This is a genomic window from Longirhabdus pacifica (assembly GCF_004115085.1).
In the GTDB taxonomy this organism is placed as follows: domain Bacteria; phylum Bacillota; class Bacilli; order Paenibacillales; family DSM-105158; genus Longirhabdus; species Longirhabdus pacifica.
In genome coordinates this window covers 57,672-115,342 of the sequence record NZ_QXJP01000002.1, presented here as the reverse complement: position 1 = coordinate 115,342, position 57,671 = coordinate 57,672, and the positions used below count along the sequence as shown (strand labels likewise).

Sequence of the window (57,671 nt, the reverse complement as noted above, 5' to 3'; positions counted from 1 at the left end):
GTGTCATACTCATGATGGTAGACAAGAAGAGTAAATCGAATCGTGCACTGAGTTTACTTACGTTTACTGGTGGGAGTGGTGCTCTGGCCGCTGTTGTTGCTAATGATGTCATGACACTGTCCGTAGTAGCATCATGGGATGTAACGTCTATGAAGTGGCAAATACTAGATTGGACAACAATGGTCTCCTCTGTCATCTCTTACTATGGAGTTCCTTTTTCCTTTTTAGTTTTTGCTATACAATATCATCAAACGTTTCAAAAGTGGAATAGATATATTATTCCTGTACTCACTATACCTTCTTGGTTGATGTTGATTTTTACACCAGCTTATCCTCCAGACAACTTGGAAGTATATCCAATTTTATTAATATGGGCACTGCCTTACTTCGTTGCAGGGATGATTCTAATATGGAAGGCAAGAAAAAAAATGCCGCTATCCATGCTTAATAATTACCGATTTACTTGTATCGTCGTACTTGTGCCTGTCGGATTCACTTCATTTTTCAGCTACATTTTACCGGTATTAGGCGTGTACAGAATGTGGCGTTATAATTCCATCGTCATTCCGATTGCTGCTATCTTATTTTTGTATGCCATATTTAAGTATGGTTTTTTAGGGATACAGTTGCTTCTAAATAGGCGACAATTGAATCATACATTGCAGTCTATTACATCGGGAACGACGATATTGAACCATGCTGTGAAAAACGATATTGGTAAGATCAAGTTATTTAGTCATAAACTAAAGTCATCGGTAGCGTCCGACCATGTGGAAAAAGAAGAGATGCAAGCCGATGTGGAAGTCATTTTAAACGCAGCGAAACATATTGAACATATGATACAAAAATTGCAAAAACAAACGAAAGAAATTGAACTCGATATCACTCCTATTGATGCTAAAGCGCTAATAGAAGATTGTACGGCATCATTTTCACTACCAAACATTCATGTACATTACAACATCGAGAGTGGACTGAATATCATGGGGGATAAGACACACATCATGGAAGTGCTCAACAATCTTATCATCAATGCAAAAGATGCGATGCCTAGCGGTGGAACCATTTCCATCGAAGGGTATTATCATGCTAAATATGCCGTCATTGAAATCACAGATAATGGTACGGGCATTCAAAAGCAGCATCTCCATAAGGTGAAGGATCCTTTTTTTACTACAAAAAGTAAAGAAGGCTTAAATTTTGGATTAGGATTAGCTTATTGTTCTCACGTTTTAAGTAAACATGGCGGTTCCCTATCTATTGATAGCACTGTAGGTGAAGGGACTACAGTGAGCTTAACTTTTCCAATAAAGGAGAGGGGTTTAACGGTTGATGGAAAAAATAAAAATCATGCTTATCGAAGACGATCCAGACTGGAGAAGGGGTTTGTTAACGTTTTTAGCAAGTGAAGCCGATTTCGAAGTGGTTTATTCTGCTGGTACAACGGACGAAGCGGTAAAGGCAATAGAAACGATACATACACATGTTATATTGATGGACATTATGCTCTCCGGTGAAGCAGATGGTATTATGCTAACGGAACAGGGAAGTCAAAAAGGTTATAAAGTCATTATGCTGACTTCGCTCGAACAGAAAGATATGATTTTCGCAGCATTTCATGTTGGGGCCATTGACTATCTCATTAAATCGGATTTTGAAAAGATTCCTGATAAAATAAGGGAAGTCTATGGTGATAAAGCTACCATAAGTGAAGATGCCGCTGTACATATTCGTTCAGAATTTCAACGGTTAAAACATGTGGAGCAAGAATATGCTGTCACTTCCATGAAAAACTTGTTAACCCCTTCTGAAATACAAATTTTAAAGTTAGTAGATCAGGGTCTCACGCAATCGCAAATAGCGGAGGAGCTAGTGATTTCGATTCGGACAGTAAAGGTGCATATAGGCAATATTTTAAAGAAGATGAATGTATCCAGTAGCAAAGATGCGTGCCATAAATTGAAAACATTAGGTGTTATTTAAGTGTATGTAAGTCATGATAATACGATATGATCTATGTCATTAGTGATGGTACTAACAAAAGTTAGTACTATTTTTTTTTCGTGATTTTTATACAATAGATTTAGGACCAGGTCTTAAAAGCTGATGATGGAGGTTATGAAAATGAATAAATTAAATAAAACGAACGATTGGGTGAAACAGTACTGGACATCATTATTAGGTGGATTGTTTATTGTAGCAGCAGTAGCTTACGCATTTAAATTTGTATTCAACCAAGGATGGATATCTGATGCAATGATTGTGGCAATAGGATTGATTGTTGGGTCTGGAGCGATTATACCAGGAGCTAAATTGCGCCCCAAATTACCCGTTGCAGGTGAATCGATTATTGGTTTAGGTACAGCCGTCATCTATGCGACATTTTCCTTTGCAGGAATTTACTTCGCACTTTGGGAACCTATCATTGTATTTTTATGTATGGTGGCCGTAACGATAGGCGTATCCATCTATGCTTACAAAATGGATTTACGAATCGTATTAAACTTAGCCTTAGTAGGAGGCTATGTCGCACCATTAGTGATGCAGTCAGATACAGATCAAGTGTTTACTCTTTTCTTATATTTGCTCGTAATCAATAGCATGTTTGTGTTTGTAAGTTTACAAAAGCAATGGATGGAGTTGAAGATCCTTCCTTTTGTAGGTACGTGGGTCATGTATACGGTATATTACATTCACTATAGTCCAAACACGGATGGATTATTTAACTTACCTATTCGCTATGCTGTAGCATCGTATTTATTTTTTGTTCTCGTGTTCTTTGTTTCATCTTGGATTAACAATCTCAAATTCGATGGTTTGAATTTGTACTTAACAATAGTGAATGCGATCATATTTTCCATGTGGTCATTGCAAATTTTCGAAGATGTTCAGTTATTCTCCTATACGTTGACCTTGATGGGAGTGACGTATTTAATCATTACATTTGTGATGTATTATTTAACGAAGATAATCTCTCCACCGGTCATGATTCATTTTCTAGGAGGCGTATTTTTACTACTGCTTTCTTTTTCAAAAATGGTGGATGGTGTCGATGTGAAGCCGATGATTATGACCTATATATGGGTTGCCATTGCATTGGTTATTATCCTTATAGGGAGATTTACATTTAAATCACTGGCTTTACTTGTATCGGGGTTCATTTGGTTAGGTGATATTATTTACTGGCTTCTTGTTACTTGGGACACACCACGAGCAGATTGGTTCGGTACGTATATTCCTTTCTTAAACTGGGGTGCATTTGTTTGGATTATCTTTGTTATCATGGGGTTTTATTACGCATCTGCTTTAAAAGAAAGCGAACCTGTACGCTTTCATGGCGGAACAAATATTTCTTTCTCTAGTGTTGTTGCCATCATTAGTCACTTGATGATCGCTGGTTTAATTTCGGTTCAGATTAACAATATGTTTGAAGAATATAGCTTCCGTTATATTGATTATGATCTTACTTTATCGTTAGCTTGGGGAATCCATGCCGTATTACTTTTCCTTTGGGGTGGTTACATTCGAAACATTTTATTTAAAGTTTTTGGTGGTATAGTGATCGGGATGGTTGCAGTAAAAACGTTAATCTTTGATTTAACAGGAGAAGAGACGATCTACAGAGTCATCATTTTGTTCATACTTGGAGCGCTTTCTTTCCTCATCACTTATATAAATAAAAAGTTCAAAACAGTTGAAGATACGGGTAAGCATGATCGTAATGCTAGAGCGAAAAACGAACAAAATCATCCTAGTCATAATCATCCTGGTCAAGTACATCCGTCTCATTCACATGTACAGCTAAACAATATGAAAGCGAACGATGAAAGTGAAAAACCAAAAAAATAAAAACAAATCTAAATAACTAAAAAGAAAAACCAGCCATCATAGGAAGAGGTTCCCCATTGGTTGGTTTTTCTATAGTTTAATTTCTATTGGTACTACTCCGTGGTTAGTGTCACTTCAATTTTTCTATAGCGATGTTTATCTCGCTCTCGAACGGTAAAGGTTAACGTGTGATGCTTCCACACTTGTCCTTCTTTTAAAACTGGATTGTGTGCATAGAGCCAACCACCTATCGTATCGAAGTCTTCTTCATCTAATACAACATTGAAAATGTGATTGACATCGGATATCAACACTTTGCCATCAAACACATATGTATGATCGTTTAGTCGTTCTATTTCAGACGATTCATTGCTATCGAATTCGTCTCTGATGTCTCCTACAATCTCTTCAAGAATATCTTCTACTGTGACAAGACCTGCCGTGCCACCATACTCATCGTATAAGATAGCCATTTGTACTCTTTCTTGCTGCATTTTTATGAGTAGCTCTTTTATCGGTGTAGATTCAGAAATAGAGAAGATAGGTCTAATGACTTCTTTTATATTTAGATTTGGATCTTCCATATATTTAAGGAAAAATTGTTTTGTATTTAGAATACCGATGACATTATCTTTATTTTCATCTACAATTGGAAAACGTGTAAAATGTTGGTCTTTCATTGTCTGTAAGTTTTCTTCCAAACTTTTATTAGTGTAAAGGCAAATCATGTCCGTTCGCGGCACCATAATTTCCCTGGCTTTCAATTCATCGAATTCAAAAATGTTGTTCACATATTTATATTCGGATTGATTGATTTCACCACTTTTATAGCTCTCAGATAAAATAAGTCTTAATTCTTCTTCTGAATGCACTTCATCATGCTCATTGATTTCTTTTAAACCAAGTAATTTTACAAAAAATATAGCCGTATTGTTTAATGCCCAAATGACAGGAAACATAATGCGATAAAACCATATCATCGGCTTAGCAAGCATTAAACTTATACGTTCTGCTTTCTCTATGGCAAACGTTTTCGGTACAAGTTCACCGAGTACGACGTGTAAAAATGTAATAATAGAAAAAGCAATAATAAACGATATGGTGGAAGTCACATTTGGGCCTAAATGAACAATGTCAAATAGGGGGTGTAACAGTTTTTCTACTGTCGTTTCACCCATCCACCCTAGGCCGAGTGAAGTAATGGTAATTCCTAATTGACATGCAGATAAGTATTCATTTAAATGTGTGGTTACTTTTTTTGCTGCTAAAGCTTGTGGATGGTTACTTAAGACTAATTGATCGATGCGACTTGGGCGTACTTTTACAAATGAAAATTCTGCTGCTACAAAAAAAGCAGTAGCTAAAATAAGCAGTACTACGATGCTTATTTCAATAAATAACACATTTACTCACCTTCCAGTCTATACAAAATGACGTTAATGATAAACCATATGATATCATAACATGTCATTTTTTACATCTTTATCTGGCACTCACCTCTAATCTAAGGTGTTCCCTTCTTTATCTACTATTTCTTCTTTCATGAAAGTTTGTATCATAATGCTCCCTATGAAAGCTATTGTTCCAAAAACAGCCCATGGTATCCACGTGCCGTTGTAATTTTCTAGCCTATCCGATCTGTAAGGGCACCTGAAATGATAGGTAAAAATTATCTAAACAATAGTGCTGATGTGAGTACCGTACCAGATTGCCAAGCAGTAAATTGCAATTAATCAGTGATATATACCGCAAAAAAAGTAAAAACAGAGAAATATGCTGCATTCATAAAAAAAGTAGACATGATTATTACTTTGGTATAAATTGGTATTTATTGCATATTGCTGATTTTCATGTATGACCCCCCATATGACATGAAAATTTTGTAAGATGGTATAATCATACCAACACATTACATTGTACACATATCAATACAAAAAAGAACAAATGTTTGTAATGAAGTTACTAAATAACATGAGGTGATAGTAAATGAAAATGAAACGTGAAGAGAAAGATCAATTAATTTCTGCTATTCAATACTATTTTGAAACAGAAAGAGGAGAGGAGATCGGTTCTATTGGAGCAGAAGGCTTCCTTGATTTTATGACAAAAGAATTAGAACCATATTTGTATAATGAAGCGATTAAGGACGCGATAAAAGTAGTAAAAGAAAGAATGGATACGGTAGAAGATGAATTGTACGTATTGGAAAAACCAAAAAGATAACGTAAGTCTCATCCCATACCCGTGGGTGGGTAATAAATGAAAGTTGTGGTTCACTTATATAGTCATAAATCCATCACAGAGAAATAAAATGTAATAATGACTACAGTAGGACTTGCAGGGTAGGGTTGAAAAATAACCTGTTGCTTTTTACAACAACCTTATTTATAATGATTATAAATTAATAATTATTATAAATTAATGTTGAGAAATGATTATACACTTATGAGGTGATGGATCTTATGACAAACAATAACAAGAAAAAACTGACAACTGGCTTTGGAGCACCTGTTGGTGACAATCAGAATTCGATGACTGCAGGTTCTAGGGGCCCTACATTAATTCAAGACGTTCATTTATTAGAAAAATTAGCGCATTTCAATCGTGAGAGAATACCAGAGCGAGTAGTCCATGCTAAAGGTGCTGGTGCTCACGGTTATTTTGAAGTAACCAATGATATGAGCAAGTACACAAAAGCGAGCTTCTTATCCGAAGTTGGAAAACAAACCCCACTGTTTATTCGTTTCTCCACGGTAGCTGGTGAAAGTGGATCAGCGGATACACTTAGAGATCCACGAGGCTTCGCAGTTAAGTTTTATACGGATGAAGGGAATTATGACTTGGTAGGGAACAACACACCTGTATTCTTTATTCGAGATGCGATTAAATTTCCTGATTTTATTCATACACAAAAACGACATCCACAAACACATTTAAAAGATCCAAACGCAGTTTGGGATTTTTGGTCTTTATCTCCTGAATCTCTTCATCAAGTGACGTACCTCATGGGGGACAGAGGTATTCCTGCTACGTACCGTCATATGAATGGATATGGTAGTCATACGTTTAAATGGGTGAATGAAGACGGAGAAGCTGTATGGGTGAAATATCACTTTAAAACAGAACAAGGTGTAAAAAACTTAACAAACGAAGTTGCCGCTAAAATAGCAGGTGAAAATCCTGATTATCATACAGAAGACTTATTCCATGCTATTGAAAATGGTGACTTTCCCGTTTGGAAGTTACAAGTACAAATCATGCCGATAGAAGATGCAGATCATTACCGATTTGATCCATTTGATGTTACGAAAGTATGGTCACATAAAGATTATCCTCTTATGGATGTAGGGCGATTAGTGTTAGACCGAAACCCTGAAAATTACTTTGCAGAAGTAGAACAAGCGGCGTTTTCACCTGGATCTTTTGTACCTGGCATTGAAGCTTCCCCAGATAAAATGCTACAAGGGCGCTTGTTCGCTTACGCAGATGCACATCGTTATCGCGTCGGCACAAATCATCAGTCGTTGCCTATCAATAGACCAAAATCAGAAGTGAATCATTACCAGAGAGATGGACAAATGCGATTCGATGATAATGGAGGGAAATCCGTTTATTATGAACCAAATAGCAGCGGTGGTCCTGCAGAATCACCTGAAAATAAGCAGACACCATATACGCTAGACGGTGAAGTGAATAGTGTAGCATATGATCATGATGATCATTACACGCAAGCGGGTGACTTATATCGCTTAATGGATGCGGGAGAGAGAAAGCGTTTAATTGAAACGGTTGTTAGTGCAATGAAACCAGTGGAAAGCGAAGAGATAAAAAGAAAGCAAGTACAGCATTTCTACAAAGCTGATCCAGAGTATGGAAATCAAGTGGCGGAGGGTTTAGGCCTTACTGTAAAGAAGCCATAATATAATGTATTTATGCATGACAGTCGTTCTGATTTGCAAAAAAATACTCCAATATAAAACAAAAGTATTCCTTTCAATGGTTAGAGTAAAAAACTAACTTGGCACTTACCTCTAAAAGTTTGAGTAATAAATCTAACTTTTAGGGGTGTTTTTATGCCTTACTCCATCCTTAAAATGCAACAAATTTCTAAAGTTTATTACGTAAATAGTGTAAAATATTGCATAAAAGTATTTTATTGCAATATTTTTAAATGAAATCTATTTTAAAACGAAGGAGATGTGTAAATGAAAAAAGCTTTTATATCGTGCCTTGTTTTTATGTTTTTATTTAGCATGATGGCGATTCCGAGCCAAGCGCAAGGAGTAGCTTCTGCGCCTACACCTCCAAATGTTGTTGTAGAGCAGGGGTCATGGTTTGAAGGAGCTGTCCCACCTAATGTTGATTACAATAAATCTCCCATTGTATTTATTCACGGACTAAATGGAAGCGCAGTAGGTTGGTTTACCGATACCCTTTATTACGGAAAAAATGATATGTATGACTATGCATATCGTAACGGTTATCGCACAGCTTTTGTTAATTTGCGGGATGTCAGCGGAACAGCAGGAAGTGTTTGGTATAATGGCAGTATGCTCGCCAACATGCTAAAAGAAATGTATGAACATTTTGGAAAAAAACTAACGATCATCGCTCATAGTAAAGGCGGTGTAGATGCACAAGCAGCACTTGTACATTATGGGGCCTCTTCTTATGTCAATGATGTGGTTACATTAGGTTCCCCACATCATGGCACACAGTTGGCAGATCTCGCATACAGTTGGTGGGCAGGATGGTTAGCAAAAATTATAGGTCAGAAAAATGATGGCGCTTACGCGATGCAAACAGGAGAAATGCAGAAATTTAGGGCTTTGACAGATAAAGAAGAAAGCGTTTACAATAATAGTTATTACACTGCATCTGGGAAAGGTCATGGACCATTTTTATCGGCATACTGGTTTGGAGGAGCGTATTTGAAAAATCCAAATGACGGTGTTGTTCGTGAGTATAGTACAAAACTTCCATATGGTTATCATTTTTTGAGAGGCGGTAAAAGTGTAAATCACGATAACATTAGAAAAGGAAGCGTATCTTTTTCTCTTATTCAATCGGTGTTACATGCTAATGCGAATAAGATGATGGAACCTTTAACTCACACTATGCCAGAAAATGAAAGCGCAATCCCAGAGCAACTGTTACGAGGTGGACCACTTGAAGCTGGTATCACATCAGAAGTCATTCCTATTGAGAGTGGAAATGATGTGGTGGAAATTCAAGTCCTAACAGGGAAAAGAAACGACATTTTATTAAGCTCATCACATGGGAACTTTTTGTCTTTTCATACAACTACCCAGTTAGAGCATGACGATTCATTTTTTACCGGAGCATATCTTCAAACGTACACTTTACAAAGGCCAAAAGCAGGGGAATACAATGTAGAAATCAACAGTGAGGGAGATGATGCTTATTTCATTATCGTAAATTATAAAGGGTCAAATGATTTAAATCAGCAATTTTCTTCTATGGAGCAATTAGACAGTCAGATATTTTCAAGCAAAAATATTCTGAAAATAAAGAAATATGAGAATAAAGAGAATTCTTTACAAAAAATAGTAGAATATAACGACTTGTTTGATGGTTTCGACCAACAAATGATCGAGGCAATACAAAGGCCAACAGAAAACATCACATATGATATTGTAGGCCAAAATGAAAAAGGGGAACTTTTCTATCGAACAGTAGTCAACTCTTCATGGGATTAAATCAACATAGATAGAAATACATTCCTTTTAGTGAGGTGGGACGATAGTTTTCAAGTCCCACCTTACGAATAGATGAAACATAATAAAATATAGTAATTAATCATTGCATTGATATCATTCAAAATACAGAAGGGATGAACGTAATGAAAACAGAAGTGAAGTCAAAAAAACGTTGGTGGCCCAAAAGTAAGCGTTGGAGAATAACGTTAATATTAACGATGACCATGCTTTTTGTGGTAACAGGAGCACTTGGTTTTGGATATTGGATGTTACATAAAAGTCTCCCTACCATCGAAGGGGAAGTTGTGATGCAAGGCTTGCAATCAGAAGTTTCCGTAGTAAGAGATGAAAATGGAGTTCCCCATATTCATGCTGAAAATAATCAAGATTTGTTTATGGCTCAGGGTTATGTCACTGCACAAGATAGAATGTTTCAAATGGATATGAGTCGCCGTCAAGCTTCTGGAAAACTTTCTGAAGTGATTGGAGAACAAACGATTGATCGAGATCGATATTTTCGCACATTAGGATTGCGACGAGCGGCAGAAGCATCCTATGCCATATATTCTGAAGAAGCGAAGCAAGTGATGGAATGGTACACCATGGGCGTCAATGCATATATTCAAGAAGCAAAAGAGAATAATACGCTGCCCATCGAGTTCACTGTATTAGGTTATGAGCCTGAAGAATGGACGATTGTTGATTCCCTTACCATTGGTAAATTTATGGCTTATGATTTAGGTGGGAATTGGAAAGGTCAAGCATTTAGGTATTATCTTGTGAATGCTTTTGACGAAGAAAAAGCGATGGACTTGTTTCCAACTTATCCTGCAGATGCAGAAACGATTATGATAGCAAAACAAAATGCTATCGATTTAAACCATAGTGTGACTTCAGCCATTTTCCCGAATGAATGGAATGGAAGTAACAATTGGGTTATCTCTGGTAGTAAGACAGAATCAGGATTTCCCATCCTAGCAAATGATCCACACCTTGGGGTAAGCACCCCAGCTATTTGGTATGAAACACACTTGAAATCTCCTGAATTAGAAGTGAAAGGTGTTATATTTGCAGGTGTTCCAGGTATTATCCTAGGTCACAATGCACATGTAGCATGGGGGGTAACGAATGTTGGCCCTGATGTACAAGATTTATATATTGAGAAGCGAAATCCAGATAATCCATACGAAGTAGAATACATGGGAAAATGGGAAAAACTTGACACCATTGAGGAAACGATTGAAGTAAAAGATCAACCTGCTGTGGAGATGGAAGTTAACATTTCTAGACATGGCCCCTTGGTCTCGGAGTTTATGGAACATAAGTCGGAAGAAAATGCGCTTGCATTACGCTGGACTGCACTTGATCCTACAACAGAGTTAGAAGCTATTTTACTTTTTGCGAAAGCGACAAATTGGGATGAATTTAAGTATGCTTTAACATTCTTTCATGCTCCAGCTCAAAACTTTGTGTTTGCAGACAAAAGTGGAACCATTGCGTATCGAGCTAATGGTAAAATACCTATCCGTGAAAATGGAGACAGTTTACTACCTGTTGCTGGTTGGACAGATGAATACGAGTGGAAAGACTACATCCCATGGGACGAGTTGCCAACGGTTGTGAATCCAGAAGAAGGTTTTATTGCAACAGCAAACAATAAAGTTATTGATGATGGTTACGATTACCACATTGCTAACTTATGGGCAGAGCCATATCGATTTCACCGTATTACAGAAGTATTGCGCAGTAAAGATACATTGTCAGTAGAAGACAGTCAAAAGTTGCAGTTAGATTCCATGAATTTACAAGCAAAAGAATTTTTGCCCCCTTTACTATCCATGTTGCAATCGGATAGTGCAGTTCAGTGGGATGAAAAGCAATTGGAAGCAATCTCTATTTTACAAGATTGGAATTTTGAGGATAACAAAGAGTTAAGTGCTCCTTTCATCTATCATCTATGGCGAAAACATATAGGTGAAGTCATTTTTAAAGATGCTTTTGAAGAAGATATGTATGATTTATTTCAAGGAAAGCATGCAGTGGAAGATCAATTAATTCGTAATGCTATAAATAATGAGCCAGGTCCATGGATACAAGAAAAGGGTGGACTGACCACCATAGCACAAACAGCTTTTCTAGCTGCAATAGACGAGGCAATAGAGTTACAGGGAGCAAGTGTAAGCAAATGGCAGTGGGGGGACTTTCATATGGCTTTATTTAGTCATCCCCTTTCATCGGTAAAGCCTTTACACCTGATATTCAACCCAGCAGCGCAAGCCTTCGATGGTAGTAAAGTTACGGTGGCAGCAGCACGTAATAATGAAAATGGCGAGGTAGTTCATGGAGGCGTTTGGAGAACAGTGATTGATATGGAAAACCCACGTGAAAGTTTCAATGTGATAGGTCCAGGGCAGTCTGGTCATGTATTAAGCGATTGGTATGATAATCAGGTCAATGACTGGATAACAGGAGAGTATCATGTAACCAGTATGGAAGAAAGTGAATATACAAAAGGTGGTCACATGCTGCTTTTAAAACCAACGAAATAATATATAGCATGTAATCTTTCAAGGTCATTCTTGGTAGATGAATCGTAAGGGTTATTATTGTTTTATAGAACACTGACTCGTTTAGTTCAGTGTTCTATTTTTATTAGAAATCAATACGATATCAAAAAACATCAAAATTTTACAATTTTTATAAAAATAAACTACTAAAATTTGTTATATTTTAATGTTTTAATAAAAATATCAAAAGAATACTTGTTACCAACTTTGAATATGATAGAATGAGCCAATTATGATTTTTTGTATTAACCTTTTTGGGAAAGCATAAGCTGAAACACTATGTTTAATATCTCAATTTTACTTAGATGGGCCTAGGTATGAGATAATATTGTACTTCTTTATTCATAAGGTCAGAACGGAAGAAGTAGAGATGTTTATCTTATATGTTGAATAATATTCTTTTACATAAATCTCACATAAAAAGTGCAAAATTATGAATTTAGTATTGATTTTATGTTTTATATAGTCTATTTTATTAATAATAACTGAAACTTTCCTTAATTCACTCAAATCAATGTAATTAACTCAACATTTTATTTTATTTGACATTTTAGTTTATATCATCTTATTTTTCGACATAAAATGATAAAAAGTGTTTGTCATCCTCAAAAATTACAGCTAGCAACGCATCAACGTTCTTGTTTCTTATGTTCTCATGATACTTACAACTATACCGCTAACGGTAAGGTGGAGAATCAGTGGTTGTAACTTTATGAATGTAATTCCCATCTTATATAGTTTAGAAAGGTGATGATGCTAATGTCAGCACTACTGGAAGTTAAAAATTTGAAAACACACTTTTTTAAGAAAAAACAAGTTATTCCTGCAGTAGATGGAATGGATTTAACGATTAAAAAAGGAGAGACTGTTGCTTTAGTAGGAGAATCTGGTTCAGGTAAAAGTATGACTTCCTTATCGATTATGCGACTTGTTCCAAGTCCTGGGGGCAAAATTGTTGATGGTCAAATTATGTATGATGGGAAAGATCTCCTGACTATATCCGAAAATGACATGGTGGATATTCGCGGTAATGACATATCGATGATTTTCCAAGAACCGATGACTTCTCTCAATCCCGTTTTAACCATTGGTGATCAAATTACAGAAACATTGATTGCACATCAAAAACTTTCACAGAGGGAAGCAAAGAAAAGAGCAGTAGAATTATTAGAAATGGTAGGATTTTCAAGAGCGAAAGCTATACTTAACGATTACCCCCATCGATTATCAGGCGGAATGAGACAAAGAGTCATGATTGCTATAGCGATGAGCTGCAACCCTAAACTTCTTATTGCAGATGAACCTACAACAGCACTCGATGTAACGATTCAAGCTCAAATATTAGATTTAATGAAGGACCTCAGCAACAAGTTTGATACATCCATCCTATTAATTACTCATGATCTTGGAGTTGTATCGGAAGTAGCGGATCGAGTTATTGTAATGTACTGCGGGCAAGTGGTAGAAGAATCTTCCGTTAATGATATATTTGAAAATGCACTTCATCCATATACACAAGGCCTTATTAATTCTGTACCATCCATAGATGATGACATCGATCGACTGGAATCTATAGAAGGTAATGTTCCTACGCCTGACCAGTTTCCAACTGGATGTAGATTTGCTCCTCGTTGTCCGAAGGCATTTGATAAATGTTCTTTACATATGCCAACGTTGAAAAAAATAGATGAACGCTCTATTCGCTGCTTTCTATACGAGGAGGAACAATCATGATTACAAAAAATGCAGACAATCCAACTAAAACGACGGAAGTAGAGCAAAATACGCTGCTAGAGATTAAAAATTTAAAAAAATACTTTCCGATTAAACACGGCATTTTACAAAGAACCGTCGGTCATATAAAAGCGGTAGATGACATTTCCTTAACCGTAAAAAAAGGAGAAACATTAGGATTGGTTGGAGAGTCAGGTTGTGGAAAATCCACTATTGGTAGAACCATCATCCGACTGTATGAACCGACAGAAGGTGAGATCACTTTCAAGAATCAGAATATTTCGCATATGAAAGAAAGAGAATTACGTCAAGATGTGAGGAAAAATATTCAAATGATATTTCAAGATCCATTTGCTTCCCTCAACCCTAGAAAAACACTGAGAATGATATTGGGGGAACCATTGAAAATACATTACAATCACTCTAGAAAAAAGCAGGAAGAAATAATAGGAGAGCTGTTAGAAAAGGTAGGATTAAGTTCCAAGTTTCTCAATCGTTATCCTCATGAGTTTTCAGGGGGACAGCGCCAAAGAATTGGTATTGCGCGTGTGTTGACATTAAATCCAGATCTAGTCATAGCAGATGAAGCTGTTTCAGCCTTAGATGTGTCCATTCAAGCTCAAATTACAAATCTCATGCAAGATTTACAAGCTGAACTTGGTTTAACATACATATTTATTTCCCATGATTTAAGCGTAGTCAGACATATTAGTGATCGCGTGGGCATTATGTATTTGGGTAAATTGATGGAATTAGGAACGAAAGCAGACTTATTTCAAGAACCACTTCATCCTTATTCACAAGCGCTACTATCCGCTGTACCTACACCGAAGAAACAAAAAACGGTACAACGTGAACGAATTCTTTTAAAAGGGGATATACCTAGTCCTGCTAATCCTCCGAAAGGCTGTGTATTTCATACAAGGTGTCCGCATGTGATGGATCGATGTAAGCAAGAAGTGCCATCCCTACTGCAAGTGAAAAAAGATCATTTTGTTGCATGTCATCTTTACTAAACAACATGATCGTCATAGAAAAATGAACGAAAAGGTATAGATGATATCAAAGGGGGCGATCTATGCGTACTTACTAGTAAGAAGTCCTATATGATGTGTTGTAAGAAGAATTACAAATGAAATAAATTAAAAATTAAAAAATTAAAAAGGGGAAGTGTCCATGAAGTTCAAAAAATTATTTTTACTATTACTAGCACTAACATTTGTTTTTGTCATCGCCGCTTGTGGAGATGAAACAGAAACAGAAGAACCGATGGAAGAGTCTGGATCAGAAACATCAAATGAAACAGAGGATAGTAAAGAAGAAGAGTCAGCAATGGAAGATGCAAAACCTGGTGAACCGAAAGCTGGTGGTACATTAATCGTTGGATCATCTGGTAGCCCTACTTTATTTAACTCACTTTACTCTACAGACACAGCTAGTAGTGACATAGAAAGTTTAATATATAACGGTTTAGTTGGAGCAGATACGACATTTGCGACAGAATATGATTTAGCAGAAGATGTTCAACTATCCGAAGATGGTTTAACGGTAACGGTAAAAATTAAAGAAGGCGTAACCTTCCATGATGGTGAAGCATTAACAGCAGATGATGTTGTATTTACGTACAATGTACCGAAGAGTCCAGACTATGTAGGGGAGCGCGGTAGTAACTTTGATGGTATTGATACGATAACAAAAATCGATGACTACACAGTTGAATTTAAATTGAATAAAAAAGATGCTACCTTTGTCCCTACTACATTAAGTTATGGTATTTTACCTGAACATATATTGAAAGACGTTCCTATTGCTGAATTGGGAGAAAACGAATTCAACACGAAAAGTCCAATCGGTACTGGTCCTTTCAAATTTGTGGAGTGGAAAGATGGCGAGTACGTTAAAGTAACTCGTAACGATGATTACTTTGAAGGCGCACCATATCTTGACGAAGTTATCTACAAGTTAGTTCCAGATGCAAATACATTGATCTTACAGTTACAAGCTGGAGATATTGATTATCATACTAGTGTTCCAAGTAGTGATATTGAAACAGTACAGGGATGGGCAGCAGATGAAGGTGTAGAAATTATATCAGAACTTGGATTGAATTATACTTATGTAGGATACAATCAATTAGATGAAAGATTCCAAGATAAGCGAGTAAGGCAAGCATTTACCCACGCTATCAATAGAGAAGAAATTGTAGAATTCATATTGAATGGAAGAGGGGAAGTGGCTCACGTACCTGAAAGTCCGTTATCATGGGCGTATAATCCAGATGTTCCAACATTCGAATATGATGTAGAGAAAGCAAAAGAGCTACTTAAAGAAGCTGGTTGGGAAGACACTGACGGTGATGGCATCATTGATAAAGATGGAAAGAAAATGTCATTTGAAATTAAAACGAATCAAGGTAATAAAGCAAGAGAAGAAATTGCAGTAGTATTACAGGAGCAATTTAAAGAAATCGGTGTAGAAGCAAAACCTAATATTGTGGAGTGGAGTGCTTTTATTGAAGCTGTAACTGCTCCGAAATGGGAATATGAAGTACTTATCTTAGGATGGCAACTATCTACATTCCCTGATCAGTATGATATCTTTCATTCTAGTCAGCAAGAAGAAGGATTAAATTTCACATGGTATTCCAACCCAGAAGTAGATACATTGTTAGAGGAAGCAAAACAAATACTAGATCAAGATGCATACAAGGAAGCTTATGGAGATATTTATAAAGGAATTGCGGAAGATCAGCCATATACTTTCCTTTACTATCCTATTTCAAATAAAGCTATACCAGATAATTTGCAAAACTATACTTTCCACGGTACCAATGATTTCTACAAAATAGAGACATGGTGGTTAGACGAATAAACTGTTAAAAAAGGGGCGAGGGAATCCCTCGTCCCTTCTTATGTAAATGAAGTATGATGGATACAGAAAAATACGAAATGATGCGAGATGATATCATTTTGATGAGTATAGATGATCTCAATAAATAAGAAACTTTGAACATTGATGACAGAAAAGAGAAGGGAGTTGTAACAAAATGTTATCCTATATTATTCGTAGAATCCTTACAGCTATTCCCTTATTAATCGGTATAACGTTAATTTCATTTTTCATTGTACAAATTGCTCCAGGCGACCCTACTAGTTTATTGATGAATCCTGACATTAAACCAGAAGATAAAGTTAAATTTATAGAAAAGTATGGACTAGATGATCCTATTTACATTCAATATTTCAAATGGGTAGGTAATATGGTGCAAGGGGATTTCGGTAATTCTTTATTAAAAAAAGGAACGCCTGTCAGTGAAATGATTATGAATCGTTTGCCAAATACGATTACACTAATGATTGCTGCTACAATCATCGCCATTATATTTTCCATTTTAATTGGAGTATATTCTGCAACAAGACCTTATTCAAAATCAGATTATCTTTTCTCAACCGGTTCGTTTCTTGGTCTTGCCACACCAAACTTTTGGCTGGGATTAATGCTGATTATGTTTACTGCTGTGAATCTTGAGTGGTTTCCTACTGGTGGGGTTGCTGATTTAGATGCTCCTTTTAGCATTTGGGATCGAATACATCATCTTATTTTACCGGCTTTTGTACTGGCATCCGCCGATATGGCTGCATACACAAGACATACACGCTCCAGTATGATCGAGGTATTGAATCAAGATTATATTCGTACGGCAAAAGCGAAAGGATTAAGAAGTCGTAAAGTTATTTTTAAGCATGGCCTTCGTAACGGGCTTACACCAGTGGTTACGCTTTTTGGATTGTCTCTTCCTTCTTTAGTAGGCGGAGCAGCAATAGTGGAACGGGTTTTTGCTTGGCCAGGTCTCGGAAGTTTGTTTATTGAATCTTCCTTTACAAGAGATTATCCAGTTATTATGGCGCTTATCGTACTGAGTTCTGTGTTCATTGTCATTGGTAATATAGTTGCAGATATACTATATGCGGTTATAGATCCACGCATAGAATATTAAAGGGGGGACTACAGATGACAAAAATAAATACAGTAAACGAATCTTCAACAGAAGCGTTGTTAAACCCCAATTTAAATCGAAAACCGGATACGATGTTTAAAATTATAGTATCCAAGTTTTTCAAAAATAAATTAGCCGTTATTGGGTTGATATTTTTAACCATCATTATATTATCTGCTATATTTGCACCTTTGCTAACACCTTACACGCCTGAGGAGCAGAGCTTGAGAGATAGGTTACTCCCTCCTAGTTCTGATCATTTACTTGGTACAGACAAATTTGGTAGAGATATTTTCACACGTATCTTGTATGGTGGACAAATATCACTACTTGTTGGATTTATTTCAATATTGGGTTCTGTTACCATTGGAGCTATTGTGGGGTCTATAGCAGGATATTTTGGTGGAATTATAGATTCCATATTAATGCGAATAGTAGATACGTTACTGGCTGTTCCAACACTATTTTTGCTGATTACCCTTGTCACCATTTTTACTCCAGGTATTGATAAGTTGATTTATATTTTTATATTATTTGGTTGGCTAGGCACTGCAAGATTAGTCAGAGCAGAATTTCTATCGTTACGAACGAGAGAATTTGTATTGTCTGCAAGAACGATGGGAGTAAAAAATAGAAGTATTATTTTTTCTCATATCTTACCGAATGCGATGGGTCCTATCATTGTATCTGCAACACTTGGAGTTGGCGGTATCATTTTGACAGAAGCTGCACTGAGTTATTTAGGTCTAGGAATACAGCCTCCTATACCTAGTTGGGGAAATATGTTGCAGGATGCACAAAATTACACCATAATGCTCAAAGCATGGTGGTATCCGACATTCCCAGGATTGATGATTTTAATCACAGTGTTAAGTTTTAACTTTATTGGTGATGGCTTACGTGATGCATTTGATCCTAAAATAAACGAGTAGTAGAATGGATGATCTAAATCATTCCTACAACTAAAAAACCACTATTATTATATTGGAATTTTTTATCCCTTATAATAACAGTGGTTTTTTGCATATAGTACCTATCATATGTGGTGTATATGACAAAATTAAGTTACAATTTAACTGATCATGCAATGCAGCAGAATAAAAAAATATGAGCATGTACTTATGATTTTACATAAGTAGGCTGCTACAAGTGAAAATAATGCTTATGTTAGGCAGCGTTCGTAAAGAAGGTAATTCGGAATGGTTACAAATGAAGTTGGCCCCTTTTTTGGTGGTTATTTAATCACAAGGGCCAACTCAGTTGTGGTTTTAAAATAGTTTAATAAGTTGGTCTTATTATTGGCCGCTTCTGGCGATAAGATCTTGTTTAATTTGTTCTAATCTTTTAATTTGTTGTTGAATGGCACTTTTTTGATCTGGTTGTAAGTCTAACGTTTCAAGTTGATTTTCTCTGATTTTTTGTACTTCTTCCAGTCTTTTAATTTGTTCAGATGCTGAATCTTCTGTTGCAGGTGTTACTGTTGGTGTAGTGCTACCTCCAGCATTCTGTTCTCTGTTTTCCAAAGTTTGACGAAGGCGATTAATTTGATTTTCAAGGGAGTCAGCAATTTCTGGTTGTGTTTTTTGCAAATCTTGCAAACGTTGGATCATTTCTTCAATCGGGTTAGGCACGTTATTCATCCTTTCTTTTCTGTATCCATCATTTTGAAAAGCAAAATTATGTTTCTCTAACACAAAATATGCGGAGAGTAAATAGGTGGTGACATCAAATTACATTACATTTCAAACAAAAAAATGTGAGCTAACCATTTAAGCCATGTTCAACATGTCATATCTATACTATATTGTTGCATGTGATGATATGAGCATGGTATACAAGAAAAAGTGAGGGGTAAAAGAAATGAGCAAAGGGCTATCCACTGTTGGTTTTATAGGTACTGGGGTAATGGGGAAAAGTATGGCACACCATATTTTAAAAGAAGGATATGAGTTGTACGTACATACAAGAACAAAATCAAAAGCACAATCTTTAATAAATGAGGGCGCACATTGGTGTGAAGATATATCTTCGTTAGTGCAATCCTCACAACTGATTATTACAATGATTGGAACGCCACAAGATGTGGAAGATGTGTATTTATCGGAAAAAGGAATGATTCATGAGGCAAATGAGGGTACATATTTCATTGATATGACGACTTCTTCACCGAGTTTAGCCAAAAAATTGTTTTCTGCCGCAGCAGATAAACATTGTTATGTATTCGACGCTCCAGTTTCTGGTGGAGATGTAGGAGCAAGAGAAGGTAAGTTGTCCATTATGGTTGGCGGGGATAAAGAGAAATTTCATGACGTCCTTCCTGTATTACAAACTATGGGCACTCAAATTATGTATCAGGGGGATGCAGGAGCAGGTCAATATACAAAAATGAGTAATCAAATCGCTGTAGCAGGCACCATGCTAGGAGTTTGTGAGGCAATGATATTTGCTGAAAAATCCGGGTTACATCAAGATACTGTGTTACAAAGCATCTCACGAGGTGCAGCAGGTAGTTGGACTATGAGTAATTTAGCGCCTCGCATCATAAACAATGATTTTGCACCTGGTTTTTATATTCGTCATTTTATAAAAGATATGAAAATTGCAATCGAGGCTGCTGAAGAATTAGATATGAAGTTGCCCGGGTTGATGTTAGCTAAGCAATTATATGAACAACTCGTGGACAAAGGCGAAGAAGATAGCGGAACACAAGCGTTATACAAATGGTATCAGCATCATATGAAGTAATACAATGTCATACATGTATCAACTCAAATAGCGCCTATTTGTAAGAAGACTACAAAGCTATGTGAAAAATATCATTCATACCGACCCATGATGCATGTTGGTGATTGAACCTAATACAGCATTTTAAATAGAAGGTATGAGACAATATATTGACATGGGAATACGTTATTATATATACTGGTTTTCAAGAAATACTTTTATAAATTTAAAATGAATGAAAAGGTGGAAAGAAATATGATGATGTTATCTTCTGTTCTCATTTTGGTGCTAGGTTAAGACAGGATCAGTCTGTCTATTTGCAGCTATCTATGTAAGCTGTTAACTATCCAATTATAGAACAGTAGATAATTAACTATTCCTTTCCATATAAGTTGAATGAACTTGTTCAAACAACTTATTACCACTATGCATAAGATGTAGAAATTCCAGCAATAGAATCTTTACGCCTGCCTAGCAACTGAGGCGTAAACTTGGTTCTCATTATTTCTTCATCTTAAATAGTCCTTTTTTTGCATGGGTAAGGTGTAGTTCCCTTACCCTTTTTAGTTTGTCTAGAAAGATACAGATCACTGCGGGTATATCATAGTTATATTTGCGTTATTTTGCATCATGTGATGTTAATAACGAAAAATAACACTGCATGGTGTACTCTAATGTATATTAAAAAATATAACAATCGAAATCCATATAATGTATACAAAGGAATAATTACTGTTCTCCCTAATTGATTTATTTAAACTAAAAGGAGAGAATACAATGAGTTTATTGACAGTAGATCGTGTGATGTATTCACACGGTGATAAGCATATATTTAATCGCATTTACTTTCGTTTATTACATGGTGAGCATATTGGTTTAGTCGGTAGTAACGGATGTGGAAAATCGACTTTAATCCGCATGTTAGCAGGTGACATCATACCGGATGATGGAGCCATTCATTGGTTGCCAAATACTCGCATCGGTTATTTGCAACAACACGCAGATTTACAACGTGGTGTTACTATGTATGAATTTTTACAAACTGCTTTTTCTCATTTATATGTGTTAGAGCGTAAAATGCATCAGCTAGCTGATGACATGAGTAAACAAAGTGAAACAGAACTACCGTATATTTTAAAACAATATGGAGAAATACAGCAGCAGTTAGAGCAAGCTAATTTTTATCATTTGGATGTTAAAATAGAAGAAGTAGCTGCAGGATTAGGCTTAATAGATATTGGTTTGCAAAAAGAGATGCAAATCCTGAGTGGTGGTCAGCAGACGAAAGTGCTGCTAGCGAAATTATTACTAGAACAACCAGATGTATTATTGTTAGATGAGCCGACGAACTATTTAGATGACCAACATATTACATGGCTTAGTGACTATTTAAAACATTATCCAGGAGCTTACATCGTGGTGTCTCACGACGAACAATTTTTAGATGAGGTCACCCATATTATCTTACATGTGGAACAACAAAATATAAAACGATATGTGGGTAATTATAGTAAGTTTCTGTCCACTTACAAAACAGAGCATGAACAAATGCATATTCAATATGCCAGACAGCAAAAAGAAATAAAAAAATTAGAAAATTTTATTCAAAAAAATAAGGTAAGGAAGGCAAAACAAGCGAAAAGCAGAGAAAAAGCATTACAAAAAATGGAGCCTATCGCAAAGCCCACCATGATGAGAAAACCCACATTTCATTTTAATGTCGCCATAGAGCCCGTTCGTGTTATAGCACAGCTTGAAGAAGTGGTGATTGGTTATGATCATCCACTGCTCTCACCCATTAACTTGAACATTCGACGTGGCGACAAAATAGCAGTCGTTGGTTATAATGGGATTGGAAAAACAACATTGTTAAAAACGAAACTACATCGTATTCAGCCGTTAAGTGGGTCTATTGCGCTCGGGGATAGAGTGAAAATCGCTTATTTTTCACAAACATTATCTTTACAAACTGAAGGAGTAAAGATAACAGCACACACTCCATTAGACTATCTCTGTGCCTTTCGAAGGGATATGACACATCGTCAAATTAGACAATTATTAGCTAAAGTGGGATTGGATCGAGATCATATCGAAAAAGATTTTCATCTTCTCAGTGGTGGAGAACAAGCGAAAGTAAGGTTATGTGAGTTAATGCTTACGGAAAGTAATGTACTAATTTTAGACGAGCCAACGAACCATCTGGACGCAGTTGCAAAATCATCGCTTAGAGAAGCTCTAAAAGAATACCAGGGAACGATCATACTTGTTTCACATGAACCTGCTTTTTATGAAGATTGGATAACGAAGGTCCTACATGTGGAACAATGGAAGTTGTAATCTTTATTTCTTCATCTTATGTTTAGTTGTAATAAGTTTGTTGAACAAGTTCATCCAACTTATATAACAGATGAAGAAATAATGAGAACTAAGTTTACGCCTCAGTAGCCAGGCGTAAAAGTGGATGTAGAAATTTCTTCATCTTATGATTAGCGGTAATAAGTTGGTTGAACAAGTTCATCCAACTTATCTAACAGATGAAGAAATAACGAGAACTAAGTTTACGCCTCAGTAGCCAGGCGTAAAAGTGGATGCGGAAATTTCTTCATCTTATGTTTAGTTGTAATAAGTTGGTTGAACAAGTTCATCCAACTTATCTATTTTCATATAAACTATGTTAAAAGCTATCGTTTTCATGTATATTAATAAAAAGATAGAGGTATACAGTGGCTATATACATCGTAAAGGAGGAACAATATGTCTGCCGAAAAAACGTCAAATACAAAATGGTTTGCATATGCCATCGAAGCATTGCTTGTATTAGCTAACAAAAATGAAATATGCCCTAGTGCTCATGTTGCCGTGAAAATTGAATCTCAATCCACGTATGTGAGAAAAATATTATCTTATTTAGTGAAGGCACAACTTGTGGGTGCAAAAGAAGGACGCGATGGAGGATATTATTTAAAAAAACCAGCACATGAGATTACTTTAGCTGATGTGTATACGGCGATGCAATTTCCCGATCCTCTTCCAAAAGTTATTTTTGGAGTAAACGATCAAACAGGATGCATTAGTTCAGAGACAAAATCAGTAATGACAGAGATATCTAATGAGATGGAAGAATGGTTGATGGTCAAATTGCAGCATAAGACAATCGCCGATTTATTACCAGTAAATAAAGTGAATTAAAAACATATACAGTACGTTACAACATTTCAAGATTGTATATGACAGGCATAATAGATGCTTTTTATGCACGAAACAATGTTCGAAATAATGACAATATATATATTTTAGTACCTTTAACCCATATGCTATCATATGGGTATGAACATAGATGGAGGATAGAGATATACATGGACAAAAATTTAGCTATGAAAGAAAAAAGTTATAATGTTTTTATCGCCATTTTTTCTGTAACGGTGGTTATACTTATTGCAATTCTTTATTTTCTTCCTGACTATGAAGGAATGGTAAACTTTGATGTTACCATCTTCCCGTTGTTGAATGCGATTTTTAACGTATTTACGTTTTCATTTTTGCTGTGTTCCTTATATGCAATCAAAAATAAAAACATTAAAGTACATCGCAACTTCATACTGGCAGCCTTTGTATCTACGTTTTTCTTTTTAATTTCTTATGTTACGTATCATTTTTTAAGCGAACCAACTCCGTTTGGTGGCAACAGTATATTAAAATATGTGTATTATTTTATTTTAATATCTCATATTTTATTAGCGATACTAAATGTACCACTAGCATTGTTGAGTGTCGTAAGAGGCTACATGGGACAAGTTGAAAAGCACCGTAAAATAGGTAAGATTACAATGCCAATATGGCTATATGTCAGTTTCACAGGTATACTTGTTTACGTACTTATATCACCTTACTATGGTTAATATGGTTAATTCTTAGTTTTTTAAAATATCTTATGGCATTGAAGTATCAACATGCTTTAAAGTATATCATGCAAGTTAAAAGTTTGGTTTTAACATGAAAACCTTCTAAAAATCCACTTGTTAGTATGACTGTGGTTTTATCATTGTGGAAATGAAATGGAAGGAGGTTCATGTGAACCAAGCTTTTTTGATATGCCACTTTTAATGTCTAAAAATGATTAGCCGATATGAGCTTATACTGTACTTGACAAAGTTACAGTTTAAGTTTTATACTGTGTATATAAATAGTACAGTATAAAAGAGGAGAGCTGATCATGACGCAAGAGAGAACAAGTAACCAGGAATATTTTGATAAAATAAAAGAAATTAAAACAGAAGGTAATTTGCCAAAGGAGATTGAAGATCAAAACTTTTTTACGATAGCTAAAGAAAGATCTTCCATTCGTCATTATGATCCTAACTTTAAAATAGAAAGAAAAGAAGTACAAGAAATTTTAGAAACAGCTATTTTAGCACCATCATCATCTAATTTGCAGCCGTGGAGATTTCTTGTTATTGAAGATCAATCGTTAAAAGAAACGTTATTACCGATCGCAAACAATCAAAATCAAATTGTTGATGCATCTGTTGTCATTGCAGTTTTAGCAGATTTAGAAGCTTATAAAAAAGCACCGGAGATTTATCAGCAAGTCGTAGATAGTGGCTCCATGACAGAAGAAATTAAAGATTTCTATATCAATCAAATCAACCAACATTACGGGAATTTAGACGAAATGAATGCCATGCGTGTTGGCATGATTGACGGTGGAATTGTGGCACAACAATTAATGCTTACAGCAAAGGCAAAAGGATATGACACCGTACCAATGGGTGGATTTGATCCTGTGAAATTTGTAGATACCTTTAACGTACCGAAGCATTTTACACCAGTTATGCTCATTTCTTTAGGGAAAGCTGCACATGCAGGATTTCCTAAAAAACGTTTACCACTAGACGAAGTTACTACTTGGAATACATTTTAATGATGACATCCGATCCTTTATTTTTCTGTAAAGGATCGGTTTTTTTATACTTCCATAAATTATATTGTTATTTTATAATGATAAAAAACTATGTATAAAAAATGAAAATGAAATGGAGTTGGTGACATAAGGAAAATATTTTGCTATAATGCAATGAAAAATGAAGCAATGAAGTATGATGTGATTAAAATGCAAATCAATTACATTTAGGGTAGTAGATGCACACATGCTGATTGAATGTAGTTTATTGTATATTTTAAAATTATTGATGATATCACTTTGGTGTTTTTACACTAATAAATAATGGATTACAATGAAGGGAGGGGTATTGGATTTTAACGCTATTTTTTACTGTAACATCATTCATTATGACGATAATAGTACTCTACATATTTATAACTACAGCATCCAATATCAGCCAAATTAATCAAACTCTTTTGTTCATGATTAAACAAAAAACACCGACGCTGTTAGACGCAGTGAAACTAGAGGACATGTCTACTTTAACTTCTATTATTGAAGAACGAAGAAACCAATATAATTTGGAAGAGGCGCTTTTGATGGCCATAAAGATGGAAAATGCAGCAATGGTAAAAACACTTTTAGATGCGGGAGCTGATCCTGATTTTCATGATGGGGATGGCATAACCATGGTGCAATTAGCAGCAACATTTGAATTTACTAATATTGTTCAAATTTTACTAGAAGCAGGTGCCGATTTACGTATACTGAATGGAAACGAAGAGATTTCAGCACTGCAATATGCAATAAAACATGGTTATCCAGCGGTCGTAGATGCCTTGAATAAATCAGAGTCTGAATAATATGGATATTAATAACATTGCTCTGACACCTGAAAACACTCGAAAAAGGAAGTTTTTAAAAACATAGAGTGCAGCAGATCACGACCTCGCTGTACTGATATATTCCCTTCCATTTTTCGAGTACCTTGCTTCCATCATATAAATAAATATCTTGTCATTATCATGTTTTTGCTATAGAAACGTTTTTTTATTCTGTATACTTAGCGAATAAATGTTTCTGCTTTTTCTAAAGCTAGTTTGGGTTCCATTCTTTCTTTATAATCAGGATCAGCTTCTACATACTGAATTATTCCTTCTTGATCTATGATATATGTTGCAGGTACAGGCAATTGACGAGCGAGGCCGTCAGCGTTGTGTTTCTCTAAATCAAGACCGAATTTTGTATATACTTGAAATAAGTCCTCAGGTAATTCAAAAGATAAATTGTAGCTTTTAATAACAGATTGAGTCTCATCGCTTAAAACTTCAAAGGATAAATCATGTTTCTGTTGCATGGTTAAAGAATGATCTGGTTTTTCTGGAGTAATGGCAACGACTTGAACACCCTTTTCTTTAAATGATGAACTTAAATCTTGATATGCCTTCAACTCTAAATTACAATATGGACACCACTCACCTCGGTAAAAAATGAGCACTAGAGGCCCTTTTTGCAAAGTATCAGATAAGGATACTTCTTTACCTGTTGCATTTTTTAGGGTGAAATCAGGTGCTTTTTCTCCTACTTTAAGTCCTTTTGCAATATCTGATTCTGCTAATGACTTCGTAGCATTTTCCATGATAGCAACAATTTCATCCGGGATTTTACCTACACTGGATTCAAATTGATTTTTTAATTGTTCTTTTAGTGACATCATGTGCATCTCCTTCACACTTAAGGTTTATAGTTCGAAAACTGTTGAACTTAAGAGGATTATATCACCTTTTACTTTATTCAGCAAGTAGGAAAGCATTTTTTATTGTAACTATATATATGCAGGGTCTACATGAGACAACGTTGAAATGATGCCAGGAAACCTTGCTTCAAGTTCATCGACTCTTACAGAGTAGTAATGTTCCTTGCCTTCAACTCTAGCTTGAATTAAACCAGATTCTCGAAGCACTTTAATATGATGTGAAACAGATGATTTGGGCAAGTTAGTAAGTGGTATAAATGAACTACATATTTTTTCTTTTTCTATTAATAGAAACTGCACAATCTTTACACGATTGGGTTCACTTAATGCTTGCATGACTCTAGTAAATGGAATACTCTCCATAGGTGGTTGATAAGGTTGCTTCATTTCCAGTCTCCTTATAAGTGAAAATAAAATACATATATATCATAGCGATATGAAAAGATAATTTTACATGGGATAGTATAAACATATTATACTTATTTATGTATGAAGGGGAAAGGCAAACTTTAAAACTGTGATTGATCCGTAGACTTTTATTTGGGGCTCAATCATTTTTTTGTATGTGCCTTTTCCGTGTATGTTCGTTGTCTTCACTTTTAATCGTTTAGTGATTTCGGAATATTTGATAAAGCCGCTTGCCGGTGTCCTCATTTCTAGCTATAACAGAAATTGTTCTTTGCTCCTCAAAATCGGAAATAGGAATGGCGATAATATTTTCGTCTGTAATATGATGTTTAAAGATTTCTGGTAAGATGGAAACACCTAAATTGTTAGATATGAAGCCAAGAATACTTTGCCCAAATTCTATCTCAGCTGCAATGTTTAAGGGCAATCCTTTATGTTCGAATTCTCGATTAATAATCATTCTAATATCACATGTCGTTGGAAGAAGAAATAGTTGTTCCTTACTAATTTCTTGCAACATTATACTTTCATCTTTTTTGCTTGCTAGTGGGTGCTGGGAGTGGATAAATAACATAAATGACTCAGAGAACAATGGCTTTGTCCAGTATGTATGTTTAATTACAGATTCATCACACATAATAACATCGATTTCTCCTTGTTCTAATCCTGACAACAATTCAGAAAAAGTATGGGATATTTTAATTTTAATGCTCCCATTGGGTACTTCATTTGTTACACTAGCTAACTTCTTAGGTATATAAAACGTAGAAACACTAGGCCAAGAGCCAAGTGTTAGATTTCCAGAACCCTGCGAAATGAGAATTTCACGACGCATGGAACGAATCTCATTTAAAATAGTAACGGAACGATCGTGCAATATCTTGCCAGCAGTAGTCAACTCAACTCCAGATGCAGAGCGTATAAAAAGATGGGCTCCAATATCATGTTCCAAACTTTTAATCTGTTTACTTAGCGCTGGTTGACTCATATTTAAATGCTCACTTGCTTTGGTTAAGCTTTTATATTCTGCCGTAGTATGAAATGATTCCAACCATTCTATTTTCAAATGTTTCACCTGTGCCTTTCTAACATTCCTTAATCAAAATTGCAATACATTATATATTATAGATGATGTTTATGTCATTCACCAAATATTAAGGTGGCATCAATCATTTTTTGTGAAAATATTCTATAATTGCTTCTTCTCTTTATATCAAACAAACATGCTGCTATCGTATAACAGAATGGAATCATTACATAATATAATGGAAGTACTCCATTAAACGTACACATGATATCATCTTTTGTAGTAACTGCTTAGATATTGAATCTGCTTGGTTACAAGTACAAAATGACACAACGCATCATATTTACAGCAGTTTGTATTTCAAAGTAATGTAATAAAATTATAAACAAAATGATAAGCAGCATGGTGCACAAAAGATATAGGGGAAGGAGGAAGAGGTCTATGTTTATGCAGCGAAATGTCATTAATGGTGAGTGGATGACGGCAGAAAGCACAATACCGGTTCATAATCCAGCTACCAAACAAGTCATAGGACAGGTGCCAAATGCTAGTGAAGCAATGTCTCTCGCAGCTGTAGATGCAGCATACGATGCTTTCCAATCTTGGTCACGAACGACAGCAAAACAAAGAAGCGCATTGCTGTTAAAGTGGCATGCGCTTATTGATGAACATAAAGATATGCTCGCTACCATTATGACAGAAGAATTAGGCCGTCCACTGGAAGGATCAAGAACAGAAGTGGATTACGCTAATCAATTTGTTGAATGGTATGCAGAGGAAGGGAAGAGAATATATGGTGAGATGGTTCCATCCTCATCAACAGAAAAAAGAATTTTCGTAAAAAAAGAACCTATCGGTGTGGTGGGAGCGATAACACCTTGGAATTTCCCTGCAGCAATGGTGACACGTAAGTTGGCTCCAGCGCTGGCAGCAGGTTGTACAGTGGTGCTAAAACCATCAGAAGAAACACCATATACGGCAATAAAGTTAGTACAACTTGCACATCAAGCTGGAATACCTAACGGAGTCATTAACCTCGTCACAGGTGATCCGGTACCGATTGTAGATGTTTGGCAGAAAGATGGACGAGTTCGCAAGATTACATTCACTGGCTCTACTCCTGTCGGAAAAATGCTGATGAGAGGTGCTTCCGATACGATGAAAAAATTATCGCTAGAGTTGGGTGGACACGCGCCTTTCATTGTGACTGAACACGCAGATATAGATAAAGCAGTAGAGGAAGCTATAGCTTCTAAATTCCGCAATGCTGGTCAGGCATGCATAGCTGCAAATCGATTTTTCGTACAAAAGTCAATTGCCGAAGACTTCAAAGAAAAGTTTTCTAACAAAGTAAAGCAACTCGTAGTCGGTAATGGCTATGATAGAAACGTAGATATAGGGCCACTTATCAATGAGCGTGCTGTAAAAAAAGTAAAAGCACAAATGGATGATGCATTGCAACGTGGTGCAACGTTAGTGACAGGTGGAAATGTCATCATGGAGGATAAAGGCTACTTCATAGAACCAACGGTACTGATGCATACTACCGATGACATGCTTTGTATGCAGGAAGAGACGTTTGGTCCGTTAGCTCCAATCACTTCATTTGACACATTAGAAGAAGCCATCAGGCGGGCGAATAAAAGTCCGTTTGGACTTTCTGCCTATGCTTTTACCAAAGATATTAAAGAAGCAATGATACTATCAGAGCAATTAGAATATGGCATCATAGGCATTAATGATGGACAGCCTTCTACAGCACAAGCACCATTCGGCGGAATAAAAGAGAGCGGGCTTGGTCGTGAAGGAGGACATCAAGGGATACAGGATTATCTAGAAACAAAGTATATCTCATTGAGTTTTTAAATGATGGGGCTATATGCTATCAATGTGACCATTAAACTAATTGATTTAATTGATCTAGTGCGATCATGAAGTAAGCCAACTGAGTTTTTTAACCTGAGGTGATTAGGCATAACCGTTTATTATTACCTCATAATGCAATGGAAGTACTCAAATGACGAAACAAGCTGTATAATTTTAGTTAGAAAAACAAATTTAAATTTATATTCAAATATAGAGGAGTGCGTAAAACATGGCAAACATATTAATGGTGATATCCAATGCAGTACAAGTCAAAGATTATCAAACAGGTTATTGGGCAGAGGAATTCGGAGTGCCATTGCAATTGTTTGAAGAAGCTGGTCATAATGTCACTATTGCTTCTCCAAAAGGTGGAGATGGAAAAGTAGATGAAGCTAGTTTAATGGAACAATGGGATCCAGATGGGGAGTCCAAAGCATTTCAAAAGTTAGAAAGATACAAAGATACAAAAAGATTGGCGGATTTATCAGGCAAATCGTTTGATGTTGTTTTCTTCGTAGGTGGACATGGACCTATGTTTGATGTGTCTTATGATCCTAATGCTCATCGCGTCATTAACGAAGTATATGACAAAGGCGGCATCGTTGCAGCTGAGTGCCATGCACCATCTGTATTAGCTTTTACTTATCGTGATGGCAAGTCCATTATTGATGGCTTAGAAGTAACTTCTTTCCCGGATGCATATGAGCCGAAAGAAATACTTTCATTTTTACCATACAGTGTGGAACAAGAATTAGCAAAAGTAGGAAAATATACTTCGAACTTAGACGTTCCTGAATATGCAGTATGGGGTAATGACCAAATCATTACAAGTAGAGATCCATCTTCTTCTGCATTAATTGCAAAAGAAATCATGAAAAAATTATCTTAATCGTTAGGTTGGAAAAGTGGGTACTCTAGTTGAGTGCCCCTTTTTTTGTGATTTTTAAAAAGTAATGAAATTAAAAAGTAATGAAATACAAGTTAACGCCTCAGATGTCAGGAGTAAACGTTGAAATAGAGATTTCTAGATTTCTCCATCTTATGCACAGCTGTAATAAGTTGGTTGCACAAGTTCATTTAACTTATACATACATTCATTCAACTTATAGACAGAAAGATGATAGTCAAGTAGACTAAAATAACGAAGTAAAGGGGAAAATCCGTCATGGTCAAAACAGCAGTAGAACTTGAATTAGGTTTTGAAATCATAAACATAATTAGTGAACGGATGGATGTAAGTGTCTACAAAGTCTGTAGAAATAAACAATGCTATTTACTAAAAATTCACAACAAAGAACTTCCCTTTAAGCGAGAAGTAGAAGCTTATACCCATTTTCCAAAAAAGGGCTTACCCGTTCCCACGCTCATACAATCAGGAAAAATATCGTCACAATATTATATCGTTCTAGAATGGTGGGAAGGCACCACATTGCTGGAAGCATTCCCTCAAATGAAACCGGCTAAAAAAGAGGAAGTACTATATCAAGCAGGTCAATTACTTGGAACGTTTCATTTTTGCATGACGGAGAATGAAATAAAAGAAACGAAGCTTTGGCAATATGCTTATGACGGTGTTACCAGTTATGATGACTACGCTTGGGAAAATATATTTGCAAAAAAATTTCCTTTGTGGATAGAGAAGATACGGTTTAAAAAAGAAGATAATCATAAGAAATTAATAGAAGCATTCCAAGTAACAGAAAAAGAAATGAAACATTTCAAATTTGATTCACCAATTGGCATCATCCATAGAGATTATGGTCTTCGAAATTTGATGATACATGATGATAAAATAAAAGGTATTATTGATTTTGAGCATACGATAGTAGGCGATCCTGTATTCGATTTGACAAAATTAATTTTCAATGACATAGACGATGAACATGATGTTCATCTGAGAGAGTCCTTTTTGGACGGTTGGAAAAAGCAAAGTCATATGAGCATACCTAATGAAAGACTAGAGCTTTACATTGCCATTCAAGGGGTTAGTACTATTCAATGGGTCGATAAGCAACCCCTGCAAGATCAACAACAACATCAAGATTTTCGCCATAAAGGGATAAAAATGTTATTTACAGCTAGTGAATTATTGTCATGATTGTTGCATGTTTATTTGAGACATGATTTCATCTACAACATCATCTACATGCTTATGCTCCGTATTTATGTATGGTTGAAATTGTCCTCCTTCAAAAGCATGAAGACATTTTTTTGTTTGTTGAAAGCACCAATTACCTTCGGTTTCACCGCGTTTTTTTAGTCTATCCGTTATGGTTGACTCACTCGCCATTAAGCAAAAATGATACGTATCTGGATCTATCGCTTTAAATCCATCATAATTATATTGAAAATAATGTATGTTCCTAATTGTCATGGGCACAATCAATGTGGTTTTGTACAGAGATATTAGTTGATCCGCTGTCGTAACGGTTTGTTGTCTCCATAGTACAAAATCTTGAAAATCTCCAGTCGATGCTTCACTTTCTCTAATGGAAGCTGGCAGCATCTCGCGCAGCAACATACCAATCATTTCGGGATCGAATATCATACTGTTCTCTAGTTTGGATAATAGTTGATTAGCGACGGTTGTTTTTCCTACGCCAAATGCTCCATTGATCATGACAATCATATGTGATCCTCCTAGCAAGGTTATGTATACATGTATAGACTAATTTGTGAATGAAAAGTTACTTATTGATGGATCCATAATAGAACAATGAAAGAAAAGATATCGGCGAGATATAAGAGAGGAGGAAAAAGATGAAGAGGGAGAGGGAGAGGGAGGGGACATGCTACCTCCCTGAAATAGTGTATCTGATCCTAATTTTGATCTGTTTAATACGCTTCTAACTTGATTTGTTCACTTACCATGAGCGTTGGTTCCGTAATACTCTTAATATCTTCGACGCTGTATCCTTTTGCAACTTCTACTAGTACAAGCCCTCGCGGGGTGACATCGATAACAGCTCTTTCTGTAATGATGCGATGGACGACTTTTTCTCCTGTTAGGGGCAATTTACAAGCTTGTAGTATTTTCAAATCTCCTCTTTTGGATACATGATCCATGATCACGATAATTTTTTTCGCTCCATGCACGAGATCCATAGCTCCGCCCATGCCTTTGATCATTTTATTTGGAATCATCCAATTGGCGAGGTCACCTTGCTCTGATACTTGCATTCCACCTAAAATAGCGACATCAATATGTCCACCTCGAATCATAGCGAACGATTCCGCACTGTGAAAATAAGCGCCACCGTCAATGGTCGTCACGGTTTCTTTTCCCGCATTGATTAAATCAGGATCGACTTGTTCATGGGCTGGATAAGCGCCAATCCCTAACAATCCATTTTCGGACTGCAATACGACAAACTTGTCTTTCGCGATGTGATTAGCAACCAGTGTAGGCATGCCGATTCCAAGATTGACATAGTCTCCACTGTTAATTTCTTGTTCCGCTCTTTTGGCTATTTTGTTGCGTATTTCTGATTGATCATCGAGTTGATTCGTCGTTAGACGTTCTATACGTTTTTGCTGATAGCCAACGATCATGCTTTGTACGTAGATACTCGGTGTATGAATCTCTTCCGGTCTGATTTGTCCAGGCTCAAGTAGTGTTTCTACTTCGGCGATGGTAATTTTACCTGCCGCTGCAATCATGGGGTTAAAGTTTTGCGCTGTTTTATTGTAGACTAAATTCCCCATCTTATCGCCCTTCATTGCTCTAACTAGACTGAAATCGGCTGTCAGGGCTTTTTCAAGTAAATAAGCTTGATCACCAAACACTTTACTTTCTTTGCCTTCTGCTATAGGCGTTCCAATGCCTGCAGGGGTGTAAAATGCGGGAATTCCAGCACCTCCTGCACGAATTTTCTCTGCTAACGTGCCTTGTGGTACGAGCTCTACTTCTAACTCTCCAGAAATCACTTGTTGCTCAAATAATTTGTTTTCTCCTACATAGGAACCGATCATTTTTTTAATTTGTTTATTTTTAAGTAAAAGGCCTAATCCCCAATCGTCAATGCCGCAATTATTGGATATGACGGTAAGCTGCTGCACATTTTTTTCAACGAGTGCTAACAGTAAATTTTCAGGAATACCACATAACCCAAAGCCACCAACCATAATGGTTGCTCCATCGTGAATGTCTTTTACTGCTTCTTGGTAAGAGGAAAGTATTGTCTTCAAGTGCACTTCACTCCTTTTTTATTTTATACAGGATAAACCGGATGCTTGCGATGGGAGAATACTAAGTATTTGGACATATACGTATTAAATCTTTGTATCAATTCATGTCGCAAATCGTTAGCAGGTACAATGCCATCAATAATCATCTCTGAAGCGAGTCGATATATATCGATGTCTTCTTTGTACGCTTCTCGTTTTTCTTGAATGAAAGCTGCTCTGTCCTCTTCTGGAAGTTCGGATATTTTTTTCGCATAGACAGCATTGACGGCCGCTTCAGGTCCCATAACAGCAATTTGCGCAGTAGGGAGGGCAAGGCAACAATCGGGTTCAAAAGCGGGTCCCGCCATAGCATAAAGGCCTGCTCCGTATGCTTTTCTCACAATGATAGAAATCTTAGGAACGGTTGCGGCGGACATGGCAGCGATCATCTTGGCACCATGACGGATAATGCCAGCACGTTCTACTTTTGTCCCGATCATAAATCCTGGTACGTCCGCTAAAAATAATAGAGGGATGTTGAAAGCATCCGCAAGTGTAACAAATTTCGCTGCTTTATCGGAAGAATCATGGAAAAGCACGCCGCCTTTTACTTTCGGTTGATTGGCGATAATACCGACGGATTGTCCATTCATTCTGGCAAACCCTGTTATGATCTCCGAAGCAAAAAGTTTTTTGATTTCAAAAAAGGAGTCTTCATCTATAATTCTATCAATCAATTCATACATATCGAATGGGACGTTTTGGTTTTGTGGTATGATATCTTCCAATGTTTTTTCAAACGTTTTCGGTGATAGACTTTCTTTTACACTTGGTTTGTTTGCATAGTTAGCAGGGAAGTAGGAGATATAATCCCTAGCCATTTTAATTGCTTCTTCCTCAGAAGTAGCAAGCACGTCACCAACACCAGATACAGAACAATGCATTCTTGCCCCGCCCATTTCTTCTAGTGTGGTTTTCTCGCCTATCACCATTTCGGCCATCCTCGGGGAACCTAAATACATCGATGCGTTACCTTCTACCATGATGACAATATCTGAAAAAGCTGGGATGTAAGCACCGCCCGCAGCAGATGGCCCGAACATAATACAAATTTGTGGCAGCATGCCGGACAGCTTCACTTGATTATAGAAGATGCGACCTGCACCGCGTCGTCCTGGAAACATTTCTACTTGGTCGGTGATTCTAGCTCCTGCTGAATCCACGAGGTAGATGAGAGGGATTTGCATTTTTTCCGCTGTTTCTTGTATTCTTAATATTTTTTCTACTGTTCTTGATCCCCAGGAACCAGCTTTTACGGTAGAATCGTTCGCCATGACACCAACGAGTTGACCGTGTATTTTTCCAATAGCTGTGACGACACCGTCAGCGGGTAGATCGTCAGCCATATGATTGGCAAACAAAGCATCTTCTATTTCAATGCCATCGTCAAACAATAATGCTAGTCGTTCACGGACAAACATTTTACCTTGTTTTGCATTTTTTTCGTGATATTTTTCTGCGCCACCTTTGTGTATATGGTGTACGACTTCATTTAGTTTTTGTTCTATTGTCATGATTTGTTCCTCCTATGTATGTTTTCATTCGCCTTTATATATTGGCTTACGTTTTTCTTTAAACGCTTGTAGCCCTTCGATCCGATCTTTTGTTGGGATTGTCATGTCATAAGCGCTTTGTTCCATGGCTAGTCCTGTATGTAGATCAACTTCACTCCCTTTATTGATCGCCATTTTAGCTTGGGTAAGGGAGATAGGCGCATTTTGTACGATGTGCTGAGCTAATTCATTTGCTTTATCCATTAACTTCTCTGTTGGAACGACGTGCTCCACTAAACGTATGTTTTCAGCTTCTTCAGCATCGATTCTTCTGGCGGTGAAAATGAGCTCTTTCGCTTTTCCTTTCCCGATTAGCCTGGGTAGACGTTGCGTGCCGCCAGCCCCTGGAATAATGCCGAGCGATGTTTCGGTTAAAGCGAATTTGGCATGATCTGCTGCCATTCGAATGTCGCATGCAAGCGCGAGTTCCAGCCCACCTCCGAGTGCCATGCCGTTCATGACGGCAATGACAGGTTGTGGCAAAGATTCGATGTCATTCATGGTCTTTCTAATGAGGGAAACAGCTTGACGAACTTGAATGGGATTCATATTTGCACGTTCTTTCAAATCTGCTCCAGCACAAAACACTCTATCGCCAGCGGCTGTCAAAAGCACACATCGCACCGATGTATCGTATTGAATTTCAGTCGTTGTTTGTTCTAATTCTTTCAACAGCTGCTGTGACAGCGCATTGGCAGCTTGTGGTCGATTTAATGTTATCGTTGCTATCCCGTCTTCCGAAACACGGTATAGTACTTGTCTATCCATTTTCATCCTCCTTTTACATTGGGCCTATGAACGAATGACGGCTCCAAGTCTCGCTTGTAAATTGTGACTCGGTAGCGCTCTATCCATTTTTTGTTGAATAAAAGATGTAGCTGCAAATAGCTTATCCTGATCTACTCCAGTATGTATGTTCATTTCTTCAAGCATGTAGACCACATCATCTGTAGCAACATTGCCAGATGCACCTGGAGCATAAGGGCAACCACCTAATCCGCCAGCAGCACTGTCGAAAGTTGTAATTCCCATCTCCATTGCGGTTAACATGTTCGCTAATGCAGTTCCTCTTGTGTCATGAAAATGCAAAGCAAGTTTGTCAGCTGGAAAACGTTTTAATAGTATTTCTAATAGCAATTCGACTTGTTTTGGATTCGCGACCCCGATGGTGTCCCCTAGTGAAAGTTCTTGGATGCCCATTTCAAACAGTTTTTCTGAAACATGAATAATAGATTCTGTATCGACTTTGCCTTCATACGGGCAACCAAAAACGGTGGATACATACCCCCGAACAGTTTTATTTGCAGAAAGGGCAGCTTGTGCGACGTTGTGTAATACAGGGAAGGTGCTGTCTATCGATTTGTTGATGTTTTTTTGGTTATGTGTTTCACTGGCGGACATAAAGATGGCAGCCTCATCTATGTTGGCTTCTAATGCTCGTTCCAGCCCTTTTTCATTCGGAATAAGTGCACCATAGGTGACACCATGTTGTCGCTTTATTTGTTTGAAAACTTCCAATGAATCGGCCAGGGACGGTATCCATTTGGGATGAACGAAGGAGCTTACTTCTATATACTTTAGCCCTGATAGGGACAGAAGGTTGATCCAATCTACTTTATCTGCGGTGGCAACGAATTTTGTTTCATTTTGTAATCCATCACGTGGGCCAACCTCTTTAATCGTAACTTCTTTAGGTAACTTCAATGTGAAGCCCTCCTAACGAATGATTTTTTAATCAACGATCATCTTCCAGCTACTCTATCTCTACTAAAACGTCACCTTCATTGACAAAGTCGCCTTCACTAACTTTAATTTCCTTTACTACACCACTTGATTCTGCCGATAAAGAAATTTCCATTTTCATCGATTCTAAAATAATGAGTTCTTGTCCGGACTGCACGGTATCTCCTTCTTTTACAACGATTTTCCATACGCTACCTGCCATGTTGGATATAAGATTGCTCATATGTTATTCCTCCTGAAATGTATGATTTTGTTGTTGACTGTGACATCAATGCATGATGATGTTATTTGTGTGATGAATTTATTGATTGATATATCTAGATATAAAGCTCGTTGTCGTATCTCCACTGTGAAACGCTTGATGGGACAACACTTCTCTCAGCAGTGGAATGTTGCTTTTTATCCCTGCAATGTTGTACTCCGATAATGCTTGTTGCATGATCTGTATTGCTTCTTGTCTGTCTTTTCCTTTTACAATTAATTTCCCAATCATCGGATCATAGAAAGGGGTTACGGTATCATTTTCCCTCACAGCAATCTCATGGCGTACGTTTTTTCCTTCAGGCAAAGTTAGGGTAGTTATCTTACCAGGAGAAGGGAAGAAGGTTTTCGGGTCTTCTGCGTAAATACGAACCTCGATCGCATGACCTTCTCTTTTCATGCTAGATTGTGTAAAAGATAAAGACTCTCCGGCCGCAATTTTAATTTGCTCTTCTACTAGATCTAGTCCAGTTATTTCTTCTGTTACAGGATGCTCGACTTGTAAGCGAGTGTTCATTTCTAAAAAATAAAAGTTCATGTTACTATCTACTAAAAATTCCATCGTTCCTGCATTGGTATAGTTAATGGCTTTGGCAGCTTTCACTGCGGCTTCTCCCATTTTTATAACTGTAGCTTCATCAAGGAAAGGGGAGGGCGCTTCTTCTACCACTTTCTGATGTCTTCGTTGAATGGAACATTCTCTCTCCCATAAATAGACGGTATTGCCTTTTTTGTCTGCTAATAGCTGTATTTCAATATGTCTCGGGTTTTCGATACATTTCTCCATGTATAAAGCGCCGTCACCGAAGAAGTCATTCGCTCGTTTTTGGTTACTTGCAAATGCTTTTTGTAGTGATTCATGGTCGTGTACGACTTGCATACCGATGCCACCACCGCCCGCAGAGGCTTTTAACATGACAGGATATCCCATACTGCTCGCGATGTTCATGGCTTCATTTGCATGTGATAGGGGATGAGTGATTCCTGGAACGACAGGTACACCAGCTTCTTCCATCGCTTTACGAGCTTCGATTTTACTACCCATGCGTGCGATCACTTCTGGGGAAGGCCCGATAAAAGTAATTCCTGACTGTTCACATTTTTCTGCAAATACTGCATTTTCAGATAATAAACCATAACCGGGATGTATAGCATCTGCTTTCGTTTTGGCGGCTATTTTTAAAATGTTTTCGATGTTGAGATAACTTTCACTTACTCTAGGTCCACCGACGAGAAAAGCTTGATCTGCTTCCAGAACGTGGAAACTGTTTTCATCTGCTTCGGAATAAATGGCAACCGTTTTGATGTTCATCGCTTTGCATGTACGAATGATGCGACGAGCAATTTCTCCTCGATTTGCGATTAATATTTTTTTAAACATAGATCACGACTCCTCACTCATAACACTTATCTGTATATAACAATATATTTTATGAAAGATGCTAACATGTATTTTCGATGGTTTTAAATGTTTATAATCCTATTTTTTTAGCGATAATATGGCGTTGAATTTCAGAAGTTCCTTCGCCGATTTCTGTTAATTTGGCGTCTCGTAAATATCGCTCTACTTTGTACTCTCTCATATAACCATAGCCACCGTGGATTTGAATGGCTTGGTTCGTTATTCTAGAAGACACTTCAGAAGCGTATAATTTTGCTATGGAAGCTTCTTTGGAGAATGGGCGTTCATTATCTTTTAGCCATGCCACTTTATAAATCATGTTTCTTGCTAACTCTAGTTCCATTGCCATATCTGCTAATTTAAATTGAATGGCTTGAAATTTGGAGATGCTCGTTCCAAATTGTGTTCGTTCTTTCGCATATTGTAGTGCAGCTTCATATGCCGCTTGTGCAATGCCTAGTGCCAGTGCAGCAATAGAGATACGGCCACCGTCTAGCGTATATAGAAATTGATTGAAGCCTTTAATTGGATCTCCCAACAAGTTTTCTTTGGGTACTTTGACATTGTCAAACACAAGTTCAGACGTATTTGAGCCTCTTACGCCAAGCTTGTCGTAATTGCTCGTTATTTTAAATCCCGAAATACCTGTTGGGACGATAATGGCAGATATGATTTTCTTTCCTTTGTCATTTTTTCCAGTGACAGCGGTTACAATAACTTGTTTGGCAAACTCCGCATTCGTGATATATGTTTTCTCCCCGTTAATGACGTAGTGGTCACCTTCTAGCACGGCGCTTGTTTTAGTGCCTCCTGCATCGGAACCCGCATTAGGTTCAGTTAATCCGAATGATCCAAGGGCTTTACCGGATGCTAGCGGAATAAGATACTTTTGTTTTTGTTCTTCTGTTCCAAAATAGTAAATAGGGGCTGCTCCTAAGGAAACCGCTGCAGCATAACTTAAACCTGTGCTTCCACAAGCTTTTCCGATTTCTTCGACTGCTATAGCATAAGAAACGGTATCTCCACCAGATCCACCATACTGTTCTGGGAAGGGGATTCCTAGCAATCCGAGTTCACCCATTTTCATAAACGTATCGTATGGAAATTCCCCTGTTTTGTCGATATGCTCCGCCTGTGGTGCAATTTCTTTCTCCGCAAATTTACTCACCATTTCTTGAATCATTTTTTGCTCTTTTGTTAAATCAAAATTCATTGTCTTGTCACTCCTCTCATGTAACACAAAGATTGTAAATTGTAAAAAATGAAAGTTCGCGTAGTACAAAAAGATAATGTAGTACAAAGATTGTGAAAAATCAGATTGTAGAAAATATAAGTCGTTCCATATTGATTATAATAAAGATCAGGAAAGATACATAGGGTTATTTTTAAATTTTTTGAATTCACTGTCATTTATCGGTGTCATAAGAAAGGATAAAGCGATGTTATATGGAATACATAAACTGTGATATTACATATATTATCGATGCTATGAATGAATAAAATAGTATAGAGTGACATGACTTATTGTTTTTATTTCAGATTGTTTGGAGGATGAAAAATGAAGAAGAAAAGGTTAAAGCTCACTGTAATATATATACTTTCTGTTTTCTTTATAGTGAGCGGTGGTTTATCCATGGATGCAAAAGAAAAAGTACAAGGTGATAGTCATACAAAAGAAATACAAAGTATACATGGGGCAACGATCACGTTAGATGATTTTCCCGAAATTAAAGCGCCTATTATGACTCCTGTATTTCCAAAGCATCAAGTTTATGAAGTGACTTTTGTAGAAGATATGGATCGAAATTCTGTAGAAAAAACACTGAAAAAGAATTTTGAAAATAATTATTTTTATGATTTCCATTACTTAGATAAGTATGAAGAGCAAATGAAACAGTTAAAAGCAAACGCTATTTTAGATTTTAAGTGGGTAAACGATAAACAATTACAACTTTCTGTTCAGCATGTCTTTTATGGGGATATCACTTACAATGACACGCTATTCAACCCACTGTACGAAATTAATGTTAGTGGAGCAAAAACAAAATCTGGGGAATGGTTGAAGGATGTGCCGTCGCTACAAGCTGTTTTATATCCATTTGACGAACAACTGTGGAGAGTTGCAGTGGATGGGTCTAAAATAGAGCAAGTATCATCTTGGAATGAATTATATCGCCCTTTACATATTATAGATGATCAGTATGCCATCATAGTAAGGCAACACGAATACATTTGCTGCCACGGTCAAGTACCAAATGGACATTATTTGTACGACATGATAAACGATAAAATCTATGAGTATCCACAAGAAAGCAATACTTTTAATGATGTGATGATAAATTATGTGGGCCATGCACCATTTTACGCAGATAAAAGAGGGTTTTTCTATCAGAAGCAACATGATCATATACAAATACAAGATCGCAATCAACAACAAGTGGAAATAAATGTAGAAGGTTACGTTCATGGCGCTGTATTTAGCAAAACGAAACAGCATGTTTTAATTGCTGCTTCGCAATCAGAAGAAGATGTATTTGATTTGGATTTAATCATTTATTCATTAGAAGATGGCAATATGATGACATTACAACAAGTATTAATTGGAGAGGTAGCATTAGGTATGGGACATGGATACAAGTATCCTGTTCCAATATATGATAATGGAAATGAAGTATACATTAAAATGATGGATCAATTTGAAAGAGTATACTATGCATTTCATTGGGGAAAGTGTGAGGTGACAACAAGAACATTTCCTTTACAAGAAACACTGATGGACATTGAATTTCAAGAATCTTATGATGGTCGATATCAAATCTATGGCAAACATGTTTATGAAAAAGGTGAGGAAATTACGGATAAAAGTTATGAAATAAAATGGATAGACAATACCCATAAGGTAGCGTATCTTCAATGGCTTAAAGATTCTAGTGATAATGTTGTCGTATACGATGTAGATCAAGATAAAGAAGAAATACTTGTAAATATAGAAGATACGATAAGAACGTTGATCATCGGAGCTACAGAAGAATGGATTTACATTCGTACCACTGGAGATATTAATCCGCTGTAGTATGTTTTGCGCTTTGCGCAATACACTTTTATGTTACAAAATAAATGTATCGTACAGGCTTTTAACCAACATAGGGTGACTAATTGTATATAGTAAAATTATCATTTCAATATTATTGACTAAAAATTAAGTTTGAAGTAAACTTATATTTAAATCAATAGATTGGTGGGGAATTTTTTAGTATGAAGAGAAGAATGACATTTATGTTGACAGCAGTATTATCCCTTTCACTTTTACTTGTGCTAAGTGGATGTAGTTCTGAAGCCTCTGGAGAAGATGAAAAACAGAATCAAGAAGAGGTTGTACAAGAAAAAGCGAATGATGAAATAGCGGAAGACCAAGTAGAGCAAGAACAAGAAGAACAAGCAGAAACTATTAACGAAGAAGAGATGACGGAGGAAGTAGAAAAGAAATGGGTAACGATTCAATTAGACGGATTACCACAAATTGAAGCCCCTACCGAAGCTCCGGTTTATCCTGGTAACCAAAGTTATCAGCTAACATTTGAGCAAGATATGGATCGTGCATCTGTAGAAGCGGCATTAATGGAAAATTTTACTCCGAGCGGCAATGAAATAACAAGAGAAGAAAAAGATAAAATAGATGCTTATAAACAAGATGCAACTTTCACCTTTCATTGGACCAGTGATAGCGCATTACTATTTTCTGTTGATTATACAATTTCCGAAGAACAATACTTTCTTATGTATGATGTAAATGTAAGTGGAGCAAAGACGAAGTCAGGTGATCAGGTACTAGAAGCACCAACATTAGAAGTTGTGCTTGATCCTTATGACGAACAATTATGGAAAATTGCAGTGGATGGGTCTAAAGTAGAGCAAGTATCATCTTGGGATGAGTTATATCAACCAAATCAGATTATTGATGATCAATATGTTACTTTAATTAGACCAAGGGTGTCTATTTGCTGTCATGATCAAGTTCCAAATGTCCATTACGTATATGATATGATCAATGATGAAATGTACGAATATCCACATGAGTATAATTATTTTGACGATGTGATGACAAACTATGTTGGTTTTGCTCCATTTTATGCTGACAAGCGTGGATTTTTTTATGAAAAAGGAAATGAGCAATTCGTGTTAGAAGACCCAATGCAACAACAAGTAGAAATAAACACAGAAGGCTATGTGCATGGCGCAATATTTAGCAAAGCAAAACAACATGTTATTTTAGTGGTGGGAGAAACAGAAGAAGATGTCTCTGATTTGGATCTCGTCATTTATTCATTAGAAGATGATACCGTCGTATCCATTCAAGAGGCATTAATAGGTCAAGTGCCGCTCGGTGTAGCGCATAGTTATAAATATCCTGTCCCTATAGTTGATAATGGGAATAAAGTATATATTACGATGATGGAGCAGGAAAGTTATAATAGTTTGAATTATGAGTATGATTGGAAAAGCTCCGAAGTACTATTTAAAACGTTGCCATCCCAAGTAGATCTTGTTGATGTGGTAATTAATGAATCAGATGATGGTCAATATCAAATTTATGGGGAGGAAATATACGAAGGAGCTAAGAAACTCGTTGAAAAACCATATGCTAAGCATTGGATAAAAGATAGTCATAAGGTAGCGTATCTTCAATGGCTGGATGATTCTAGTGTTAACGTTGTTGTTTACGATGTAGATCAAGATAAAGAAGAAGTGCTTATCAACATGGAGTATGGTTGGAGAACGGATATCGTAGGCGTAACTGGGGATTGGATTTACGTTGGTACAACGCAAGAGTTAAGTAAATAATAGGGTAATAAAGAAAAGAGGCTGAAAAAGTGGCTATCCTAACAGTTAGCGTAACACAACTGTTAGGGTTGTACCATCTCACAGTCTCTTTTATTTTGCCACAATCCATACGTGGCTATATTTGTTTCGTCATAAATACACTATTTGGGTCCAGCGTATAAGTGGAAAATGGTTCACAATATTGAAAGCCATAAGTAGCATATAGATTTCTCGCAGGTTCAAATCCATCCATTGAACCTGTTTCTAAACTGAGGCGTTCATAACCTCGTTTTTTCGCTTCTTCTATAATGTGTTCAAGCACTTTTCGTGCTACACCTTTTCGCAAATGTGCTGCAGCGGTTCTCATAGACTTCAGCTCACCGTGTTTTTCGTCTATTTGTTTCAATGCCCCACAGCCCAATAAATCATCTTTCTCCCAAACGGTCCAAAATGTAATTTCTTTTGAACGTAATGAATGTAAATCTAGTGCATGAATGCTTTCAGGCGGGGATTGTGCTGCCATTCCGTCTAAATGGCTAGTGATTAATTGTTGCACTTCCCAACTTTTCAAATCATCTACTTTAACAAACATAGCTTCTCCCACTTTCTACTTTTATGTATAGCGGTAATAAGTTGGTTGAACTTGTTTCTGCAACTTATCATAAGATGAAGAAATAATGAGAAATAAATTTACGCCTCAGGTGCAAAAACACTTGGCTACACCTCTGACTATTTTTAGTTCCTATTACATTTTATCCAATCATATTACTCCATCATATCATATAGTAAATCATATCGGACGACATGCTCGTAATATTAATTTCGTAATATTAATTTTTAAAATACATGATGATAGTTATATGAAACTTTTTATGCCTATGAAAAATAAAGTGCAAATCTTTCGCATAAAAATCTTGTTTTTCATTGTATATTAGTCTACTAATTTACAATTTAAAATTTTTGAACAAATCAAATGGATAAGCTTTTAAATATAATGTAAGGAGGTTAAACCATTGGCAAAAATCAAAAATCTTATAATCAATAGTGGTTTTGAAACAGGATCACTAGCACCTTGGACAACTGGAGTCCCTCCAGCAGAGGTGCAATTATTTTTCAATCCAGCTACTGCAGTCAATACTCCGAATTTATTTGGTAGCTGGGGAGTTGTTCTACCAGGTGGAACGGATGGCGTTTTCATCCAACAATCAGATATTGAAGTTAGAGCACTTGAACAATATGAACTTATTTTATCCGTAGCAAACAAGTGGGGAGGGGCACTTAGTTCAGCGGCTTTAGGTGTGACGATACAGTATTTTGGAGACCTTGGAGAGCTAAGAGGGACGGAAACGTTTACAATATTGGAAAAAAATTTACCGAATGCAGAAGAAGGTTGCTTTAAAACGATATATAAGAACTTACAGGAAGTACCACTTCTTGCTGTTAGTGCCACGCTAACGCTCGTAAAAACAGCTTCATTTGACGCGGTAGATATGGTCATTGATCAGGTGGAACTATTAGCAGTAGAAGGTATAGGAGATATGGGAGCAACAGGGGCAACCGGAGCAACAGGAGCAACAGGAGCAACAGGAGTAACCGGAGCAACGGGGGCAACGGGAGCAACAGGAGTAACCGGAGCAACGGGAGTAACCGGAGCAACGGGAGCAACAGGAGTAACCGGAGCAACGGGAGCAACAGGAGCAACGGGAGCAACGGGAGCAACAGGGGCAACGGGAGTAACCGGAGCAACAGGAGCAACAGGGGCAACCGGAGCAACAGGAGTAACCGGGGCAACAGGAGTAACCGGAGCAACAGGGGCAACAGGAGTAACCGGGGCAACCGGAGCAACAGGGGCAACCGGAGCAACAGGGGCAACCGGAGCAACAGGGGTAACTGGACCAACGGGCCCAACCGGACCAACGGGCCCATCGGGTGCAAACGGATTAATAGGCCCAATAGGAGTCACCGGTCCAACGGGATCTTTATCTAATGCATATATATATTCTTATGCTACAAGTGATCAGGTGTTGACGACCAATGCTTTAGTTTCATTTGAAAATGATATTATATTCGATAACATTAGCAAGCCTTCGGATGATACGTTTGTAATTGAAAGTGAAGGTGTTTATTGCATTACATTTATCGTATCTCATCTTCTCATAGGTGCAGTCGTTAGTGTTACCTTATTAAGGAGTTCAATGGAACTTGAAGGCGGAACTTTCGGTATGACGTCTAGTGATACTCAGGATATCGTTCAATTAAAAGGTGAATACCAAAATAGATTTTTTGTTAACGACATGATTCAATTACGAGTAAATCAAGATGTAACGTTCATGTCTCCAGATTTAAGTAATTCAGCAGTAAGTGCTACCATTAAAATAATAAGAGTTGCTGATTAAACTAAAACGTCCGATAATGTTCAAATGTTTAAAGTGAAACTTAAAAAACGTCATTTTCACATATTTCTGTGAGAGGCGTTTTTTTTGTTTTGCAGAATATAATATTCAGAAGATAAAACCTTAAATGGGATTTAACGCTTTGTTGAAGGAGGCCAGAAAGTGAAAACAAAAAATAAAGATAAAAATAAAAAACAGAAACAGTGGATCATTGCTTATTGTATTCTATACATTCCGATATTGATCTTCCAAAGTTATCAAGCGGTGAGCTCTCCATATTTATTTGTGAGAAGTTTAAGTTTATTTGTAGTCATAACTACCTCTATTGTAATAGGTGCATTTATAAGAGAGCTGTTTATTTTAAAAAAATATAATAAGAGTTGATGGTTTGTGTTAAAATCCATAATTAAAATTAATCATTTAAAATAAATCTTTTATCCAAACTAAATCTATGATAAATTAAATATATAAGGAGGAATGAAAGTGAATAGAAAAAAAGTTTGGATTTATATGATGGTTTTAATGGGGGTACTGTTTTTAAGTGGGTGTGCTGAAAACGAAGCCGAGACAGATGAAGATATTGATGCACAGCAAATTGGGGAAGAACAAGCAGAACAAAGCAATGAAGAAGAAGTAAAAGTACTGGATGGAAGGGATATAAACATTGTATACACAAAAGATCCTGATGCAGTTTCACCCATTACCATCAACGGAAGTGAACAGCAGTATGAGATTACATTTCCGGTAGCAATGAATAAACTTTCAGTTGAAAATGCAATCAAAAGTCAGCTCGAGCAAAGAAATGGAAATGTATCATTTGAATGGAATGACGATCAATCCCTTCTTGTAGATGTTACATTCGATGCAGATGAAATATATGAAAAAATCACGAACGCATATCCATTCATCACTTTTGTTAGCTATACCATAGATTTAAATGGTTCTATAACTGTTAATAATGAAAGGTTCGAAAACATCACACCGTTTGAAATAAGTATCGCTTCAGCTGCAGAAGAAGAATGGGTGAACATTTCATTAGTATCCAACTCAGCTGTACAATCTCCAACAAAATTAGCTGTACATAAAGAACATCAAAATTTTAAACTTGAATTTACGGAAGCAATGAATCAATCTACTGTAGAAGAAGCAATCATGAACCGATTGAAGGGAAATGAAGTGGTTACGTACGAATGGGAAGATGAACAGACACTGTACATCAACGTAGAAACAGATGATAATATTCTATTCCCAATGTATGAAATCAATCCATCTGGTTCTAAAACCAAGTTAGGAGAAACGAAACAATATGCATCCATGATGCAAGTCGTTGTAGAAGAAGGATTGCAGCTTTGGAGCGTAGCATTAGATGGCTCCACTATTGAAAAAGCATCAAATTGGGATGATCTTTACACCCCATCATATAGGATAGATGATCAAAACATAATTTTAACTCGAAGTTTAGGTTATTGTGAATGTGATGCATCTGTTCCGCAATTACACTACCTCTACGATGTGGAAACAGAACAAATGGCTCCTTTCACCATTGATGAAAATCATGTTTTAAATGTGGTCCAAAATTACATGGGTGTAGGGACGTTTTATGCAGATAAAAGAGGATTTTTCCTTAATGATTATGATGGTGAAATGTATGAATCCTTGTTCCCACAAGATGACATGGTTGAAATCAAAGTAGATGGGTACGTATACGGGGCGAAGTTTAATGATAATAAAGATGTTGTTATGCTCCTTGTAGGAGAAGAACGTTCCTATACAGGAGAGGATACAGAACAATGGTTTTCCGATATGGAACTCGTCTTATACAACTTAGAGGATGGTAGCATAGAAAAACATGAATTAGGTAACACAGACGTTACATTTAAAGTAACCAACAACATGGAAAATAGAATACAAATAAAAGATGACGGTGACATTGTTTCTATTCAGTTAAGAAACGAAGAAAGCAATGTGATCGTTTATGAATATGACTGGGAAACAAAAGAAATAACACAGCATCCAATGGAACAAATGCAAGATGAAAGTATGATTTCTCATTCTCACTCCGATGACGGTGTCATAACATTGACGAGTGAAAACAACGTTGACTGGAACATCTTTAAAGAGGACAAAGAAGTCGGAACATGGAATAACGATAGTTATGTTTCTTTTCAATGGGTTCCATCATCACATCGTATCGTGTATTTATCTTCTAACGAAGAAAAGGGGTATGATTTAGTTCAATATAATTTTGACACATTAACCGAAGAGGTCATTGTAGAACATATTTTACAAGATAATGAAATGAGATGGACGGAAGGAGTCATCGGAGTAAGTGATGATGCTGTCTACATGATTGCTAGCGAATAAGTACAATGGATAACCAAAAAGTAGCAAAATGCCTCGTTTAGCGTTAAAATATACTTAAAAACGAATTGAGGCGAAATCATGGTAGACATACAACACGGCAGTAATCGTTTTTACGTGGAAAAAGATGGTCAAGAAATAGGCGAGGTTACTTATGTTCCTCAAGATGGAAACATTGTAGTCGATCACACCTTTGTTTCACCAAGCATGCGAGGTCAAGGCATTGCGGAGCAGCTTGTAGACAAAGTAGTGGAGTATGCGAGGAATGAAGGATATAAAATTATCCCTACGTGCTCTTACGTGGTAAAAAGAATGCGACACGTGGAGCAGTATAAGGATGTACTAGCATCCACGTAAATGTGGATACAGCAGAGAGAAACAATAATGTATAGGAAGATAAAAAGGAGGACCAGATACGTGATGTCTGGTTCTTTTTTGTTGTTTTTCCCATCTCTATGAAATTTAAAAAGGAATTCAAGAAAAAAGTGTCTTTACCCTATAAAATTATATTGTTGGATGCAAATTATTTCACTTCTTCTGAAATACATAAAAGTGTGATATGTAATTAAAACGCTTTTACAAATTAAACAATTATATAAAAAGATTAAATATACTGATAACTTATGTCACATGACCTACTTTTATCTGCTTTATCCTGTAATTTAAAAAGTTTATAGGTCTTTTCTTTCAATTTTTAACGTATAGAATTATGTCTTATTGTCTATTATTTTGTAAAAAAAAGTAGGATATAATGTTGATGAACATCTTATATCCATATTTTTCATTGTAAAAAAAATTTTTGGAGGTGGAATAATATTAAAACGTTTAACAAAATGATTTCTTTCATTGTTGCTCTCTTGTTACTCTTCAATGTGTCCTCAGTGCAAGCATTTGTAGATGTGACAGCTTCAGAACAAGAACACTGGGCGAAAAAAGAAATTTCAACATGGAGTAACTATGGAGTCGTTAGCGGTTATGATGACGGTACCTTTAAGCCGGATCAACCGATTTCGAGAGCAGAATTATCCAGAATGATCAATAGTATTTTTGGATATTACAAGCTTAGCAGTGAGCAGTTTGCAGATTTACAACAAAATGATTGGTTTTATCAAGATGCGTTAATTGGTGTTCAGGCAGGATATATCCAGCAGGATGAAGTGAATGCTTTTAATCCTTACGGTTATATCACTCGTGAGCAATTTAGTGTCATCATGCAAGATGTTTTTGAATTATCTGGTGAAGGTAATGAACAGATACTAACATCTTTTCATGATGCTCAACTGATTAACGATGAGGCCAAAAGTGCTTTAAGCGTATTGTTAGCGCAAGATCTTTTACATGGATATGAAGATGGGAACCTGCGTCCTCAGCAATACATCACAAGAGCGGAAACAATTGCATTACTTGACAACATGGTAGAACATGTATTTTCTGAGCCGGGGACATATAAAGATCAAACTTTTAGTCACAGTGTTATCGTCAACAACCCAGATATCACATTGACGAACATGACGATTGGTGGAAATCTTTATATTTCTGATGGAGTAAAAGAAGGAGAAGTCTACTTAAATAATGTCGACGTTAAAGGTAGCATTATTGTGACCGGTGGTGGAGAAAACAGTATTTATTTCAATGACGCTACAGCACAAAAGACAATTGTCAACAAGGAAGACGGAAACATTCGTCTTGTTGCCAGTGGGTCAACGAACATTAGTAATGTAGACATTCAATCGGGCGTTATTCTGGAAGAAGAAGAGCTTGATGTAGGGAATACTGGTTTTATCAATGCAGAAATTTCGGGTAACATTCCGATTAACAGTGAAGTTTCTTTCTTAGGAGACTTTGATTCTATTGATATTAACAGCCAAGTTGGACTTAATGTCACTTTAGAAAACTGTTTTGTAAAAGAATTAGCTGTCATCGATGCATTGGAGCAAGAAGTGAACTCACAGATCACCACATCATTGACGATTATGAGCTCCACCATAAGTGAGTTACTCTCTAAAGCACATGGTGCAAAAATCTCCATCGCGAATACATCAAAAATTAACGATATGATTTTACAATCTGAAACTACGCTTGTACTTAAAAAAGGTTCTAGCATATCCAACATTGATGTAGAAGCAGGTGCTGAAGGATCGGTTATTTCCGGTGAAGGTACCATTGGTAAACTTAAGAATAACGCTGAAAAAATTATCGTGAATGGTAAAGAAGTATTGAAGGGACAAGTGATTGACTTTTCACCTCCATCAGGAGATGGAAGCAGTAACAGTGGAAGTGGAAGCGATGATCCTTCCTCGCCATCATATGATGCTGGAACATTAGTCCCAGATACAACGAACAATGTACCAAATGAAGCTATCGAAATTGTAATGTCATCAGGTAGTGATTATTGGAAAAATAATATATCTAAGCTAATGATCGATGACAAGCCTATTCCTATAGCATGGTACAGTATTAACGAAAATAGTATTACGCTAGACGCTAAGGTGTTTTATTCTAAAAGAAGTAACAATCTAGCCTATTCCTTAACATCTAATGATAATTCCAAAGTGACTTCACTACTGGAATACGATTATGCAGCGTACGACATTGACGTTCACGCAGCCGGATATGATCCTGTGTCTGTGGAACAAAGAATCGTTACTGCAGATAAGGAAGTGAGCGTAACGGATGCTGGATTATATTATTTCAAGGATTACAATACGGGGATAAAACCGATTAGAGAGCTAGAAGAACTAACACTACAAGATAGCAGACAATACTACCCTATGTTCTTAGTATCTAATGGAGAAAACGATTATGTGGATGCAACAACAGTCGAAGGTACCACTGTAACATGGACTGTTCTGGATACTAACGTAGTGGAAGTCGATGATTTAGGACTGGTAACAGGTATTGGCTATGGTGAAACGGATATCATTGCTGATTTTGGTGGTTACAGTGATACGATGAATGTAAAAGTAGGTAAGGAAACCCCTACGATCATCAAAGATAGCACCAACAATGCAGATGGTCAAGATATTGAAGTGACATTTACACCACAAGATGCAGCATGGTTTCAAAACATCACTGGCGTATATCTTGATAACCAAGAAGTCACGTTCACTGCAGCTAACAATGTGATTACGATACCAGCGGCTGCTTTTGCTGCTATTGATGCAAATACGAAAGAGTTGAGATACAGTGATTCTTCTATAAGCGGAAGCGTAACACAACATACGTATGGTGTTTATGATCTGGACATTAAATCAACTGGATATGTATCTGCGAGCGTATGGCAAGACATATACCAAAAAACAGAAGATGTTGGCATAGACCAGTACAGCATCACTTATGATAAGGGCAAAGATGAAGATAATGCATTAACGTTGGAAAAAGATTATGATAATACGATGACATTGTACGCTGATATCATGCTTAGTAATGGTCAACAGCTCCTTCCTGGTATGGAAAAATATTTTGACTATGAAGAAGGCGGTATGGTCATTGATCATCAAAATCTACAGTTAGGCATCCAGTGGTCTTCAAATACCCCACAGACTGCAAATGTAGATAACACAGGAATGGTTTCTGCAGTTGCTTCAGGACTGGCTAAGATACAATCGCAATACGCTGGTAAATCTAGTCTGTTTGACGTGATAGTAAATGGTGCACCACCTGAACTAAAACCGGACTTAAATATTACGATTGGTTATGGTGAATGTGAGGTTGTCTTCTCGGATCCAGAATGGGCGAAGTGGGCTGCAGCAATTACTGGTGTTTACATTCTAGATAAGGATGGTAATGAACAATTACTTTCTCCACAAGCGTATAAAATCACACAAGGTAAAATTACACTGAATGTAAACCAAATGTATTATAACTATGAAGAAAGTGGAAATAGAGTCGTTTACCTTACTATTGATAATGCTTTAATCAAAGCAACAGACAACATTTACAACATTTATGTAAAAGCAAATTATTATAGTGATGCTACGGTAATTCAACCTATTTACACAGGACAAGAACAATTAGTATCGTTGCAAAAAGATACTACAGACACTACATTAGGTCAACCTATCGAAATCGGTTTTAATGACAACGTACCAAATATGGAATTTGAGGATACCATCGTAAGCATCCGTGTAAATGACACGATTATTCCTCAATCGATGTTTGATATTCAATCTGATAAGGTTGTCATTGATCCAGCTGTATTCACTTCATCTGGAGCGTATGTGATTAAAGTAGATGCTATGGATGCAAACGGCGTCTTCGATTTAGACGATTATTATCTGCAAGTGACGCAAGTCATTATGGATAATCCGTTAACTCCACAATTTGCTTACGCAGAAGGAAATGATTTGTTTGTATGGGTGGACGAGTCCGTCAATACGGAACAACCTATTTTCTTAGAAAGATCAGATAACATGACCGTACAAGAAGCAGTATACAATTCTGTTTCTGGTGATGTATACAATCAGACCGACTTTCATTTACTACCTTATACAACGAACGATATGATCGTTCCAGAAGACTATACTGTAAATGGTAGTTCGGTGATTATGTTCGGTAGTGAGACCGTTGGACAATCCGTATACGGTAAAGTGTACGGGCTAGATGGGTACACAGATATTGAAATCAATATCGACAACGGCACTACATTGGTACACGGCAATGATAGTATTCCAAATGATGCAAAACCTTTACAAGTTGATGATATCATCACGATGAGATACAAAAATGAAATCATTCTCCAGCGTAAATGGGATGGTAGTCAGTGGATTCCTATCATGTAGCGCAAGTCTCATTGTAAAATGAATGTTTTTATCCCCAGTCTATGGACTGGGGATTTTTGTGTACCGTGACATCGTCACTCTACCTACAAAGACAGAGTAAGTGGAGTTGAAAGCTGAGTTATTTCTCGTCATCGTTAGTACAATGGAGACAAATATATTTAAGATACAGAAATAATGAAAAGCAAGTTTACGCCTCAGTAGCTAGGCGTAAAGGTTAAAGTTGAGATTTCTCCATCTTATGAAATAAGAAAGGGTGATGATCGTGTATAAGGATGAACAGTGGATTGGACAACCTTCAACGATTTCTTCAACCGGTAATATGAGGCGAGAACAAGCTTATAATCATAGAGTAAATAAAGCAAATGTACAAAAAGAAGCCGTATTGGAAAAACAGCAAGCTAACGGTGATGAAGATCGATATGCAGAAAAATTCGGTAACTTTTCTAAGTCATTACCGCACAATGAACTAGGTATAGTAGATATTAAAGCGTATAATGCGTATATTAGAGCATTGACTACAGGTACTTCATCTGATTTTGACGAGATCAAGATGGGTGGGGAAAATAAACTGTATAACCCTCAAGCCGCATATGCTTATGATTTGATAGGTTCAGATTGCTACCACTTAACGATGGAACCAGCACCACAATACAGCAGTGCACAGATGGCAGCAGAAATGGCCGAATTGTACTGGAGATCCTTAACGAGAGACGTTCCTTTTGCTAAGTATACTTCAGATGAAACGATGGAAAAAGCAGGACAAGACTTATCTACTTTCACTAATCATCGACATCCGACAATTAACGATAAGATTACGGGGGAAACAATCTTTAGAGGAAGCAGCCCAGGTAATTTAAACGGTCCGTTTTTATCTCAATTTTTATGGAAAGACATCCCCTACGGCGTTACGTCTATCTCACAAGCATATCAAGCACCTACACCAGGGTTAGAATTTATGACGGAATATGAAGCGTGGTTGGCTATCATAAATGGCAAGCATACATCCAAGACAAAAACGTATATTGAAAAGCCACGATATATTTGTACAGGTAGAGATTTAAGTCACTATGTGCATCAAGATTTCTCTTATCAAAGTGCATTATCTGCTTGCTTAATTTTATTACAATATGCAAAGCAAACCAGCGAGGCGCTTGATCAGGCTAATCCATACCATTTATCCGCTACTCAAAGGGGCTTTATTACGTTTGGAGATGCACATATTTTAGATTATGTAGCTAAAGTAGCAAGAATAGCTTTAGGATCAGCATGGTATCAAAAATTCCTTGTTCATCGGAGAATAAGACCAGAAAGCTTCGGTGGAAGGGTGCATCTTCACTTACTTGGAAAATACAAAACGCCTATTCATGAACAATTATTACATTCAAGCGTATTGAATGAAGTATATACAACGCACGATTCTTATTTATTACCCATGGCCTACCCTGAAGGCTGTCCAACGCATCCTTCTTATCCAGCTGGTCATGCAGTGATTATTGGTGCCTGTGTCACAGTATTAAAAGCCTTCTTCAATGAAGATTATATTATCCCAGATGCCATCGATGTTAATGAAGACGGGAGCGGACTAGTCCCTTATAACGACTCTGCCCTTACGATTGGAGGAGAATTAAATAAATTAGCTGCGAACATTTCACACGGTCGTGATGCAGCAGGGTTACATTATCGCTCTGATGGAGATGAAGGGATGAGATTAGGGGAGAAAGCCGCCATTAGCATGCTACAAGAATACAATGGACTCTTCAATGAAAACGTGAAAGGATTTACGTTAACAAAATTCGATGGTACAACGATTACACTATAGTGACAATCACACTAACGACAACGGTACCGTAGTGCTAGACGGTAATGATAGTATTAATGATATATATCGAATAATTTTTATTATCCCCAGTTACATGACTGGGGATTTTTTCACTTTAATAAGTTTTGGTACCAGTAAACTAGCAACATAGCAGGTGATGTGTCAGAAAAAATAAGATGAATTGTCATGTATACTTGATGCAACAATACAAATTAACAAAAATCAATATATACCCTTATGAATTTCCATTCATACATAATAAAATAGAGGATGTGAATAAAATATATTTTTTAGTAAAGGAGATTATAAATGGTAAAACGTATAAATCCATTTGATATACCTAAATTTGTAACACCATTGTTTATTCCTCCTGTTTTCAAACCAACGGTAATAAAAGATGATAAAGGAAAAGTCAAAAGCCACGACTACAAAGTAAGTGCAGAAGTTTTTTTTCAGCAAGTTCTTCCAGCACCGTATCCAAAAACTATACTTTTGGGGTATAAAGGGTTAATTGAAGACCCTAAAAAGTACCATCGTTGTCAAGCACACGATGATGATAAACATGCATCATGTGATTACACATTGAAACATCATATGAGACATGAAAAACATCACAAAGATGATCACTGTGATCCCCAATACGATGATGCGCATAGAGACAGTCATCACGATGAAGAACATGATGAGGGTGCATGGTATTACGATACAAATCATGATAACTATCATGAACCTCAAACACTTCATGCACCTTCCCATAACCATGACCACAAAGATAACTGTATTTTTTTTCAAAGCTCTCCGGGTCCTTCATTTGAAGCCATTCGCGGAATTCCAGTGAATGTGCAATGGATTAATAATATTACTGTTCCTCATCCATTCCCTGTTGATCCGACACTTCATTGGGCAAACCCTAACAACATAAAACAACCTGTGCCACCCTTTAAGCCGTTTCCACCTGGTTATCCGAAAGCACAAAGTCCTGTGCCCATCGTAACGCATTTGCATGGGGGAGAAGTAAGACCTGATTTTGATGGTAACCCAGAAGCGTGGTTTACATCAAAAGAGAAGAAGGTAGGTCAAGCTTTCGTAACAACAAAGTACAACTATTTTAATGGTCAACAACCAACAACACTTTGGTACCATGATCATACGCTTGGCATAACGCGACTCAATGTAGCATTGGGACTGGCAGGTTTTTATTTGTTACGTGATCCGAAAAATAAAATTGAACCGCTGTTGCCATGTGGGGAGTTCGAAGTACCATTAGTCATACAAGATCGAATTTTTAATGAAGATGGGTCTTATTTCTTTCCAGCAGATGGGGTAAACCCGGATGTTCATCCTTATTGGATGCCAGATTTTATAGGTGATGCTATTATTGTCAATGGTAATACATGGCCTAACCTAGATGTCAAAAGAAAGCAGTATCGTTTTCGAATATTAGATGGATCAAATTCAAGATTTTATCGCCTTCGTCTACAAGATAAATTTGGTCATAACATTCCATTCACACAAATAGGGACAGATGGTGGATTTTTACCAGAACCAGTAAAGTTAACGGAAGTGCTGATCGGCCCAGCGGAACGAATTGATATTTTAGTAGATTTCTCACAATTTGAACCAGGAACTCAGTTAACGTTAACAAACGATGCTCCTGCGCCTTTTCCTAATGGTCCTTTACCTGATCCACAAACAACAGGTAACATCATGCAATTTACCGTTGTTGATTCGATCCCTAAAAAACCGAAGGCTCTTCCTCCTAAACTAAATAAAATCCCGAAATTAACACCCAATGTACCAG

Annotated in this window: 44 protein-coding genes and 1 pseudogene (2 of these 45 cut by a window edge); 30 read left to right on the top strand and 15 right to left on the bottom strand. The window is 36.8% G+C overall.

Annotated elements, in window-relative coordinates; all coding sequences use genetic code 11:
* From D1Z92_RS01940 to D1Z92_RS01930, 3 genes are all read left to right on the top strand, one after another.
* On the top strand, positions 1-1,409 hold the 3' portion of the coding sequence (locus D1Z92_RS01940) for a sensor histidine kinase (protein ID WP_128893968.1). The gene continues 34 nt to the left of window position 1, outside the view; 1,409 of the gene's 1,443 nt are visible here — the last part of the coding sequence; its start codon lies beyond the left edge, outside the window; its stop codon occupies positions 1,407-1,409.
* Positions 1,333-1,983, top strand: coding sequence for a LuxR C-terminal-related transcriptional regulator (locus D1Z92_RS01935; RefSeq protein WP_128893967.1), 651 nt, complete (start codon positions 1,333-1,335; stop codon positions 1,981-1,983). Before D1Z92_RS01940 ends, D1Z92_RS01935 begins: the two co-directional genes overlap by 77 nt.
* 141 nt (positions 1,984-2,124) lie before the next feature.
* Entirely contained in the window at positions 2,125-3,849 is a 1,725-nt protein-coding gene (locus D1Z92_RS01930; RefSeq protein WP_164931403.1) for a DUF2339 domain-containing protein, read from the top strand.
* A gap of 92 nt (positions 3,850-3,941) precedes the next feature.
* Here the strand turns inward: D1Z92_RS01930 and D1Z92_RS01925 are convergent, their stop codons facing one another.
* On the bottom strand, positions 3,942-5,231 hold the full coding sequence (locus D1Z92_RS01925; protein WP_128893965.1) for a hemolysin family protein: 1,290 nt from the start codon (positions 5,229-5,231) through the stop codon (positions 3,942-3,944).
* Between the two features lie 583 nt (positions 5,232-5,814).
* On the opposite strand from D1Z92_RS01925, the gene D1Z92_RS01920 reads away from it, so the two are divergent.
* From D1Z92_RS01920 to opp4C, 9 genes are all read left to right on the top strand, one after another.
* The gene (locus D1Z92_RS01920; protein WP_128893964.1) at positions 5,815-6,051 is read left to right on the top strand and encodes a DUF2164 domain-containing protein; all 237 of its coding nucleotides are present in this window, start codon (positions 5,815-5,817) and stop codon (positions 6,049-6,051) included.
* A gap of 239 nt (positions 6,052-6,290) precedes the next feature.
* Positions 6,291-7,748 (top strand): catalase KatA, encoded by a 1,458-nt coding sequence (gene katA / locus D1Z92_RS01915; protein ID WP_128893963.1) that lies wholly within the window; start codon positions 6,291-6,293, stop codon positions 7,746-7,748.
* A gap of 285 nt (positions 7,749-8,033) precedes the next feature.
* Positions 8,034-9,548 (top strand): esterase/lipase family protein, encoded by a 1,515-nt coding sequence (locus tag D1Z92_RS01910; protein ID WP_128893962.1) that lies wholly within the window; start codon positions 8,034-8,036, stop codon positions 9,546-9,548.
* Positions 9,549-9,691: 143 nt separating this feature from the next.
* Positions 9,692-12,097: a penicillin acylase family protein gene (locus D1Z92_RS01905; RefSeq protein WP_128893961.1), complete on the top strand. Its 2,406-nt coding sequence runs from the start codon at positions 9,692-9,694 to the stop codon at positions 12,095-12,097.
* 777 nt (positions 12,098-12,874) lie between these two features.
* Positions 12,875-13,849, top strand: a complete 975-nt coding sequence (locus D1Z92_RS01900) for an ABC transporter ATP-binding protein (protein WP_128893960.1) — start codon at positions 12,875-12,877, stop codon at positions 13,847-13,849.
* Entirely contained in the window at positions 13,846-14,865 is a 1,020-nt protein-coding gene (locus D1Z92_RS01895) for an ABC transporter ATP-binding protein (protein WP_128893959.1), read from the top strand. The genes D1Z92_RS01900 and D1Z92_RS01895 overlap by 4 nt, the downstream gene beginning before the upstream one ends.
* Before the next feature lie 160 nt (positions 14,866-15,025).
* Positions 15,026-16,720 (top strand): peptide-binding protein, encoded by a 1,695-nt coding sequence (locus D1Z92_RS01890; protein ID WP_128893958.1) that lies wholly within the window; start codon positions 15,026-15,028, stop codon positions 16,718-16,720.
* Between the two features lie 175 nt (positions 16,721-16,895).
* A complete protein-coding gene (locus D1Z92_RS01885) occupies positions 16,896-17,846 on the top strand; it encodes an ABC transporter permease (RefSeq protein ID WP_128893957.1) in 951 nt (316 codons plus the stop codon).
* A 14-nt stretch (positions 17,847-17,860) separates the two neighbouring features.
* Positions 17,861-18,778: an oligopeptide ABC transporter permease gene (gene opp4C / locus D1Z92_RS01880; RefSeq protein WP_128893956.1), complete on the top strand. Its 918-nt coding sequence runs from the start codon at positions 17,861-17,863 to the stop codon at positions 18,776-18,778.
* Between the two features lie 363 nt (positions 18,779-19,141).
* Here the strand turns inward: opp4C and D1Z92_RS01875 are convergent, their stop codons facing one another.
* A complete protein-coding gene (locus tag D1Z92_RS01875) occupies positions 19,142-19,477 on the bottom strand; it encodes a hypothetical protein (protein WP_128893955.1) in 336 nt (111 codons plus the stop codon).
* 229 nt (positions 19,478-19,706) lie between these two features.
* Between D1Z92_RS01875 and D1Z92_RS01870 the strand changes: the two genes are divergently transcribed.
* From D1Z92_RS01870 to D1Z92_RS01845, 6 genes are all read left to right on the top strand, one after another.
* On the top strand, positions 19,707-20,591 hold the full coding sequence (locus tag D1Z92_RS01870) for an NAD(P)-dependent oxidoreductase (protein ID WP_128893954.1): 885 nt from the start codon (positions 19,707-19,709) through the stop codon (positions 20,589-20,591).
* Between the two features lie 756 nt (positions 20,592-21,347).
* Positions 21,348-22,907: an ABC-F family ATP-binding cassette domain-containing protein gene (locus D1Z92_RS01865; RefSeq protein WP_128893953.1), complete on the top strand. Its 1,560-nt coding sequence runs from the start codon at positions 21,348-21,350 to the stop codon at positions 22,905-22,907.
* Between the two features lie 417 nt (positions 22,908-23,324).
* On the top strand, positions 23,325-23,759 hold the full coding sequence (locus D1Z92_RS01860; protein ID WP_128893952.1) for an RrF2 family transcriptional regulator: 435 nt from the start codon (positions 23,325-23,327) through the stop codon (positions 23,757-23,759).
* Positions 23,760-23,926: 167 nt separating this feature from the next.
* Positions 23,927-24,469 carry a DUF420 domain-containing protein gene (locus D1Z92_RS01855; RefSeq protein WP_240666533.1) on the top strand — a complete coding sequence of 181 codons (543 nt, stop codon included), beginning with the start codon at positions 23,927-23,929 and terminating at the stop codon, positions 24,467-24,469.
* 314 nt (positions 24,470-24,783) lie between these two features.
* A complete protein-coding gene (locus tag D1Z92_RS01850; RefSeq protein ID WP_128893951.1) occupies positions 24,784-25,491 on the top strand; it encodes a nitroreductase family protein in 708 nt (235 codons plus the stop codon).
* Between the two features lie 443 nt (positions 25,492-25,934).
* On the top strand, positions 25,935-26,315 hold the full coding sequence (locus D1Z92_RS01845) for an ankyrin repeat domain-containing protein (RefSeq protein ID WP_164931402.1): 381 nt from the start codon (positions 25,935-25,937) through the stop codon (positions 26,313-26,315).
* 200 nt (positions 26,316-26,515) lie between these two features.
* Here D1Z92_RS01845 and D1Z92_RS01840 read toward each other — a convergent pair whose 3' ends face one another.
* The 3 genes from D1Z92_RS01840 to D1Z92_RS01830 all read right to left on the bottom strand — a co-directional run bounded on the left by D1Z92_RS01840 (position 26,516) and on the right by D1Z92_RS01830 (position 28,682).
* Positions 26,516-27,169 (bottom strand): peroxiredoxin-like family protein, encoded by a 654-nt coding sequence (locus tag D1Z92_RS01840; RefSeq protein WP_164931401.1) that lies wholly within the window; start codon positions 27,167-27,169, stop codon positions 26,516-26,518.
* Between the two features lie 108 nt (positions 27,170-27,277).
* Positions 27,278-27,595, bottom strand: coding sequence for an ArsR/SmtB family transcription factor (locus D1Z92_RS01835; RefSeq protein ID WP_128893948.1), 318 nt, complete (start codon positions 27,593-27,595; stop codon positions 27,278-27,280).
* A gap of 220 nt (positions 27,596-27,815) precedes the next feature.
* Complete coding sequence (locus tag D1Z92_RS01830) at positions 27,816-28,682, bottom strand: LysR family transcriptional regulator (protein ID WP_128893947.1); 867 nt, start codon at positions 28,680-28,682, stop codon at positions 27,816-27,818.
* Between the two features lie 402 nt (positions 28,683-29,084).
* Between D1Z92_RS01830 and D1Z92_RS01825 the strand changes: the two genes are divergently transcribed.
* The 3 genes from D1Z92_RS01825 to D1Z92_RS01815 all read left to right on the top strand — a co-directional run bounded on the left by D1Z92_RS01825 (position 29,085) and on the right by D1Z92_RS01815 (position 32,607).
* Positions 29,085-30,509: an NAD-dependent succinate-semialdehyde dehydrogenase gene (locus tag D1Z92_RS01825; protein ID WP_128893946.1), complete on the top strand. Its 1,425-nt coding sequence runs from the start codon at positions 29,085-29,087 to the stop codon at positions 30,507-30,509.
* A gap of 229 nt (positions 30,510-30,738) precedes the next feature.
* Positions 30,739-31,398: a type 1 glutamine amidotransferase domain-containing protein gene (locus tag D1Z92_RS01820; protein WP_128893945.1), complete on the top strand. Its 660-nt coding sequence runs from the start codon at positions 30,739-30,741 to the stop codon at positions 31,396-31,398.
* A gap of 276 nt (positions 31,399-31,674) precedes the next feature.
* Complete coding sequence (locus tag D1Z92_RS01815; protein WP_128893944.1) at positions 31,675-32,607, top strand: aminoglycoside phosphotransferase family protein; 933 nt, start codon at positions 31,675-31,677, stop codon at positions 32,605-32,607.
* Here the strand turns inward: D1Z92_RS01815 and D1Z92_RS01810 are convergent.
* The 9 genes and pseudogenes from D1Z92_RS01810 to D1Z92_RS01775 form a co-directional block, all read right to left on the bottom strand.
* On the bottom strand, positions 32,602-33,138 hold the full coding sequence (locus tag D1Z92_RS01810; RefSeq protein ID WP_128893943.1) for an AAA family ATPase: 537 nt from the start codon (positions 33,136-33,138) through the stop codon (positions 32,602-32,604). The genes D1Z92_RS01815 and D1Z92_RS01810 overlap by 6 nt on opposite strands.
* Positions 33,139-33,344: 206 nt before the next feature.
* Positions 33,345-33,980 carry a 3-oxoacid CoA-transferase subunit B gene (locus tag D1Z92_RS17465; RefSeq protein ID WP_276318857.1) on the bottom strand — a complete coding sequence of 212 codons (636 nt, stop codon included), beginning with the start codon at positions 33,978-33,980 and terminating at the stop codon, positions 33,345-33,347.
* A 30-nt stretch (positions 33,981-34,010) separates the two neighbouring features.
* Positions 34,011-34,697, bottom strand: a pseudogene (locus tag D1Z92_RS17540) (CoA transferase subunit A); the annotation flags it as partial.
* A gap of 23 nt (positions 34,698-34,720) precedes the next feature.
* A complete protein-coding gene (locus D1Z92_RS01800; protein WP_128893941.1) occupies positions 34,721-36,250 on the bottom strand; it encodes an acyl-CoA carboxylase subunit beta in 1,530 nt (509 codons plus the stop codon).
* A gap of 24 nt (positions 36,251-36,274) precedes the next feature.
* Positions 36,275-37,057 (bottom strand): enoyl-CoA hydratase, encoded by a 783-nt coding sequence (locus tag D1Z92_RS01795; protein WP_128893940.1) that lies wholly within the window; start codon positions 37,055-37,057, stop codon positions 36,275-36,277.
* Positions 37,058-37,081: 24 nt separating this feature from the next.
* The gene (locus D1Z92_RS01790) at positions 37,082-37,993 is read right to left on the bottom strand and encodes a hydroxymethylglutaryl-CoA lyase (RefSeq protein ID WP_128893939.1); all 912 of its coding nucleotides are present in this window, start codon (positions 37,991-37,993) and stop codon (positions 37,082-37,084) included.
* Positions 37,994-38,042: 49 nt separating this feature from the next.
* Positions 38,043-38,255 (bottom strand): acetyl-CoA carboxylase biotin carboxyl carrier protein subunit, encoded by a 213-nt coding sequence (locus tag D1Z92_RS01785; RefSeq protein ID WP_128893938.1) that lies wholly within the window; start codon positions 38,253-38,255, stop codon positions 38,043-38,045.
* A gap of 78 nt (positions 38,256-38,333) precedes the next feature.
* A complete protein-coding gene (locus D1Z92_RS01780; RefSeq protein WP_128893937.1) occupies positions 38,334-39,674 on the bottom strand; it encodes an acetyl-CoA carboxylase biotin carboxylase subunit in 1,341 nt (446 codons plus the stop codon).
* 91 nt (positions 39,675-39,765) lie between these two features.
* Positions 39,766-40,908: an acyl-CoA dehydrogenase family protein gene (locus D1Z92_RS01775; protein ID WP_128893936.1), complete on the bottom strand. Its 1,143-nt coding sequence runs from the start codon at positions 40,906-40,908 to the stop codon at positions 39,766-39,768.
* 345 nt (positions 40,909-41,253) lie between these two features.
* Between D1Z92_RS01775 and D1Z92_RS01770 the strand changes: the two genes are divergently transcribed.
* Positions 41,254-42,768 carry a hypothetical protein gene (locus D1Z92_RS01770; protein WP_128893935.1) on the top strand — a complete coding sequence of 505 codons (1,515 nt, stop codon included), beginning with the start codon at positions 41,254-41,256 and terminating at the stop codon, positions 42,766-42,768.
* A gap of 182 nt (positions 42,769-42,950) precedes the next feature.
* Positions 42,951-44,537 (top strand): hypothetical protein, encoded by a 1,587-nt coding sequence (locus tag D1Z92_RS01765; protein WP_128893934.1) that lies wholly within the window; start codon positions 42,951-42,953, stop codon positions 44,535-44,537.
* 115 nt (positions 44,538-44,652) lie between these two features.
* Here the strand turns inward: D1Z92_RS01765 and D1Z92_RS01760 are convergent, their stop codons facing one another.
* Positions 44,653-45,108: a GNAT family N-acetyltransferase gene (locus tag D1Z92_RS01760; protein ID WP_128893933.1), complete on the bottom strand. Its 456-nt coding sequence runs from the start codon at positions 45,106-45,108 to the stop codon at positions 44,653-44,655.
* Positions 45,109-45,529: 421 nt separating this feature from the next.
* Here D1Z92_RS01760 and D1Z92_RS17685 point away from each other — a divergent pair, with 421 nt between their 5' ends.
* The 7 genes from D1Z92_RS17685 to D1Z92_RS01725 all read left to right on the top strand — a co-directional run.
* Complete coding sequence (locus D1Z92_RS17685) at positions 45,530-46,912, top strand: hypothetical protein (RefSeq protein WP_276318855.1); 1,383 nt, start codon at positions 45,530-45,532, stop codon at positions 46,910-46,912.
* 159 nt (positions 46,913-47,071) lie between these two features.
* Positions 47,072-47,293, top strand: a complete 222-nt coding sequence (locus tag D1Z92_RS01750) for a hypothetical protein (protein WP_128893932.1) — start codon at positions 47,072-47,074, stop codon at positions 47,291-47,293.
* Between the two features lie 99 nt (positions 47,294-47,392).
* Positions 47,393-49,273 (top strand): hypothetical protein, encoded by a 1,881-nt coding sequence (locus tag D1Z92_RS01745; RefSeq protein ID WP_128893931.1) that lies wholly within the window; start codon positions 47,393-47,395, stop codon positions 49,271-49,273.
* Positions 49,274-49,351: 78 nt separating this feature from the next.
* Positions 49,352-49,627 carry a GNAT family N-acetyltransferase gene (locus tag D1Z92_RS01740; RefSeq protein ID WP_128893930.1) on the top strand — a complete coding sequence of 92 codons (276 nt, stop codon included), beginning with the start codon at positions 49,352-49,354 and terminating at the stop codon, positions 49,625-49,627.
* A gap of 524 nt (positions 49,628-50,151) precedes the next feature.
* Positions 50,152-54,051, top strand: coding sequence for an S-layer homology domain-containing protein (locus D1Z92_RS01735; RefSeq protein WP_164931400.1), 3,900 nt, complete (start codon positions 50,152-50,154; stop codon positions 54,049-54,051).
* A 262-nt stretch (positions 54,052-54,313) separates the two neighbouring features.
* Complete coding sequence (locus tag D1Z92_RS01730) at positions 54,314-55,870, top strand: vanadium-dependent haloperoxidase (RefSeq protein ID WP_240666532.1); 1,557 nt, start codon at positions 54,314-54,316, stop codon at positions 55,868-55,870.
* 309 nt (positions 55,871-56,179) lie between these two features.
* Positions 56,180-57,671 carry the 5' portion of a multicopper oxidase domain-containing protein gene (locus D1Z92_RS01725; protein ID WP_206099698.1) on the top strand. It continues 572 nt past the right edge of the window, so only the first 1,492 of its 2,064 coding nucleotides appear in the window; it begins with the start codon at positions 56,180-56,182; the stop codon falls past the right edge of the window.

Bases quoted from the DNA above. Each gene is read 5' to 3' on its own strand.
- D1Z92_RS01935 (WP_128893967.1), top strand. From the start codon at position 1,333: ATGGAAAAAATAAAAATCATGCTTATCGAAGACGATCCAGACTGGAGA.
- D1Z92_RS01930 (WP_164931403.1), top strand. From the start codon at position 2,125: ATGAATAAATTAAATAAAACGAACGATTGGGTGAAACAGTACTGGACA.
- D1Z92_RS01920 (WP_128893964.1), top strand. From the start codon at position 5,815: ATGAAAATGAAACGTGAAGAGAAAGATCAATTAATTTCTGCTATTCAA.
- katA (WP_128893963.1), top strand. From the start codon at position 6,291: ATGACAAACAATAACAAGAAAAAACTGACAACTGGCTTTGGAGCACCT.
- D1Z92_RS01910 (WP_128893962.1), top strand. From the start codon at position 8,034: ATGAAAAAAGCTTTTATATCGTGCCTTGTTTTTATGTTTTTATTTAGC.
- D1Z92_RS01905 (WP_128893961.1), top strand. From the start codon at position 9,692: ATGAAAACAGAAGTGAAGTCAAAAAAACGTTGGTGGCCCAAAAGTAAG.
- D1Z92_RS01900 (WP_128893960.1), top strand. From the start codon at position 12,875: ATGTCAGCACTACTGGAAGTTAAAAATTTGAAAACACACTTTTTTAAG.
- D1Z92_RS01895 (WP_128893959.1), top strand. From the start codon at position 13,846: ATGATTACAAAAAATGCAGACAATCCAACTAAAACGACGGAAGTAGAG.
- D1Z92_RS01890 (WP_128893958.1), top strand. From the start codon at position 15,026: ATGAAGTTCAAAAAATTATTTTTACTATTACTAGCACTAACATTTGTT.
- D1Z92_RS01885 (WP_128893957.1), top strand. From the start codon at position 16,896: ATGTTATCCTATATTATTCGTAGAATCCTTACAGCTATTCCCTTATTA.
- opp4C (WP_128893956.1), top strand. From the start codon at position 17,861: ATGACAAAAATAAATACAGTAAACGAATCTTCAACAGAAGCGTTGTTA.
- D1Z92_RS01870 (WP_128893954.1), top strand. From the start codon at position 19,707: ATGAGCAAAGGGCTATCCACTGTTGGTTTTATAGGTACTGGGGTAATG.
- D1Z92_RS01865 (WP_128893953.1), top strand. From the start codon at position 21,348: ATGAGTTTATTGACAGTAGATCGTGTGATGTATTCACACGGTGATAAG.
- D1Z92_RS01860 (WP_128893952.1), top strand. From the start codon at position 23,325: ATGTCTGCCGAAAAAACGTCAAATACAAAATGGTTTGCATATGCCATC.
- D1Z92_RS01855 (WP_240666533.1), top strand. From the start codon at position 23,927: ATGGACAAAAATTTAGCTATGAAAGAAAAAAGTTATAATGTTTTTATC.
- D1Z92_RS01850 (WP_128893951.1), top strand. From the start codon at position 24,784: ATGACGCAAGAGAGAACAAGTAACCAGGAATATTTTGATAAAATAAAA.
- D1Z92_RS01845 (WP_164931402.1), top strand. From the start codon at position 25,935: ATGATTAAACAAAAAACACCGACGCTGTTAGACGCAGTGAAACTAGAG.
- D1Z92_RS01840 (WP_164931401.1), bottom strand. From the start codon at position 27,169: ATGATGTCACTAAAAGAACAATTAAAAAATCAATTTGAATCCAGTGTA.
- D1Z92_RS01835 (WP_128893948.1), bottom strand. From the start codon at position 27,595: ATGAAGCAACCTTATCAACCACCTATGGAGAGTATTCCATTTACTAGA.
- D1Z92_RS01825 (WP_128893946.1), top strand. From the start codon at position 29,085: ATGTTTATGCAGCGAAATGTCATTAATGGTGAGTGGATGACGGCAGAA.
- D1Z92_RS01820 (WP_128893945.1), top strand. From the start codon at position 30,739: ATGGCAAACATATTAATGGTGATATCCAATGCAGTACAAGTCAAAGAT.
- D1Z92_RS01815 (WP_128893944.1), top strand. From the start codon at position 31,675: ATGGTCAAAACAGCAGTAGAACTTGAATTAGGTTTTGAAATCATAAAC.
- D1Z92_RS01810 (WP_128893943.1), bottom strand. From the start codon at position 33,138: ATGATTGTCATGATCAATGGAGCATTTGGCGTAGGAAAAACAACCGTC.
- D1Z92_RS01800 (WP_128893941.1), bottom strand. From the start codon at position 36,250: ATGACAATAGAACAAAAACTAAATGAAGTCGTACACCATATACACAAA.
- D1Z92_RS01795 (WP_128893940.1), bottom strand. From the start codon at position 37,057: ATGGATAGACAAGTACTATACCGTGTTTCGGAAGACGGGATAGCAACG.
- D1Z92_RS01785 (WP_128893938.1), bottom strand. From the start codon at position 38,255: ATGAGCAATCTTATATCCAACATGGCAGGTAGCGTATGGAAAATCGTT.
- D1Z92_RS01780 (WP_128893937.1), bottom strand. From the start codon at position 39,674: ATGTTTAAAAAAATATTAATCGCAAATCGAGGAGAAATTGCTCGTCGC.
- D1Z92_RS01775 (WP_128893936.1), bottom strand. From the start codon at position 40,908: ATGAATTTTGATTTAACAAAAGAGCAAAAAATGATTCAAGAAATGGTG.
- D1Z92_RS01770 (WP_128893935.1), top strand. From the start codon at position 41,254: ATGAAGAAGAAAAGGTTAAAGCTCACTGTAATATATATACTTTCTGTT.
- D1Z92_RS01765 (WP_128893934.1), top strand. From the start codon at position 42,951: ATGAAGAGAAGAATGACATTTATGTTGACAGCAGTATTATCCCTTTCA.
- D1Z92_RS01760 (WP_128893933.1), bottom strand. From the start codon at position 45,108: ATGTTTGTTAAAGTAGATGATTTGAAAAGTTGGGAAGTGCAACAATTA.
- D1Z92_RS01740 (WP_128893930.1), top strand. From the start codon at position 49,352: ATGGTAGACATACAACACGGCAGTAATCGTTTTTACGTGGAAAAAGAT.